This is a genomic window from Nitrosomonas sp. (genome assembly GCF_019752415.1).
Lineage (GTDB): Bacteria > Pseudomonadota > Gammaproteobacteria > Burkholderiales > Nitrosomonadaceae > Nitrosomonas.
Window position 1 is genome coordinate 1 of the sequence record NZ_JAIEME010000066.1, and the last position, 57,671, is coordinate 57,671.

54 protein-coding genes and 1 pseudogene are annotated in these 57,671 nt (G+C 44.5%); 37 read left to right on the forward strand and 18 right to left on the reverse strand.

Annotated elements, in window-relative coordinates:
* Positions 1 to 160: 160 nt before the first annotated feature.
* The 5 genes from K2P83_RS10920 to K2P83_RS10940 all read right to left on the reverse strand — a co-directional run bounded on the left by K2P83_RS10920 (position 161) and on the right by K2P83_RS10940 (position 5,122).
* The gene (locus K2P83_RS10920; protein ID WP_292929092.1) at positions 161 to 349 is read right to left on the reverse strand and encodes a hypothetical protein; all 189 of its coding nucleotides are present in this window, start codon (positions 347 to 349) and stop codon (positions 161 to 163) included.
* The gene (locus K2P83_RS10925) at positions 349 to 1,473 is read right to left on the reverse strand and encodes a hypothetical protein (protein WP_292929094.1); all 1,125 of its coding nucleotides are present in this window, start codon (positions 1,471 to 1,473) and stop codon (positions 349 to 351) included. The genes K2P83_RS10920 and K2P83_RS10925 overlap by 1 nt, the downstream gene beginning before the upstream one ends.
* A gap of 46 nt (positions 1,474 to 1,519) precedes the next feature.
* Positions 1,520 to 2,332, reverse strand: a complete 813-nt coding sequence (locus K2P83_RS10930) for an aldolase/citrate lyase family protein (RefSeq protein WP_292929096.1) — start codon at positions 2,330 to 2,332, stop codon at positions 1,520 to 1,522.
* Between the two features lie 63 nt (positions 2,333 to 2,395).
* Entirely contained in the window at positions 2,396 to 2,902 is a 507-nt protein-coding gene (locus K2P83_RS10935; RefSeq protein ID WP_292929098.1) for a dTDP-4-dehydrorhamnose 3,5-epimerase family protein, read from the reverse strand.
* A gap of 102 nt (positions 2,903 to 3,004) precedes the next feature.
* Positions 3,005 to 5,122, reverse strand: a complete 2,118-nt coding sequence (locus K2P83_RS10940; protein ID WP_292929100.1) for a TonB-dependent receptor — start codon at positions 5,120 to 5,122, stop codon at positions 3,005 to 3,007.
* 221 nt (positions 5,123 to 5,343) lie between these two features.
* Between K2P83_RS10940 and K2P83_RS10945 the strand changes: the two genes are divergently transcribed.
* From K2P83_RS10945 to K2P83_RS10975, 7 genes and pseudogenes are all read left to right on the forward strand, one after another.
* Positions 5,344 to 6,078 (forward strand): LamG domain-containing protein, encoded by a 735-nt coding sequence (locus K2P83_RS10945; protein WP_292929102.1) that lies wholly within the window; start codon positions 5,344 to 5,346, stop codon positions 6,076 to 6,078.
* A pseudogene (locus K2P83_RS10950) lies at positions 6,077 to 6,399 on the forward strand (IS1595 family transposase); the annotation flags it as partial. The gene K2P83_RS10945 and the pseudogene K2P83_RS10950, both read left to right, overlap by 2 nt.
* A gap of 18 nt (positions 6,400 to 6,417) precedes the next feature.
* Positions 6,418 to 7,323 (forward strand): hypothetical protein, encoded by a 906-nt coding sequence (locus tag K2P83_RS10955; protein ID WP_292929196.1) that lies wholly within the window; start codon positions 6,418 to 6,420, stop codon positions 7,321 to 7,323.
* 266 nt (positions 7,324 to 7,589) lie between these two features.
* Positions 7,590 to 8,312 (forward strand): hypothetical protein, encoded by a 723-nt coding sequence (locus tag K2P83_RS10960; protein WP_292929104.1) that lies wholly within the window; start codon positions 7,590 to 7,592, stop codon positions 8,310 to 8,312.
* Between the two features lie 259 nt (positions 8,313 to 8,571).
* Positions 8,572 to 8,904, forward strand: a complete 333-nt coding sequence (locus tag K2P83_RS10965) for a DUF6516 family protein (RefSeq protein WP_292929106.1) — start codon at positions 8,572 to 8,574, stop codon at positions 8,902 to 8,904.
* Positions 8,885 to 9,232, forward strand: coding sequence for a DNA-binding protein (locus K2P83_RS10970; RefSeq protein ID WP_292929108.1), 348 nt, complete (start codon positions 8,885 to 8,887; stop codon positions 9,230 to 9,232). Before K2P83_RS10965 ends, K2P83_RS10970 begins: the two co-directional genes overlap by 20 nt.
* 176 nt (positions 9,233 to 9,408) lie before the next feature.
* Positions 9,409 to 10,587, forward strand: a complete 1,179-nt coding sequence (locus tag K2P83_RS10975) for an alpha/beta fold hydrolase (protein ID WP_292929110.1) — start codon at positions 9,409 to 9,411, stop codon at positions 10,585 to 10,587.
* Between the two features lie 701 nt (positions 10,588 to 11,288).
* Here the strand turns inward: K2P83_RS10975 and K2P83_RS10980 are convergent.
* Positions 11,289 to 11,483 (reverse strand): hypothetical protein, encoded by a 195-nt coding sequence (locus K2P83_RS10980; protein ID WP_292929112.1) that lies wholly within the window; start codon positions 11,481 to 11,483, stop codon positions 11,289 to 11,291.
* Between the two features lie 667 nt (positions 11,484 to 12,150).
* Here K2P83_RS10980 and abc-f point away from each other — a divergent pair.
* Positions 12,151 to 14,004: a ribosomal protection-like ABC-F family protein gene (abc-f, locus tag K2P83_RS10985; protein WP_292929114.1), complete on the forward strand. Its 1,854-nt coding sequence runs from the start codon at positions 12,151 to 12,153 to the stop codon at positions 14,002 to 14,004.
* Between the two features lie 47 nt (positions 14,005 to 14,051).
* Here abc-f and fliE read toward each other — a convergent pair whose 3' ends face one another.
* The 3 genes from fliE to K2P83_RS11000 form a co-directional block, all read right to left on the reverse strand.
* Entirely contained in the window at positions 14,052 to 14,375 is a 324-nt protein-coding gene (fliE, locus tag K2P83_RS10990) for a flagellar hook-basal body complex protein FliE (RefSeq protein ID WP_292929116.1), read from the reverse strand.
* Between the two features lie 99 nt (positions 14,376 to 14,474).
* On the reverse strand, positions 14,475 to 15,788 hold the full coding sequence (locus K2P83_RS10995) for a sigma-54 dependent transcriptional regulator (RefSeq protein WP_292929118.1): 1,314 nt from the start codon (positions 15,786 to 15,788) through the stop codon (positions 14,475 to 14,477).
* 4 nt (positions 15,789 to 15,792) lie between these two features.
* Positions 15,793 to 16,983 (reverse strand): ATP-binding protein, encoded by a 1,191-nt coding sequence (locus tag K2P83_RS11000; protein WP_292929120.1) that lies wholly within the window; start codon positions 16,981 to 16,983, stop codon positions 15,793 to 15,795.
* A 343-nt stretch (positions 16,984 to 17,326) separates the two neighbouring features.
* On the opposite strand from K2P83_RS11000, the gene fliF reads away from it, so the two are divergent.
* The 15 genes from fliF to K2P83_RS11075 all read left to right on the forward strand — a co-directional run bounded on the left by fliF (position 17,327) and on the right by K2P83_RS11075 (position 31,822).
* Positions 17,327 to 19,000: a flagellar basal-body MS-ring/collar protein FliF gene (gene fliF / locus K2P83_RS11005; protein WP_292929122.1), complete on the forward strand. Its 1,674-nt coding sequence runs from the start codon at positions 17,327 to 17,329 to the stop codon at positions 18,998 to 19,000.
* Positions 18,993 to 19,988, forward strand: a complete 996-nt coding sequence (fliG, locus tag K2P83_RS11010; protein ID WP_292929124.1) for a flagellar motor switch protein FliG — start codon at positions 18,993 to 18,995, stop codon at positions 19,986 to 19,988. Before fliF ends, fliG begins: the two co-directional genes overlap by 8 nt.
* A 77-nt stretch (positions 19,989 to 20,065) precedes the next feature.
* Positions 20,066 to 20,764: a flagellar assembly protein FliH gene (locus tag K2P83_RS11015; RefSeq protein WP_292929126.1), complete on the forward strand. Its 699-nt coding sequence runs from the start codon at positions 20,066 to 20,068 to the stop codon at positions 20,762 to 20,764.
* A gap of 2 nt (positions 20,765 to 20,766) precedes the next feature.
* The gene (fliI, locus tag K2P83_RS11020) at positions 20,767 to 22,173 is read left to right on the forward strand and encodes a flagellar protein export ATPase FliI (RefSeq protein WP_292929128.1); all 1,407 of its coding nucleotides are present in this window, start codon (positions 20,767 to 20,769) and stop codon (positions 22,171 to 22,173) included.
* 18 nt (positions 22,174 to 22,191) lie between these two features.
* Positions 22,192 to 22,650, forward strand: coding sequence for a flagellar export protein FliJ (gene fliJ, locus K2P83_RS11025; protein WP_292929130.1), 459 nt, complete (start codon positions 22,192 to 22,194; stop codon positions 22,648 to 22,650).
* Between the two features lie 82 nt (positions 22,651 to 22,732).
* A complete protein-coding gene (locus tag K2P83_RS11030; protein WP_292929132.1) occupies positions 22,733 to 23,932 on the forward strand; it encodes a flagellar hook-length control protein FliK in 1,200 nt (399 codons plus the stop codon).
* Positions 23,933 to 24,267: 335 nt separating this feature from the next.
* Entirely contained in the window at positions 24,268 to 24,756 is a 489-nt protein-coding gene (gene fliL / locus K2P83_RS11035) for a flagellar basal body-associated protein FliL (RefSeq protein WP_292929134.1), read from the forward strand.
* 7 nt (positions 24,757 to 24,763) lie between these two features.
* Complete coding sequence (gene fliM, locus K2P83_RS11040) at positions 24,764 to 25,741, forward strand: flagellar motor switch protein FliM (protein WP_292929136.1); 978 nt, start codon at positions 24,764 to 24,766, stop codon at positions 25,739 to 25,741.
* Positions 25,742 to 25,758: 17 nt separating this feature from the next.
* Complete coding sequence (gene fliN / locus K2P83_RS11045) at positions 25,759 to 26,301, forward strand: flagellar motor switch protein FliN (protein ID WP_292929138.1); 543 nt, start codon at positions 25,759 to 25,761, stop codon at positions 26,299 to 26,301.
* Positions 26,302 to 26,308: 7 nt separating this feature from the next.
* Entirely contained in the window at positions 26,309 to 26,740 is a 432-nt protein-coding gene (fliO, locus tag K2P83_RS11050) for a flagellar biosynthetic protein FliO (protein ID WP_292929140.1), read from the forward strand.
* Between the two features lie 112 nt (positions 26,741 to 26,852).
* Complete coding sequence (fliP, locus tag K2P83_RS11055) at positions 26,853 to 27,581, forward strand: flagellar type III secretion system pore protein FliP (RefSeq protein ID WP_292929142.1); 729 nt, start codon at positions 26,853 to 26,855, stop codon at positions 27,579 to 27,581.
* Positions 27,582 to 27,594: 13 nt separating this feature from the next.
* The gene (gene fliQ, locus K2P83_RS11060; RefSeq protein ID WP_292929144.1) at positions 27,595 to 27,867 is read left to right on the forward strand and encodes a flagellar biosynthesis protein FliQ; all 273 of its coding nucleotides are present in this window, start codon (positions 27,595 to 27,597) and stop codon (positions 27,865 to 27,867) included.
* Positions 27,868 to 27,964: 97 nt separating this feature from the next.
* Entirely contained in the window at positions 27,965 to 28,762 is a 798-nt protein-coding gene (gene fliR, locus K2P83_RS11065) for a flagellar biosynthetic protein FliR (RefSeq protein ID WP_292929146.1), read from the forward strand.
* Positions 28,763 to 28,971: 209 nt separating this feature from the next.
* A complete protein-coding gene (locus K2P83_RS11070) occupies positions 28,972 to 30,819 on the forward strand; it encodes a hypothetical protein (RefSeq protein ID WP_292929148.1) in 1,848 nt (615 codons plus the stop codon).
* Complete coding sequence (locus K2P83_RS11075; protein WP_292929150.1) at positions 30,767 to 31,822, forward strand: transposase; 1,056 nt, start codon at positions 30,767 to 30,769, stop codon at positions 31,820 to 31,822. The genes K2P83_RS11070 and K2P83_RS11075 overlap by 53 nt, the downstream gene beginning before the upstream one ends.
* Positions 31,823 to 31,861: 39 nt before the next feature.
* Here the strand turns inward: K2P83_RS11075 and mnmH are convergent, their stop codons facing one another.
* On the reverse strand, positions 31,862 to 32,986 hold the full coding sequence (mnmH, locus tag K2P83_RS11080) for a tRNA 2-selenouridine(34) synthase MnmH (RefSeq protein ID WP_292929152.1): 1,125 nt from the start codon (positions 32,984 to 32,986) through the stop codon (positions 31,862 to 31,864).
* A gap of 472 nt (positions 32,987 to 33,458) precedes the next feature.
* Between mnmH and K2P83_RS11085 the strand changes: the two genes are divergently transcribed.
* The 5 genes from K2P83_RS11085 (at position 33,459) to K2P83_RS11105 (ending at position 38,481) form a co-directional block, all read left to right on the forward strand.
* Positions 33,459 to 35,282: a fatty acyl-AMP ligase gene (locus K2P83_RS11085; RefSeq protein ID WP_292929154.1), complete on the forward strand. Its 1,824-nt coding sequence runs from the start codon at positions 33,459 to 33,461 to the stop codon at positions 35,280 to 35,282.
* A 6-nt stretch (positions 35,283 to 35,288) separates the two neighbouring features.
* Positions 35,289 to 36,203 (forward strand): NAD-dependent epimerase/dehydratase family protein, encoded by a 915-nt coding sequence (locus K2P83_RS11090; RefSeq protein WP_292929156.1) that lies wholly within the window; start codon positions 35,289 to 35,291, stop codon positions 36,201 to 36,203.
* A 57-nt stretch (positions 36,204 to 36,260) separates the two neighbouring features.
* Positions 36,261 to 36,488 carry an acyl carrier protein gene (locus K2P83_RS11095; RefSeq protein WP_292929198.1) on the forward strand — a complete coding sequence of 76 codons (228 nt, stop codon included), beginning with the start codon at positions 36,261 to 36,263 and terminating at the stop codon, positions 36,486 to 36,488.
* A complete protein-coding gene (locus K2P83_RS11100) occupies positions 36,488 to 37,669 on the forward strand; it encodes an aminotransferase class I/II-fold pyridoxal phosphate-dependent enzyme (RefSeq protein WP_292929158.1) in 1,182 nt (393 codons plus the stop codon). Before K2P83_RS11095 ends, K2P83_RS11100 begins: the two co-directional genes overlap by 1 nt.
* Positions 37,670 to 37,833: 164 nt before the next feature.
* The gene (locus K2P83_RS11105; RefSeq protein WP_292929160.1) at positions 37,834 to 38,481 is read left to right on the forward strand and encodes a hypothetical protein; all 648 of its coding nucleotides are present in this window, start codon (positions 37,834 to 37,836) and stop codon (positions 38,479 to 38,481) included.
* 33 nt (positions 38,482 to 38,514) lie between these two features.
* Here K2P83_RS11105 and selD read toward each other — a convergent pair whose 3' ends face one another.
* Entirely contained in the window at positions 38,515 to 40,704 is a 2,190-nt protein-coding gene (selD, locus tag K2P83_RS11110) for a selenide, water dikinase SelD (RefSeq protein ID WP_292929162.1), read from the reverse strand.
* 221 nt (positions 40,705 to 40,925) lie between these two features.
* On the opposite strand from selD, the gene K2P83_RS11115 reads away from it, so the two are divergent.
* From K2P83_RS11115 to K2P83_RS11135, 5 genes are all read left to right on the forward strand, one after another.
* A complete protein-coding gene (locus tag K2P83_RS11115; RefSeq protein WP_292929164.1) occupies positions 40,926 to 41,417 on the forward strand; it encodes a peptidoglycan-binding domain-containing protein in 492 nt (163 codons plus the stop codon).
* Between the two features lie 459 nt (positions 41,418 to 41,876).
* Positions 41,877 to 42,995: an adenosyl-hopene transferase HpnH gene (gene hpnH, locus K2P83_RS11120; protein WP_292929166.1), complete on the forward strand. Its 1,119-nt coding sequence runs from the start codon at positions 41,877 to 41,879 to the stop codon at positions 42,993 to 42,995.
* Between the two features lie 52 nt (positions 42,996 to 43,047).
* Complete coding sequence (locus tag K2P83_RS11125) at positions 43,048 to 44,178, forward strand: glycosyltransferase (protein ID WP_292929168.1); 1,131 nt, start codon at positions 43,048 to 43,050, stop codon at positions 44,176 to 44,178.
* Complete coding sequence (locus K2P83_RS11130; protein ID WP_363279559.1) at positions 44,156 to 44,782, forward strand: ABC transporter substrate-binding protein; 627 nt, start codon at positions 44,156 to 44,158, stop codon at positions 44,780 to 44,782. Before K2P83_RS11125 ends, K2P83_RS11130 begins: the two co-directional genes overlap by 23 nt.
* A 47-nt stretch (positions 44,783 to 44,829) precedes the next feature.
* Entirely contained in the window at positions 44,830 to 47,493 is a 2,664-nt protein-coding gene (locus K2P83_RS11135; protein WP_292929170.1) for an MMPL family transporter, read from the forward strand.
* 4 nt (positions 47,494 to 47,497) lie between these two features.
* On the opposite strand, the gene K2P83_RS11140 is transcribed toward K2P83_RS11135, so the two are convergent.
* The 5 genes from K2P83_RS11140 to K2P83_RS11160 all read right to left on the reverse strand — a co-directional run bounded on the left by K2P83_RS11140 (position 47,498) and on the right by K2P83_RS11160 (position 52,363).
* The gene (locus K2P83_RS11140; protein ID WP_292929172.1) at positions 47,498 to 48,769 is read right to left on the reverse strand and encodes an RsmB/NOP family class I SAM-dependent RNA methyltransferase; all 1,272 of its coding nucleotides are present in this window, start codon (positions 48,767 to 48,769) and stop codon (positions 47,498 to 47,500) included.
* 196 nt (positions 48,770 to 48,965) lie between these two features.
* Positions 48,966 to 49,682, reverse strand: coding sequence for a DUF3108 domain-containing protein (locus K2P83_RS11145; protein WP_292929174.1), 717 nt, complete (start codon positions 49,680 to 49,682; stop codon positions 48,966 to 48,968).
* Positions 49,679 to 50,317 carry a phosphoribosylglycinamide formyltransferase gene (gene purN, locus K2P83_RS11150; protein WP_292929176.1) on the reverse strand — a complete coding sequence of 213 codons (639 nt, stop codon included), beginning with the start codon at positions 50,315 to 50,317 and terminating at the stop codon, positions 49,679 to 49,681. Before purN ends, K2P83_RS11145 begins: the two co-directional genes overlap by 4 nt.
* A gap of 24 nt (positions 50,318 to 50,341) precedes the next feature.
* On the reverse strand, positions 50,342 to 51,400 hold the full coding sequence (gene purM / locus K2P83_RS11155; RefSeq protein WP_292929178.1) for a phosphoribosylformylglycinamidine cyclo-ligase: 1,059 nt from the start codon (positions 51,398 to 51,400) through the stop codon (positions 50,342 to 50,344).
* Between the two features lie 435 nt (positions 51,401 to 51,835).
* Entirely contained in the window at positions 51,836 to 52,363 is a 528-nt protein-coding gene (locus K2P83_RS11160; protein ID WP_292929180.1) for an FxDxF family PEP-CTERM protein, read from the reverse strand.
* Between the two features lie 683 nt (positions 52,364 to 53,046).
* Here K2P83_RS11160 and K2P83_RS11165 point away from each other — a divergent pair.
* The 4 genes from K2P83_RS11165 to K2P83_RS11180 are packed head-to-tail and all read left to right on the forward strand — an operon-like array spanning position 53,047 to position 56,888.
* A complete protein-coding gene (locus tag K2P83_RS11165) occupies positions 53,047 to 54,435 on the forward strand; it encodes an aspartate aminotransferase family protein (protein ID WP_292929182.1) in 1,389 nt (462 codons plus the stop codon).
* A gap of 6 nt (positions 54,436 to 54,441) precedes the next feature.
* Complete coding sequence (locus K2P83_RS11170) at positions 54,442 to 55,506, forward strand: AI-2E family transporter (protein WP_292929184.1); 1,065 nt, start codon at positions 54,442 to 54,444, stop codon at positions 55,504 to 55,506.
* Positions 55,507 to 55,551: 45 nt separating this feature from the next.
* Positions 55,552 to 56,229 carry a DnaA regulatory inactivator Hda gene (gene hda / locus K2P83_RS11175; RefSeq protein ID WP_292929186.1) on the forward strand — a complete coding sequence of 226 codons (678 nt, stop codon included), beginning with the start codon at positions 55,552 to 55,554 and terminating at the stop codon, positions 56,227 to 56,229.
* Positions 56,226 to 56,888, forward strand: a complete 663-nt coding sequence (locus K2P83_RS11180) for an HAD family hydrolase (protein ID WP_292929188.1) — start codon at positions 56,226 to 56,228, stop codon at positions 56,886 to 56,888. Before hda ends, K2P83_RS11180 begins: the two co-directional genes overlap by 4 nt.
* A 109-nt stretch (positions 56,889 to 56,997) precedes the next feature.
* Here K2P83_RS11180 and K2P83_RS14340 read toward each other — a convergent pair whose 3' ends face one another.
* Together K2P83_RS14340 and K2P83_RS11185 are read right to left on the reverse strand one after the other, a co-directional pair.
* Positions 56,998 to 57,231, reverse strand: coding sequence for a type II toxin-antitoxin system RelE/ParE family toxin (locus K2P83_RS14340; RefSeq protein WP_363279562.1), 234 nt, complete (start codon positions 57,229 to 57,231; stop codon positions 56,998 to 57,000).
* Between the two features lie 61 nt (positions 57,232 to 57,292).
* Complete coding sequence (locus K2P83_RS11185) at positions 57,293 to 57,520, reverse strand: addiction module protein (protein WP_292929190.1); 228 nt, start codon at positions 57,518 to 57,520, stop codon at positions 57,293 to 57,295.
* Positions 57,521 to 57,671: the final 151 nt, after the last annotated feature.

Genomic DNA, 57,671 nt, shown 5'->3' on the forward strand with positions numbered 1-57,671 from the left:
GGCATGGTAGCCAGACGGCACAATCCAGTACTAAAAATATTTGGTGACAGATTGAGTGATGCCGGATTGGCTCCAAAGGCCGTAATAGGAGCTGTCATGCGTAAACTGGCACATTTGATTTATGGGGTCATTAAATCAGAGCGGCCATTTGATGCAAACTTTAATCATTCAGCACTTGCAATTCAAGACGGTATCTGACCCCCTTCATGGTGTGCTTCAGTTTTGCTCTGGCAACCGCAGTACCGGCTTTTGATCCTTCCGGTTCAGCATACGACAAATAAGTGTGATGAGGAACAGCTGAATTAGGTGATGATATCCATGGCTCGGCAAGCGGCTTCACACATGTCATCAGAGGATTGCCGATAGGGTACGCAATACGTATTCTGCAGTAGGGCGGGGTGCAAGCTGGTTATCAAACATGACCGCATTGAGAGCGCCCAATTCGCGTGCTTTCTCTGGATGTGTTGCAAGATGGATTGCATGCTCCACTATTTCATCCGGATTTGTAAAAGAGAATTGTTCTTTCAGATGGGGGTAAGTGACTAGTAATTCCGGATTATTCATCAATGGTTCGCCAATGACTGCGACACCGAGCGCCATGGCTAAGCCAAACTTGGATGAAATACATCCGCAAATGCCTTGTGTGTAAATAACGACTTTAGTACGTGCTAATTTTTCGAGATATTCTGCTTGACTAAGGTACGGATGAAATACTGCTGCATATTTTTCTGGCAGTGACTCATGATTTGTGAAACCGACTACTTTATTGAGTTTGGTTATGCATGCAAGTTTTTTTATGATTTTGTAGCGATGCTCCATGACTGCTTCATTCGGGGGGACCTTGCGAAAACTGGTTACAAAGAAAATATCGATATCCTTATGAACCGTGCGATGCGCAAGGATTCTTTCGAGTGGCTGGAATTTTTTATGATCACGCAGACGCCATTTTGCATCAGCTAAATGGCTATCATAAGGCTGATTGTAGCCTAAACCTGGCTTAAATCCGAACCAAACGGAAGGAAGTATTAATTTTCGGCTAAGAGTCAAAAATGATTTTAACCGTAGCGGGAAGAATTGAGATATGTTGCGAATTTTCTCATGAAATACTTTCAGTGCAGGGTTACGCGCGATTTCATCTGGATTATAGTTAACCTTAAAATAGACATCTACGCATTGCAGCAGTGGCAGGTGATATCCGCCGGAATAGCTTTCGGCATTTGCAGAGTTTTCGTCGTGCGTATCGATACAAAAGTACCATTCGTTATCACCCTGCTGAAGCTTAAAAAGGGCCATTGTAAATAATAAGTGCTGCCAACTGGTATTCTGAATAGCCGGTTTTAAACGCATTGGGAGTATGTGAGTAACATTGACTTGCAGTTTGTCGTCGCTTTCCAGTTCCTTAAAGCCATGCAGATAATAGCCGGCATAATAATCTCTTGAGGTGTCGTAGAAAGTAAGGTTAGGCTTGGTCATGTCGGGAAATTCATCTGAAGTAAAGCAGGGAATGGGGAAGTATCGTTCATACAGTCCATTCGGTTACTTTTTCCCGTAGAGACAACAGGGCGGCAGCCTGCTTGTCAGAGCCAGCTTGATACCACTGGTCTAGTGCTGCACGTGCAACAGTGATTTCATGGGTAAGATTGAGTGCGCGAAAATCCGGAGTATAAAATACCCGTGCGACCAATGCTCGTGTTGCACCTAGACGGGGATATTGCGCGTATATCAAGTCTCCCGGTATCGGCAAACGACTATCGTTAACCCGGCCGATACCCGCAAAACCAAATGGTATTTCTTTGCTTAGTACGATATCTGCAAGCATGTCCAGAAGGCCGGAGGTAAGCACTTCGAAATGATTGGATAGTTTCATGTCCAGATAAAGGTCATTCAGCCCGAAGTGAATTTCATCAATACCCGGAAGTTTGGTGATTTCCTGCAATCGCATTGCAGCAGCTGCTGTTTCGACCAGTAGGGAAACAAGTGCACGGCCTTGCACAAGCTCAATAAAGGTAGCGGCTTCTTTCACAGTGCGAAACATGGGCAACATGAGAACACGGACGCCTTGATCGATCAAATAATTGATTTCATCACGAGAACCAGCGTGTATTGGATTGGCGCGCGTGAATAATGCAGCATGCGTTAATTTGTCTCGGATAGCTGGGAGTTCTTGCAGCTGATGATTTGAAATCCATGCTTTGCTGGAATCTTGGCGATTTTCTTTACCAATTCTCTCCAGATCGAGGCCAATCCGATTGATGCCTGCAGCATCTCCAGCTTGCGCTAGATCTGGATCATTGGTAAATAATGTCAGAATAAAATCATTGCCATAGTTCATCAGACTTGCCCCAATTTGAAAATTATCAGAATTATCGGCAAGCTATGACCAGAGCTTTAAATATTAGAACCGGTAAGGAATCTTGTCGGTATTTAATGGCAATCTCCACTCATCTGGATCTTCATAAGCATAGGGGCGATCAAAGTAATTAATGAAGCTACTTTCGAAGCTTTCCATATTTTGCAAGCCATGCCAGATTCCCGGTGGAATAGTAATTAATGTAGGTCGCAGACGACTTAAATGAAAAACATTGACATCACCGCGCGTAGTCGATTCAGGACGGTCATCATACAACACAAGTTTGATCGATCCGTTGGTTACGAAAATAGTATCCGTCTGATATTCATGCACGTGCCACGCACTGATAGCGTTCGCGCGCAGAGTGGCATGAATGATATGGCGTATCTGATCAGGGCCAATCGGCCACTCCGGCCGGTAGATCTCGGTTGTGATGCCATTACTTGTAATGATGTTGGATGTCTCTTTGGGTGCTATACCGTTAAGAAGAGTCCGCGTGAGCTTGCCATCTGCGGTGGCTGTTTGTTTGTCTTTTTTCGCATCTTTCAGCATTATTATTAATTCTCTTTAATAGGTTAGGTAACAGCAATAATTAGAGAAATGAACATCATAGTTTAGTTCGCATTTTCTGGCTATCGCTATGTATCAGGTATCTCAAAACGCCACAATGCGAAAACGTATTCCACCAAATACGTTAAGCGGTGGACCGGGTTCATAGTAGCGACCTAGAGCCGCATTGATACGAGTATTCGCATTATATTGTGCATCAAATAAGTTGTTAATGCCAACAAATACAGAGCCTTCGATTCCATTGCGTTTCAATTCCCAACCCGCCAATAACTGCCCCAGGTTATAAGCCGGATTGGTGGCGGTATTGACGTCATTGACGTAAAACGCGCCGACACGATGTACATGAACTTGCCCGAAGAAACCGAACGGGTGCGAATAGCGCACTAGTCCTTCCCAACGGTGCGTGGGGATGCCAGGGAAAATGTTGCCTTTCAGGCTGACATCGTTGACCACGTATTTCTCGAACTCAAAATCCGAATACGTGTAACTGATTTCCCCACGTAGCCCTTTCCATTCCGGTGTGGCGAGACGTGTTTCCACACCGATCCGGCGCGATTGTCCGGCATTGCGGAAAAACGCCCGGCCTGGCGAAGAAGGCAGTTCAAACGGCGTAATCTCATCCCAGGTTCGGATGAAAAAAACTGCTGTATCGTATTGGAATCCAGCCGTGTTACCGCGAAAACCCAGTTCGTTGCTAAGCGAGGTTTGCGCATTCAGATTGGGGTTGAATCCGCCTCTTCCAGCGGGGTTGTTGAGCAGTTCGGTGGTGGTTGGTGCTTCAAACACGGAAGCGACATGCGTATAAATCTGCTGCTGATCGGTCAGGTGATACACCAGCCCGGCCGAGCCGCTGGCCTGCGAAACTGTGCGTGAACCGGATTGGTTACCATCGGTTTTAAATTGGTCTTTGACTTGATAATTTAGCCAATCCCAACGGCCACCGATGACAAAATCGAGCTTGTCTCGCATATTCCATTCATTGCGGAAAAACGGCCCAGTGCTTTGCACGCGCTCGATTTGACTCAAATTCAACGCACTGCGCACACCGAAATTGTTATTGAAACGCTGGCGGTCATCGTTTTGTATGCCGTAATCCACCCCCGCCAGAAAACGGTTAGGCCGGTTAAACAACATATGATCGTTGACAAACTGCATCATCAATCCGCCCACCCAGCGATCAAACTGCACCTGCCCGCCGTCAAAAAACGCCTGACGGCTTTGAAAATCACGATGCAGTAAATGTGTGGTTACGCTGAATTCTTTGCCAGCAGATAGCCTGTGACGGAAACGCGCTCCCATTTCCTCCTGCCGGATCTCCTCACCGGCGTTGTACTGCACATTGCGCGCGGAAGCTTGCCGGGGATTAGCCTGTACTTCTGCGTTGGTCAAAGCGCCTGGATCTTTCGACAGCGGTGAATAAAATTCGCGGAACACCAGCATCAAGTCCGAATCGTCGCTCGTTTTGAAATTTAGCTTGGCTTGTGAAAATGTATTTTGCATCGCACTGTGATCGCGCCAGCCATCTTGCAGCAAGTGTGAACCATACAAGCTGTAACCGAAATTCCCTTGCCGCCCGCCCACGAACAACTCGGATTTCAGGTAACCATACTGACCAAACACCTGGCGCGGCATGATGACAAATTTCTCCGGCGGCGCTTCGCGCGTGGTGATGTCGATCATGCCGCCCGATGCGTTGCCATACAGCGCAGCGGAAGGGCCGCGCACAATATCCATGCGCTCGATCAACGAAGGATCGATCGAATCCAGTTGCGTTTGCCCATCGGGCAACGTGGCGGGAATACCATCCACGCGCATCTGAATGCCACGCACGCCGAACGGCGACCGCGCGCCAAACCCGCGAATCGCGATGCGCAAATCCTGCGTGAAATTAAACTGATTCTGAAAGAAAACCCCCGGCGTGCTGCGTGCAAATTCATCCAATGTCGCACCGGGCTGGTAATTATGCTGCGGAGTGCGCGTGATTTGCGTGATGCTGTTGGGAATCTGTTCCGGTGAGCGTTCGCTACGGGTGGCGGTGATGTTGATCGGGTTCAGAATGACGGATTGTGGAGTTTCCGGTTTTTGCGCCCAGGCGGAGAATGCAATGATCATGCAACCGGTCAGGACAATTAAATAGTAAATGACTCGGCGTAACCGGGAAAAACGACCCAAACAAAAATGTGCAACAGGAATAAAAAACATGCGGGCAAGTGTACCATTCCGCTCATCAACGTTAAATTACTGCATCACACCGCTTGAATTTTGCTGTGGTGAAAGCTATCGTGCGGATGATAAATACTGATACAGCTAATCAATCTGACTTTTGGTGGTTGCAATAAATAAGAAATTTGTTGCACAATTAGCAGATAGCATGATGGACCTAGTTCAATTCTATAACTAGTCTTAGTGTCAAAATACAAATCATGAATAATAAAAAATTTGCTTCTTTACGATCAGGTTTATTTTTCCTTTTTTTATTTTTTCCAATTTCTGTTTTTGCGGAAAGTTTAGTTCTAGAGTATAAATTTACTTCGGATAATGGATTGATCGTATCCGATACCAGCGGAAATGACCTCAATGGCGATATTGAAGGTAGCGGTGCCTGGCATTTTGCAGCGGGCGTTGGTGGTGGAAGAGGCCTTAAACTGAATGGGATTGATAATTTTATTCTGGTTTCAGACAATCCTATTTTCGATTTTAATCAATACACTGTGATGGCTTGGATAAAATTCAAACCCAGTACATGGGATAGGCAAGAGGTGATGGAGAAAGCGGGTTCTTTCTGGATTAACATCAGGAAAGATACTCGCAAGGTAAGGGCCGGTGGTTTCTTTGGAGGATGTCGTAATGATGCTTCCTACTTCATACTTGATAGTAGTAGAGCTGTGCTTGCAGATACATGGACGCATGTAGCGGCGACTTATGATGGCGCCATCTTGAGGATATATATCAATGGCGTATTATCTGGAAAATCTTCTGTGCTTGTTCCCGGTGGCCCTGTTTGCGTTAATACTGAACCTCTGGCGATAGGTGCTAAGCATAGGACGATTCCTCCTCCTGAAGATGCGGCCTTTTTAAATGGCGGTATGGATACTATGCGTATATTTGATGCAGTCCTACCAGGTTGGAGGATCAAGCAAGAAATGTTGAAAAATTAAGGTCATGTTACTGCTATCTTTCTAGGGACAACTTCATTTACAGGAAGCACACGCAAACGAGGCGGCAAAACTGCCAAGCGAGGCACAGCAAAAGAACAGAACCTGTGCTAGTAATACGCGATCGTCATGGTGAAACTGATGATCGTATACTACGTGGCACAAGCGCAGAACAAGTCGCAACAGTGCTTACCCCTTTGTTAAGCAAGATGGAGTGCCCGTCTACAGACATATCACCAGAAATGTAAAAATGTTCATCGCCCAGTCAACATTGCCGCAGGGCGGCGAATTATCAATGATTTTTATCACATTCAGAATGTATCTAAAAATTCAGCATTTCTAATGGTTCTACAACTATCTACAAAACCCGCCAATCGCATCATCCTGCTCGGTGCCAGCAATCTGACGTTATCCCTGCGCCTGGCTATCCATCTGATGCAGCAGCAGTTTGGCGGACCGAGCGAGGTTCTGGCGGCGGTGGGGCATGGGCGTGCGTATGGATTGGCTAATCAAGTGCTGCTGCGCGGGTTGCCGGGAATTGCTGCGAGTGGGTTATGGCCGCAACTGAATTCGATCGGAGTGCTTCCAACCTATGCGCTGTTGACGGATATTGGTAATGATATTTTGTTTGGATCGAATCCTGAAAAAATTTTGCAGCAAGTGGAATGGTGCATTGAACAGTTGCAGAATCATTCTGCGCGGATTGTAGTGACTAATCTGCCGATGGCTTCGATTGAGGATTTGTCCGAACGGCGTTATACGTTCTATCGCAATATTTTTTATCCGTTCTGCCGATTGCCCCGAAGTGAAACCGTGAGCCGGGGTCGAGCTGTATATCAAGGATTGATCGATATGGCATCGCGGCGGAATTTTACGTTGTATGAACAGGAGCCGGTTTGGTTTGGGCCGGATGGCATTCATGTACATTACTGGAAACGGCGAGCATTTTATCGGGATGTTTTAGAGCAGTTTCCATTGCGTAGTGATAGGCAAGGTGGTGTTGAGGAAGCTACGGATCAGGCGCCGTCCATGATTCGACAGGCTCACTGTGAGCGGAATCCGCATCTTGTTGTTCGCCCTGAGCTTGTCGAAGGGTTGAGTCAAAACTTTCATTCGGACAAAAAAGAATGGTTGCTAATCTGGCAACAGCGTCCGAAATTTGCTTATAAGACGTTATTGGGACGAGAAATACATTGCCAGCAGCCAAGTGGCCGGTTAACGGATGGCACAACGATTTGCAAATACTGATAGGTATTGATCGCAATCAGAGTGTTTGACAGCCCATTCGCTTATATCAGCAAGCATCCGCAGGTTAGTTCGTAGTGTGACGTGGAGGCTGAGTAAGTATGGTTTAATGCAATTTCTCTTGTTAAAATTAACTCTGTACGCTCCTTCCTATAGCATAACAGCTTTTGTACTTCCAACGCGGCTTACCGGTGTCTGGTTTAACCCAAACGTGGGGCGGCATTGCATGATCTGAAACACTTGGAATCGGTAACCAAAGGGAGAACAATATGAGCAATCATCCAGATATGCAAGAAATCTCGCCTGATGTAGCAGCCAAAACAGCTCTTCACGCGATGCTTTCTTCAAATTCATATCACAAAGATGATCGAGTCAGATTTCCGGTTGAAAAACTGGGATGGATACAGGTCGATCTGGAAGGGAAGCCGACCACTGAACCCACAAGACTTCATTCCTTATCGGGATTGGCATTTGATATATTTGGGAAAAGAGAAACGGATGATGTTGTTTTTGCCTTTCGGGGTACAGATGGCGGATCAGATTTTTTGTTTGCCAATTTTGCGGTACCGCCTTTAAACTTACAATATACTCAAGCGCGGAAAGAGTTCCAGAAGTATTGGACGGCGAACAAGAATAAGAACATCGCTGTTACAGGGCATTCATTAGGCGGTGGACTCGCGCTAAGTATCTCTGTTCATTTTGGGATTGCCGCAATCACCTTCGATTCCTCGCCACGCATCTTTGATGGATTCGGAGACCGTCACGCGCCAGCGGAGAGAGTGGTTATCTATGAGGATGGGGAAGTTCTAGAACCAGTTCGTCGACATTGGAAGAAGATTGCTAAAGTGGTTCCGAGGGGCAATTTCTATCGCTGCTCCTTTGATTTTTCCGGAAGTCAGCATCGTATAGGCCTCCTAGCTCAAGGACTCTTAGTCCTTGGCGCACAAGTAAATCCAGAGTTGGATCCGGTTCGTAATGCATTTGCCGCCTAACATCGCTAAAGCGGGACGCGCCTTCCTCTGGTCTTTTAGTAGATTACTTTGTATTCCGTTCGGGGATTTTACGCAACTTCCTTTAGGGCGCGCCCCTTAGCTCAGTAGGGCGCAATCAATATTGCGCCGAATGAAGTTCGCAGGTGATGCGCAAGTTACTTAGAAAAATTCAGTGCAACGCGCTTTGCTTATTACTTCAAATTTTCTCGTAACCGCAAGCAGATGCTTGATTGAGTAAAGTATGCTGGTGTTGGGGTAATTGACAGCAGTTCTGGGTGTTGGTATAACTGCCAACATGAAATCTATCGAACTACTTCGACAACGCATAGTATTGGCTGAGAACAAATTTGCCGAACTCGTGCTTTGGCGGCTTGCCCAGCCGTTGACAGATTCTAGACATGCTTTTAAGTATCGTCTTGCCTATGTGGTTAATGGGGAATGTGTTCTTCGGTATGATAACGAGGCAGGGAAAGGTGATCATCGGCATTGGGGGGTGAAGGAAACCGAATACACGTTCTCCACCCCGGAAAAGCTATTGACAGATTTCCAACATGATATCGAGAGGTGGAACTATGAAAACAGTGATTCTTGACGTTCGAGATCCAAAGGAAGCGATGACTGACTTTGCCCAAGTCTGGAATTCGAATAAGCAACAAAAATCGGATCGAATCAGTTTTGCGTCACCAGAATTACTGTGGAAAGTGTTGACCGCAAAACGGTGGGAGCTTTTGAAAGCGCTTTGCGGTGCGGGTCCAATTTCAATTCGAGAGGCTGCGCGGCGAGTAGAGCGTGACGTGAAAGGTGTGCACGGAGATGTCGTCGCGCTTCTCGAAGCGGGTCTACTCGATCGCACTGAAGAGGGTGCGATCGTGTTTCCTTATGAAGCCGTGAAGGTTGAATTTTTATTGCGAGCAGCTTAGTTTTTGCGCAGGGAAGTAGCCGAACCATGCACTTAATTAGAATTCATCTCGTTGTAATGATGATTCTGGCGTTCTATCAAAAATTCTTTTTAAATGAGCAGTTGCCGTTTGTACCGCGAAGGCAGTACGCTCGGCTCCTAAATGGTGTTTGCTTATTTGGTAGGGTGAGAATTCTGATGAGCATGTTTCTGATGCTGTTGACGTTATCGGGTTGTGTGCATCAGAAGTTTGTCACTGAACCCTATCCTCGCTGGGGGGAGGAAAGCAGTATTAGCCAATCTGGTGGCAATGTGCTGCTGATTTTGCGAACCCTTGTTCCGTCAGAACCCGCTAAAGCGCCAGCCTGCATATTGCTGGTTCACGGCATGAACGAACATATCGGGCGCTATGGCGAAGTGGCGCATTATTTTGCCCGGCAGTTTTTTGTAGCAGGGTTCGATTTCCACGCGCACGGCCTGTCCAATCCGGTACTGCAACAGGCGGATCAAGCACTTGCGGCGGGTGCAGCCAAACAGGAAGTTGGCGACGCTTTCCTGGCGCAATCATTGTTGCATGATCTGGAGCCGCTGCGCAGGACTCTGGATCTGGCACTCAGGCAGACGATTGCGCTTTGCGATGCGCAGAGTGATTCGAAACGACCTGTGTTTATTGTTTCGCACAGCCTGGGTGCTTTGGTTGCTGCTTCTTATTTGCTGCAGGTTCGGAATGAGGATAATCCGGCCAAGCGCGTGCGGGGTATTGTTTTTCTGGCACCGGCTTTTGCTGTCAGCGAACCACCCGATTGGCGTGGGTGGGTGGCAAATCCATTGATCAAGCTGTCTTTTCATGCTGAAACGCATTTTCTGCATCCGCAGAATGAGCCTTTTCCACTGTTATTATTCAATCAATTGTTTTCATTGATAACGGTGCCACTATTAGATGGCCTATTCGAAGTGTTTTCCTGGCCGGGTTTGCGTAGTTTCGTGACGCCAGTTTCTCCGGCTTGGGTGACGGATTATCTGACCGATAGTGAAGCAGAGAAAGCGCGCCTACGCGCCGATAATTGGATCGTCCGCCGCAGCCTGTTGCGCTACGTGAAAGGTATTGAAGAAGAGGTTGTGCGCTTTCGCCGTAAAATGGATCAATTCAAAATACCTTATTATTTGGTTTATTCGGCGCATGATCCAATTACACCAGCCTGGGGCAATAAGGATTTCGCTCACGCTACATTGAAGAATCATGCTGATAATGCAGTCTTGGCGCTGCCCAATCTGCCTTACCACCAGCATCTGTTTTTAAAAGAACCTGCACGCACTGAGCTTCTGATGAAGATTGAAAAATGGATGGGTTTCCGACTACGCTCGCTAGAATACTGATTCCATTTGCTCCTTATAGCATGGTTATAATTTAAATCACCTGCCTGGTTTTGCAGTGTTTGATAGCGGATGCTGCGCTCAGCCACTTCTTTATCGTGTTTCGTGACAGACTTGTACGTCGCTGAATTTCATTAATCGACAGATGTTCACGATAATACATCCGCCGTATCTTTGCATACATAACCATAGTAATCACCTCTACTGTCTCCTGCCTAAAATTTAAGCAGGATACGTGAGATTACCCGGTTAATTTTCAACCGGTACAATCAGGCTTTCTGGTCAATTTTCGACTGGCGTCAACACTCATTAGAATTGGTGCGCATCGATGAAATCATCTGTTCCAGTCTTGGTTTTCCAGGTTGTCCACCCCAAGTCCGAGCTGCCATAGTCAAGGCGTCTGTGGCGAAAATGATTTTTTATTGTTCTAAGCTATTTTTTTGTCAGAAGCATCATTGCTGAGATGAAAGAAACTAGAAGACCTAATAATACCAGCGCTAATACTGTCTCATCGCCAGTTACAACAAAATATATGGAGAGGATCAAGGAAAAGACTAGAGATCCAATCATGCTAAATTTTTTCATATCAGGACATCCTTTTTGGTAATTAATTAGAGACAATAGAAATTCTCGCATCAAGCAATCTTAGCTGATTGATTCTGAATTACTCTATCCGCAATCTAATGAACTTAGATTATCTGGAGCTATCCAGCAAGTAGTACTATTAGCATATCGAGCACTAGCACATTCTTAACTTCATGGCCTCGCATTAGATTAATAATCCATTCCAGAAAAGCGCTGCGGTTTGGTAGATCAGGTAGATCAAACTCATCGCTTATAAATGTCGTGATGTCCGGCATATAACTGATGGATTCAACGAATATTGCATTGATGCGCATTCTAATTCATCCGGAAAGTGCGTACTTTCGTTCTCAACCGACAAGAGCGTAATTGGTTTCATGCAGCGCTATAATTTTTAATGGCAAGTAATCTAACTGGCTGTGAGTGGAGTCAAATGATTAATTTCCAGATTATGTATTAAAATTCCACTGACTTTCCAGACTCGTTGATATTATTGGTCGTTCCCAATCAATTTTTTTGTAAAATGCTTGTGTGTTGCGCATTATTATTTTGAGCTATTGTCTTATTTAGCATGGTGTATTTCTTATTATCCACAGTTTCTGTGGATAACTTTGTGGAAAAGATCTATATTCAACAATTAACTATCGAAAAAGTAACGCTTAATTCTACATCTGATTAATAATTTTACACTTTAATTTTGTAATATTTATCATATTGTTAAATATATTTTCCGTTTCTGTGTGAAGTATAGGAATGGATTTTATATGACTTGTTGATACTGTGGATAAACAATATGCTATAGCTATTAATCTGGGCAATATCCTTAACTTTATTGAGAAAAACTTTGATGTGTATAGTGTGAGGCTGGGAAATTAGATTTTTTGTCATTACATTTTTTATATGAATAACTGGGTTGTGTGACAAGGTTTTTTTGTGTATGAAGAATAAGATTTATTTTGATTGTTCTATAGTTATTAGGGTGTTATGCTCAATATTCAGCGGTTGACTTATTTACAAGGCGGGATTCCGCTACTCGAAAATTGTGATCTACAGATTTTTTCTAATCAACGTGTCGGCCTGGTCGGTAAAAACGGTTGTGGTAAGTCTACTTTGTTCCGTTTGGTCCGGGGAGTGATCAAACCGGATAGTGGAGAAGTCAGTCTGCAGCCTGGGAAAACGGTCGCTTTTGTTGAACAGGAAATCATCAATTCAAATCAGTCTGCGATTGAGTTTGTGCTTGATGGTGATGTTGAATTACGTCAATTGGAGAAGATCCTGACCCAAGCCGAACATGATGCGGCTTGGTTTGAGGCGCAGCATCGTTATGAAGCGATAGATGGTTATACGGCGCAGGCGCGGGCATCGCAACTATTGAATGGATTAGGTTTTGCGAATCATACGCTGGAGAATCCGGTCAGTCATTTCTCAGGGGGCTGGCGTATGCGTCTAAACCTGGCTCGTGCCTTGATGCATCGTGCTGATTTATTATTGCTGGATGAACCAACTAATCACCTGGATCTGGAAGCTATTCTCTGGCTGGAACAATATCTGTCGCGTTATCCGGGTAGTCTGATGGTGGTGTCACACGACCGTGAGTTTCTCAATGCCTGTGTTAATCGTATTGCGCATATCACTGAACGGAAAATTGAAGTATACAGCGGTGATTATGATGATTTTGAGCGTGCTCGCGCTGAACGCCTAACTCAACATGCTCAGGCTTTTCAGCAACAGCAAAGAAAGATCGCGCACATGGAAGATTTTGTGCGGCGTTTTCGTGCCAAGGCGACCAAAGCCAAACAAGCGCAAAGTCGTATCAAAGCGCTGGAACGTTTGACGCGCATTGCGCCGGCGCATGTTGAAGATGGGTATTTTGAATTGCAGATTGAAGCGCCTGAGCGTAGTCCTGATGTTCTACTGCGCGTAAAAGATATGAGCTTTGGTTATGACGATCACTTGTTGTTTCAACATGTTCATCTTATTTTACAAGCGGGTGCCCGAATTGCCTTGCTGGGTCCGAATGGCGCAGGGAAATCCACATTAATAAAGCTTTTGGTCGGGGAAATTACTCCTACCTCTGGTACATTGGAATGGACGCCCAATATCCGTATGGGCTACTTTGCACAACATCAGCTGGAGAATCTTGATGGTGATGCGACCCCTTTGCAGCATATGCGGCAATTGGCACCAAAGCAGACTGAATTGGACTTGCGAAAATTCCTGGGGCGATTTGGCTTGGGGGGGGATAGTGAGGATCGTCCGGTAGCCAGTTTCTCCGGAGGAGAAAAAAGTCGCCTGGCACTTGCCCTACTAGCATGGCAGAAGCCACACTTACTATTGCTCGATGAACCAACCAATCATTTGGATTTGGAAATGCGCGATGCGTTAACTTTGGCGTTGGAAGCCTATACCGGCACGGTGATTCTGGTATCGCATGATCGTAGTCTGGTACGTGCAGTGGCTGATGAATTGTGGTTGGTGGCTGATGGTAAAGCACAATTTCTGGATGGTGATCTGGATGATTATAAAAACTGGATAGAAGCGCGTCGTTCTAGTGAAGTTGTAGAGTCACGATCTATTTCACAAAAAGTGCAATCCAGAACATCTGCAAAACCGAACAAAAAAGTACTGCTTTCCAAGCAATCAAAGCTTGAGGTTGCCCTAACGGTCGCGCAGAAGGAATTGGATGAAGTAAGCCGCCAGTTAGCTGATCCGGCTATTTATGCGAGCCGTTCTCGGGATGAAATTGATCGACTCAGTGCAGTTCATTCGACACTCGAAAATAAAGTGGCTGAATTGGAAGAAAGCTGGCTGGATCTGGAGATGGCGATGGAGGAGTAAAACAGATGGTTCCGATCTGGGCTAGTTCAGATTAGAGTGCATACCAATTAAACCTGCATGTTCATGATTTCTTGATAAGCTGTTACCAGCTTGTTGCGAACTTGTATCATCGATTGAAAGGATACATTGGCTTTTTGCAGTGAAATCATTACTTCATGTAAATCAACATTGGATTGGTCACTCACAAATTGGGCACTCAGTTTATCGGCAGTTATCTGGGAGCTATTGACCTGATCTACAGCCGATTTAAGTTTTTCGCTAAAATCAACACTCGCTATTTCATCCGTTTCGGATTGCTTTTTTGTACCGGAAGCAAATGCCGAGGCCGCTTGCAATTGCTGCAAAATATTATCAATTCCGGGTTTATCCATGATTTACTCCAACACAATTGGTTTCAAGTATCTCGCAAAACTTAAAAAACTTCAAATAATTTTATTAAATCAGATTCCTAGCGACAGAATCGATACTTGCTAACTCATCAAACGATATTGCTGTAACTTATAACGCAACGTCCTTTCCGAGATTCCTAGCTTTTTAACGGCCAGTTTCCGGGAACCATTAACAGCTGCCAGTGTTTCCAAAATATGATTACGTTCGAGTGTCTTGATATCTTGTGAAGTCGAATCAGCGTTTATAGTATTTATTTCATGATCATGATCAGCTTCTTTAGGCAAATTGATATGCTCAGCTTCGATAGTATTTGTAGCCAGAATCATGGCGCGTTGCATTACATTTTCCAGTTCTCTGACATTGCCCGGCCAAGCGTGCTGAGTCAATTTTTCTATTGCAGCTTCGGTCATTCTGCGGAGTGATTGGCTTGTGCCGGCTACTGCTGCTTCCAGGATTCGCTGCGCCAGCGGCTCAATATCCAATCGCCGTTCACGAAGCGAAGGAATTTCGATTGGGAACACATTGAGCCGGTAATACAGATCTTCACGGAATTGACCACTTTTAACCATGGCCATCATGTCACGGTTAGAAGTTGCCAGAACGCGGATATCGAGTTTTATGATCTTATGCCCGCCTACTCTTTCAACTTCTCTTTCTTGTAAAACACGTAACAATTTTGCTTGTAGCTCCAGAGGCATTTCTGAAATTTCATCGAGTAGTAATGTGCCGCCTTCAGCTTGTTCGAATTTTCCAGGCTGAGATTGGGCTGCGCCGGTAAAAGCGCCTTTCTCGTAACCAAATAAGGTTGCCTCCAGTAAATTTTCTGGAATAGCTGCGCAATTGATGGCGACGAATGGTTTGGATGCGCGTAATGAATGCTGGTGAATAAAGCGCGCGATTACTTCTTTGCCACAGCCGCTTTCACCCGTCAGCATGACTGTTGCCGGAGATTGCGCAACCCGCTTGGCGAGAGAGAGTAGTGCTCGCGTACGCGGATCTTTTGCAACAATTTTGTCTTCTTGCTCAAGCTCGGATAATACGTAGCGTTTAATGTGTGCCAGCAAACTGTCTGGGTCAAACGGTTTCAGCAGATAATCGCAGGCACCTGTCTGCATTGCGGCAACTGCTTTTTCGACATCTCCATAAGCTGTCATAAGCAACACCGGCAATTCTGGATTGAACGCCTTGATTTTCTTTAACAAAGTGAATCCGTCCATGGGTCTCATCTGCACGTCGCTTACAACCATTCCCGCCTGAGATTCCTGTAGCGCAGCCATGGCGTCATTGCCATTGGATGCCGCTAATGTTTGATAACCTGCTAGTTTCATGGTGGCACAAATCGCCTCCAGTAAATCCTTGTCATCCTCTACAACCAAAATGGGTAGCGTATGCATCGTATTAATCTCCTTTGTTTCTTGGTAGCCGTATCACAAATTCAGTTCCTGTGTCTTGCGATGAATTAATCTGCACACTACCTCCCATGGACTGTATAACACCTCGAACAATGGCCAAACCTAAACCGGTACCTTCTGAGCGTGTCGTAAAAAAGGGTTCGAATAATCTTTCTTGCAGCGCCGCATCAATGCCTGGTCCATCATCATGGACACTTAAAACGATTTTTTCTTCTTCCATGCCGCTTGTCAGAATAATTTTATCTCCCGGGGATGACGCTTGCATGGCATTCTCAAGAAGATTGACCATCGCTCCGCATAGTGCCTGACGGTCAGTCATTAGACTTCCAGTTTCACTCAGATCATGCACAATTAACTGCAAACCATGTTGGATCATCTGAGGCTCTATGACTTGTTGTAGTTCTGCTAACAAATGACTGATTCTGACATCCTCGAGTTGCGTTATTTCACCTTTAACAAAACGTAGCATATCGTTAACTAGGTGCTCCAGGTGATGCATGCGTTCAATAGTTTTGGTTGCAAACTTTTGTCTTTCAACTGGAGTTAATGCATCACTTCCTAGATGATTGGCGTAGAGTAGTGCGGTTGAAAGCGGGGTACGCAACTGATGGGCAAGATTCGCTGCCATTTCACCCATTGAAGTGAGTCGCTGATTTCGTCTTATTTGATCCTGCAGGGCATAGGCTTCAGTAATATCGTTTACCAGCAGGATTCGTCTAGCGGTTGAATCTGTTTCGCTGCTTTCAATGCGGATACGGCGTTGTTTTGCCGATTCTTGTTGTTTTGTAAGCCACTCGTTGATGATTACAGTTGGTGATAAACGTTCTTGAATAATCTGATGCCATGCCAACCCAAGTAATGGTTCTCCAAGGATCGAAATTGCAGCTGGATTTACTTGTTCGATACATTCTTGCCCATTCAGCGCTATTACGCCACCAGGCAACGCATTCAGTAAGAGACTTAACTGCTGCGATAAATTTTCCTTTGCAATTAATTGTTTGTGCAGCTCGCCATTTGCAACTGCCAGTTCTCCGGTTAATTGCGCTACCTGGTGTTGTAATTCCTGATATACACCGGATAGCTGTTCGGAGGCTTCATTAAAAGCTGCAAAAGCTAGTTGCAGCTGTTCCTGATCAACCGGTACTGGTTTAATTTCAATAACTTTGTTAGTTTGCACTGGATTGGATGGCAGTAATTAGGAATGCTAGTAGCTTAGCATTTATACCAGCATCAACAATGATGCGAATAGGGTGGGCAAACCTATTCTATTTGAGCATTCAGACTCGATAAAACTATCGATAATCATCACTTCAATAGAACTCTTTTCGTGGATTTAACATGAAAGATGTTTTTTCTTACGGAATGCATATTGATAAATTGAACAATGACTTGGTTTAGCTATTACAGGGGATATCTCTTGTGATCTTTGTAATATAACAATTGGTTAGTTAATCTGAGTGATGGAAATTACTATTTATTTTTTTAATAAGTGGTCCAGAATCTAGGCAGGAGAATAGTGCGTGGCAACAGTACCCAGTGAATCCAATGCAGCAGCACCACCGACAACGATCCGGTTGGCGCAATTCAATCAATTGTCTAATCAAAAGAAACTGGGATTGATTCTCTCGGCAGCTGCTGTCATTGCTTTGCTGGTTGGCGCTTTGATGTGGAGTCAGGCGCCGGATTATCGTGTCCTTTATAACAATGTGTCGGATCAGGATGGTGCAGCCATTATTACTGCGCTACAACAAATGAACGTGCCGTATAAATTCTCCGAAAGCGGTGGTGCCATCTTGATTCCAGAGAGACAAGTGCATGAAATTCGTTTGAGGTTGGCGGGACAGGGTTTGCCCAAAGGCAGTTTGCCAGGATTTGAGTTAATGGAAAATCAGAAATTTGGCTCCAGTCAATTCCTCGAACAAGTTAATTATCAACGAGCGCTTGAAGGTGAATTAGCACGTTCGGTTCAGTCATTATCAGCAGTGCAAAGTGCGCGAGTGCATTTAGCAATTGCAAAACCATCCGTTTTCTCAAGAGAAAAACAGCAGCCAAGTGTTTCGGTACTACTAAACTTATATCCAGGCAGAGTTTTGGGTGTTGAGCAGGTTAGTGCGATCGTGCACTTGATGTCGAGCAGCGTACCCAGTTTGTCAGTGAAGAATGTTACTGTCGTGGATCAAAATGGTAATCTGCTTAGTACCCAAAATGATGGTAAACAGGATTCAAGATTTGATGCCAAACAGTTAGAGTATATACAGGAACTTGAAGAAAATTATATTCGTCGTATCGAAGCTATTCTGACGCCTATTACTGGTGCTGCGAATGTGCGTGCTCAGGTTACTGCTGATATGGATTTTTCTCGTATTGAACGTGCCGAGGAAATTTATCGACCTAATAATACTGAATCAGAAGCTGCCGCTATTCGTAGCCAACAAACGCTCGAAGCGACCTCCATCGGCGCCAAACTTGATGGGGGAATCCCAGGAGCGCTGACAAATCGTCCGCCTGAACCTGCCGCAGCCCCAATTGAAGCGGGAGGAGAAAACAATGAAGAGGGTGATAAGACGCCTCCTATACCGACAGATCAGAAAAAAGAGTCTACGATTAATTATGAAGTAGATAAAACCGTACAGCATACTCAGCATTCAACTGGCAACATCAAACGATTATCTGCCGCTGTTGTGGTGAATTATCGCAAAAAAGTAGATGAGAACGGAGAAGTGATTTATGAGCCGTTAACTGCTGATGAGATTAAGGAAATCAATAGTCTCGTCAGGGAAGCTATGGGTTATAGCGAGAAACGGGGCGATTCGCTGACCGTAACTAATGGTTTATTTACTGCTGATACTGCAACAATATTGGATATCCCACTTTGGAAAGACCCTGATGTCATCATGTTGGCGAAGGAAATTGGGAAGCAGCTATTAATTGCAGCCGTTGTTTTATTTTTCTTATTAAAAATTCTACGCCCATTTCTAAAAAGCTTAACCCCACCCCCACCCCCGGTAGAGTCTGAGAATCTATCTGGTGAGGCTGAGCTGGATCAATTGTCAGAGCGCGGGGATGGGGCGGCGCTGCAAGCCATTCAGAAATCAATATTTGATGAGAATCTTAAGAAAGCTAAGCAATTGGCTGTGGATGAGCCTGCTATCGTCGCCAATGTAGTGAAAGAGTGGATATCTAAAAATGGATGATGAAGGAATTAAGAAAAGCGCAATTTTGCTGATGACTTTGGGTGAGCAAGAAGCAGCATCAGTGATCAAACTGTTGGGGCCAAAGGAAGTGCAAAGATTGGGTGAAATGATGTCTATGCTGCAGAATATAACGCGTAATGAGATTGAAGACGTTGTGTCAGAATTTTGCAATCAGGCTGAAGGAAAAACCACTTTGGGTCAGGATTCGGCTGATTATATCCGGAAGGTTTTGACCAGTGCTTTGGGCGATGAAAAAGCCGCCAATCTCATTGATCGGATCTTGCACGGTGGCGATACCAGCGGTATCGAAGGATTGAAGTGGATGGATGCGCCGTCAGTGGCTGAGCTGATCAAGAATGAGCATCCGCAGATTATTGCTACCATACTGGTTCATCTGGAGCGTGATCAGGCAAGTGAAGTTTTAAGTTTGTTTACCGAACGGTTGCGTAACGATACGTTATTACGTATCGCTACACTGGATAGTATCCAACCAGATGCGTTGCGTGAATTAAACGATGTTCTAACCAAGTTGTTATCGGGCAGTAATACTATTCGTAAATCTGCCATGGGCGGAGTACGCGCCGCAGCCGAGATTCTTAATTTTGTTCCAACCGCCCAAGAAACCAGTGTCATTGATAATATTAAACAGTACGATGAAGATTTGGCACAAAAAATCATGGATGAAATGTTTGTATTTGATAATCTGATTGATATTGATGATCATGGTATTCAATTGCTCCTCAGAGAAGTGCAGTCGGAATCTTTGATTATCGCCTTGAAGGGCGCACAAGAAGAATTGCGTAAGAAAATTTTCAAGAATATGTCACAACGTGCCGCTGAGGCTCTGCGGGAAGATCTTGAAAGCAAAGGTCCGGTAAGACTCTCCGAAGTGGAAGCGGAACAAAAAGAAATTCTTAAGGTTGTGCGTCAGTTGGCTGACGATGGGCAGATTGTGTTGGGTGGGAAAGGTGATGATGGTTTCATTTAGTTGATAGATTCTTCGTTAGTTGAACTAAATTAATAGTTAATTGCGTGCCTGTTTATTACTCAAATTAAGGTTAGTCAATGATCGCAAGTAATTCTTTCTCAAAAGAAAAACTCAGTGCCTATCAGCGATGGGAGATGAATTCTTTTGAGACACCCGATTTAGCCAGAGAAGCGCAGGCTGAAGCCAGTTTGCAAGTCGATGAACAGCCCCAGATTTCTTTACCGGCTGAAGAGGAAGTTGCTGCAATTTTTCAGCGCGCTAAAGAAGAAGGGTATGCAGCAGGATTGCAAGAAGGAAACGCAGTAGGCTACGCAGAGGGCAGACAAATTGCTGAAATTGAAGTTAAAGCCGAAGTGGCGCGCGTTCAAGCATTGCTATCCAAACTAGACCAAGAGTTGCACGAAATGGATCAACAAGTGGCTGATAGTCTTCTAGAACTGGCGGTTACACTTGCCCAAAAGGTGGTTGCTCAGGCATTAAAACTAAAACCTGAGTTGATCATACCTATCGTGCAAGAAGCTATCCGTAATTTGCCTAATGCGATGCAACATCCTCGTCTTTTTTTGCATCCTGAGGATGCAAAATTGGTACTTGTGCATCTGAATGATCAGTTAGAACAGGATCACTTGTGTATTCGTGAAGATGAGCAAATCTCCAGAGGAGGGTGCCGTATTGAAGCCAGTGGTAGTGAGATTAACGGAAGCTTGGAAGTGCGCTGGCAGAGAGTACTATCAACCATTGGTCAGAATGACGGATGGTTTGAGAAGAAAGATTAATTATGGCTTTTTTTGAGCAATGGGACGGCTTCTTAAGAAACTGCACTCAGCTGATTGCCCCGGCAAACCCTTTCTTATTAAGCGGAACAATTACCCGGGTAGCAGGGCTGGTCATAGAAGCAGTGGGACTCAGATTGGCTGTTGGTAGCAGTTGTACCATTTTTCTATCGAATGGTCATCACGTCTCGGCTGAAGTGGTCGGGTTTTCTGGAGAGCGCTTATTTCTAATGCCATCCAGTGATGTTTATGGATTGTCGCCGGGTGCGAAAGTCGTTTCTACAGAACTTATTGGTGAATCTCCCCGAATTGGTAATTTTCAACATCCACGAAGACGTGCAGCAGATCGGGCTAAGCATGTTTCTGTCGGACCTGAGCTGCTTGGTCGTGTTTTAAATGGTGTTGGGGAACCGCTCGATCGTCTTGGCCCCACTCATGCAGAGCAGAGTGTGCCGCTATACAGCCGTCCTTATAATCCATTAGAACGAATTCCTGTCAGTGAGCCACTCGACGTTGGGGTGCGTGCGATTAACATGTTACTGACTGTTGGGCGTGGTCAACGCATGGGATTATTTGCGGGCAGCGGTGTGGGTAAAAGCGTACTGCTTGGCATGATGGCACGCTATACCACCGCTGATGTGATTGTTGTCGGCTTAATCGGAGAACGGGGACGCGAAGTTAAGGAATTTATAGAAAATATTCTTGGTAAGGAAGGGCTTGCGCGCTCAGTTGTGGTTGCAGCACCTGCTGACACTTCACCGTTGTTACGTTTGCAAGGCGCAGCCTACGCGACAGCCATTGCCGAATATTTTCGAGATACTGGTAAGCATGTTTTGCTCATAATGGATTCATTAACTCGCTATGCCATGGCGCAAAGGGAAATTTCTCTCGCTATCGGCGAGCCGCCTGCTACCAAAGGTTATCCCCCATCAGTATTTGCTAAATTACCGCAACTAGTGGAGCGTGCCGGTAATGGTAATCATAACAGTGGTTCAATTACGGCCTTTTATACTGTATTGACTGAAGGCGATGATCAGAATGATCCTATCGCTGATAGTGCACGCGCCATTCTCGATGGCCATATTGTTTTATCACGAAGATTAGCAGAAGCAGGACATTACCCTGCGATCGATATTGAAGCATCAATTAGTCGCATCATGACCAGTGTGGTTCCACAGAAACAGGTGGATATGGCGCGGCGATTTAAAAGTTTATGTTCAAGGTATCAACGTAGCCATGATTTGATCAGTGTTGGTGCCTATGTTGCGGGGACAGATCCGGAACTGGATCGAGCTATCAGGCTGTATCCCGAATTTGAAAAATTTTTACAGCAGAATATGTCTCAGCATGAGAACTTTTCCGATAGCCTTGAAAAACTAACAAAATTGTTTGAAAGTGAAGAAATACGGTAATCGAAGACGAAAATCATTATGCCAACCACATCATCACTAAAACTGCTTTTGGACCTGGCGCAACAGCGGACTGATTCTGCAGCGAAGAAACTTGGAAAGTTGAATTTGCAACAGCAAGAAGCAGAAAAAAAATTAAATTTACTTATGCAGTACCGTCATAGTTATCAATCACACTTTCAGAATTCTTCAGCGAAAGGAATTGACCACATTGAATGGCTAAATTTTATTGCTTTTATCAATAAACTTGACGCCGCTATCACTGAGCAACAACAAACGGTTTTATATGCGCAAAACAAAAAGATAGAAGGAGGGAATGAATTTTTGTCTTGCCAGCGCAAATTAAAATCCTACGATACGCTATCGCAGCGTCAACATAGTGAAGAAAATCAGAAACAATCAAAATTGGAGCAAAAAGTGCAAGATGAATTTGCATCGAATTCTCTCCATCGGGATTCATTTCTGCGTAAAGGTGATTAGCAACATATCCGGGGATAGTCAAACTGGTATAGAGATTGCTTATTTGCTGGTGGCATTATTAATTGTATGAGACCCAAAGCTTATGTTAAACATATCAGTTGCACCTCAAATCAAATCTTCAGCTGAAAATCCTGTAGCAATGATCAATTCCGGTTCAATCGGCTCAAAAGAACCTGCTGCAGAAGAGTTTGGTAAAGTTCTGGAGCGTGAAGTATCTGAAGCAACGGAAAAACAGGAGAAGAACAATGCTTCTAACACAAAAGAACATTCCGATAGTGCGACGTCTTTAGAAGATACAGTTAAAGACGCGGATCAAGGTAAAGACACCGATACAGCTTCAATTGCAGCCTCGACTGTGGCAACGACAACGAATGATACAAACAGCTTCATTCAAAATCTGCTTAGCAATACGAGCAGTGCGTACAAAACCGATCAATCATTAAGCGCAATGGATTCCGTGTTAAATCCAGATGCGATGACTGCAACCCCGATTTTACCGCTGGCTTGGCTCCAATCAGCTCAGAATGCATTAGCCTCCCAAGACGGTGAACAGACTGCAGGTTCAACGATTCCAATTAGCAATCAATTGTTGCAACAAAAGCTTGCACAGTCAAACTTGGTTGCAAGTAGCTCGACTTTTTTATCCAATATTGCATGGCAAACATTAGATGCGGCAGATTCTGCCGCTTACGGCAAATTTCTTCCATTTTCTTCAGAGATGAATGAAGCCATCCAGGTTAATATAGGGGAATCGATATTTTCAACACATAGCGAAACAATTTCCTCCCAACCATTCAGCCTAAGCAACTCCGCTTCCGGCGTTCCCCTGAATACGACACTACAAGATATCCATGTTGATCTTCCTGTAGGTCAGCCAAAGTGGGGTGGGGAATTTGCGCAAAAAGTTGTCTGGTTGTCATCTCAGCAAAACCAGGTGGCTGAAATTCGTTTAAACCCGGCGCATCTTGGACCTGTTGAAGTGACGCTGAGTATTACGCAGGATCAGGCGACAGCGCAGTTTTCGTCTCCTCATTTGGCGGTACGTGAAGCGATTGAACAAGCATTACCCAGATTAAGAGAAATGATGGCTGAGAATGGTATTACATTGGGGAATGTAATGGTTGGCTCTGATTCATTTCAGCAGGATAATAGACAACAGCAAGCCTATCATTCCGCAAAAGATTCTAACAATATGACAGATGCAAGACCAGGGACTGTGGCTCAAATTGAAACAACTGTCGTGCCAAGTCGGCATCTCGGTATGGTTAATACGTATGCCTGATGCTCCATAAGATCAGGTTTATTCGATTTTTTGTGAATCTACCTCCTATGCATAATCTGTCACGCTATCCGATCTGATGGTGTGGCAGAAAATAGCTTCTCCAGATAACCATATAAACCATTTGTTTTTTTCTGTATTTTTGATTTGGACTGAAACCAAATTAACCGGCTAGATCATACGAATATTCTTTTAAGAAGAAATTAGCATGCCTACCTGACGAATTCTCTATTAATCTCTGTATCTGGAAATAGTGACATTATTTCATTGTTATTTGTGATATCAGTTTGCTGCTTCGTCGAAGATAATTGATTTCATCAAATAAGGAGTTGAGAAAAATGTCGAAGACTATTGAAGCACCAGCTGCTACAGAAGGCAAGAAAGGCAAGAAGGGATTGATCATTATCATCTTGATAGCAGTCATCGCTATTGGCGCAGGTGGCGGTGGCACTTGGTATTTTATGAAAATGTCAGGTGATGAAGATTCTGAGCCTGTAAAACCAAAGGAAAAACCAACCACATTTGTAGATCTTGAAATCTTTACAGTTAATCTTCAGCCGGAAGAAAACAGTCAATACTTGCAGGTCGGATTAACCGTGAAAACCAAAGAAACTCCTGTTGTAGCGGAGATTAAAAAGCAAATGCCGGCGATTCGCAATCGTATCCTCATGTTGCTTTCCAGTAAGAAATCGGCAGATATCACAGGTATTGTTGGAAAACAACAGCTGAGTCAGCAGATTGTGGATGAAATCAAACAATCATTGGATACATCAGAACTGCAAGAGGATGTGCTGGAAGTATTATTTACATCATTTGTAATCCAGTAAACGTCAGATGGCTGAAGATTTTCTCTCACAAGACGAAGTTGATGCATTACTCAAAGGCGCCACTGGCGAAGTCGATGAGGTGCAGCAGGAAGAAGAGAAAGGGGGGGTTCGATCCTATAACATTGCTACTCAGGAGCGCATTGTTCGTGGGCGGATGCCTACGTATGAAATCATCAATGAACGATTTGCACGTTTACTGCGTATCGGGTTATTTAATTTCATGCGCCGTACGGTGGATATTGCAGTTGGTCCCGTTAAAGTTATCAAGTTTAGTGAATTTGTACGTAATCTGGTGGTTCCGACCAATCTCAACTTGGTTCAAATGAGACCCTTACGAGGGACAGCATTGCTCGTTTTTGATCCTAACCTGATTTTCCTGATTGTGGATAATTTGTTTGGCGGTGATGGCCGATACCATACGAGAGTTGAGGGAAGGGACTTTACTCAGACTGAGCAACGTATCATTCGGCGTTTGCTTGATGTGGTATTTGAAGAATATGAAAAATCCTGGAAGTCGGTATACCCGGTTAAATTTGAGTATGTCAGGTCTGAGATGAACCCTCAATTTGCCACGATTGCGACACCCAATGAGGTGGTTGTTACGGTTACTTTCGATATCGATATGGGTAACCAAGGCGGCGAATTGCATGTCTGTATTCCCTATTCAATGATTGAGCCTATTCGAGATACTTTATATAGCGCATTGCAAGGCGATCACCTGGAAGTTGACAAGCGCTGGATCAAATTGATGTCAAAACAAGTACAACTTGCTGAAGTTGAATTGATTGCAAATTTAGGGCATACGAAAGTTACGTTTGAACAGATTCTGAGTATGCAAGCGGGAGATATCATTCCGCTGGAAATTCCTAAAACTATTACCGTAAATGTTGACGGTATACCTGTTATGGATTGTCACTATGGCATCATGAATGGACAGTATGCACTTAGGGTCAATGCAATGATTTCCCCATCGGAAACCGAATAACTAATTGGAGATTTGAAATGTCAGAGCCTACAGAAAACGATCAAGCTGAGGCAGATGACTGGGCAGCAGCTATGGCGGAACAGGCGGCGGTTTCTCAAAATGACTCTGCAGAAAAAGAAACAGAAGTTGATGACTGGGCTGCTGCGATGGCAGAGCAAGAAGCATCCGCTCCAAGTCAGTCAGAGAAAGATACATCACATGCGGCAGAGAAAAATAACAATACGATAACTAGTTCGCAAGCTGCAACAACATCGGTTTTCCAGGAACTCGGAAAAAATGGCGCTGCGAATAATACCCGTCATGATATTGACATGATTCTAGACATCCCCGTGCAGATGACGGTTGAGATGGGTCGCACCAAGATTGCAATCAAGAACTTGCTGCAACTCGCGCAAGGTTCAGTTGTCGAGCTTGACGGTATGGCCGGGGAACCCATGGATGTTCTGGTCAATGGCTGCCTGATTGCGCAAGGTGAAGTGGTGGTCGTAAACGATAAGTTCGGTATCCGGTTGACCGACATCATTACACCCAGTGAACGTATTCGTAAACTTAATCGTTAGAGCTGATATGCCAAGCCGATATCTGATACTTTTGATACCGATATTTCCGTTTACTGTTTGGGCTGAAACAGGGAAGCCAAGTTACGTGCCACCTCCTTCCGTGATATCAACTGAAAATACATTGCAGATGATGGGGGGATTATTACTGGTGCTGGCGATCATAGGAAGTATTACTTGGTTACTCAAACGCTTCTCGCTGATACCAACTGCTGCTGCGGGTGTCGTTAAGGTTGTCGCTGCGACTGGAGTTGGTCAGAGAGAACGGGTGATTGTTGTCGAGATTGATAATACGTGGCTGGTGCTCGGTGTGGCGCCCGGCCGTGTCAGTAAGCTACATACCATGAATAAGCCTTTAACAGACACACCCACACCAGATACTCCGCCTGTTGAAACATTCGCTACGCAGCTTAATCAGAGCATAAAAAAAGAAAATGTATAAAAGCTTTGTATTCTTCATTTATTCATGTTTTCAATTCATATTGATTTGTCATCGGCTCAGGGCAAGTTTTTGTTGTTGCCTGAGCAGAATTACAAAACGTAATCTGTTTCAGATGGTGTTTATTTTTGTGGGTTTTATCGCGGTGCCCGCATTCGCGCAAAAATCCGGTTTTCCGGCCTTTACCAGTTCCCCTAATGCCGATGGCAGCGCAACGTATACGTTGAGCCTACAGACACTTTTATTATTGACTTCACTGACATTTTTACCTGCGCTGGTATTAATGATGTCAAGTTTCACACGTATCATCATTGTCTTGTCGTTGCTGAGGTTGGCATTGGGCACGCAATCTTCTCCGCCTAACCAGGTATTGCTCGGGTTGGCGTTATTCCTAACCTTTTTTATCATGTCACCGGTCATCGATCAGGTCTATACGGAAGCGTACTTACCTTTTTCTGAAGATAAAATAAGTATTATGGAGGCGGCTGAGAAAGCAAGTGTGCCGCTGAAATCGTTTATGCTGCACCAGACACGGGAAACAGACCTGGCACTTTTTGTACAAATCTCGAACAGTGAAGAACTCGAAAGCCGCGATAAAGTACCGCTGAAAATACTTGTTCCAGCTTATATCACGAGCGAACTAAAAACTGCTTTCCAAATTGGCTTTGTCGTATTCATTCCATTCTTGATCATTGACCTGGTTGTATCAAGCGTACTAATGGCCATGGGTATGATGATGCTGTCACCGATGATTATTTCGCTTCCATTTAAATTAATGCTTTTTGTTTTGGTCGATGGCTGGCATCTCATCATCGGTTCATTGACACAAAGCTTCTATACCTGAAAGGAAATAAATTATGACTCCTGAAAGCGCAATGACTATCGGCAGGCAGGCGCTTGAAATGACATTTATGCTCTCTGCACCCTTGTTGCTTTCTGCTTTGGCAACTGGTTTATTAGTGAGTATCTTCCAAGCAGCGACACAAATCAATGAGATGACTCTGTCATTTATTCCTAAATTATTGGTGATGTTTTTGGTGATGGTGCTGGCCGGACCTTGGATGATCGCGATCATGACAGACTATATGCAACGGCTCTTTACCAGCATTCCTTGGCTCGCAGTCGGTTAATGCCGGCAGGCGGATGGTTTGCGGTGCCGTAAACGTGAATTTCGATCGGTGATTTGGTCAGTAATGGAGTTCATCGTCAAATGGATGATTTAGCATAATGATCAGTATAACCACTGCAGAATTAAATATATTACTGGCAACATTCCTTTGGCCGCTCAGCAGAATCCTCGCGATGGTGGCAACCGCGCCTATATTAGGAAACCCAAGTATTCCTGTCAGAGTGAAGCTGGGGTTTGCGGTCATGATCACTATCCTGGTCATGCCGGTAGTAGAAAAATCATTACCGCAGGTTGATCCGGCTTCCGGTATTGGTTTAATCATCTTGCTACAACAGGTTTTGATTGGTGTTGCTATTGGGTTTGTAATGCGCATTGTATTTGTTGCGGTGGAAACGGCGGGTGAGCTGATTGGTCTGCAAATGGGTCTTGGCTTTGCAATTTTCTTTGATCCGCAGAACTCCGGTCAAATAGATATCATAGGCAGATTTTTGGGTGTGATTGCCAGCCTGGCATTTCTTGCAATGGATGGTCATTTGATGATGATTGCTTTGATTTCACAGAGCTTTAGCACACTACCTGTTGGTTTAGATGGAATTACAAACGTAACATTCACTACGCTTGCAAATTGGGGTGGAGAGATTTTTAAATCGGGTCTTCAATTGTCACTCCCCGTTCTTACGGCGTTACTGATTACTAACCTTGCTCTGGGTATTCTGACACGCGTTGCGCCGCAATTAAATATTTTCGCGGTCGGTTTTCCGCTGACACTTTCTATTGGCCTTTTCGTACTGGCGTTCAGCATGCCTTTTTATACCCCGATTCTGGAATATCTGGTGCATGACGCTTTAAATCTAATGATGGGAATCCTTAATATCAATCAAATCGATATGCCGTAGCTGATTTATCGGTTATAGCCAGAGCAAATTCCTCCCCCCCGATGCATAAGTAGACAGACTTCTTCATTCACAATACATAAACAGACAATATTGCCCTTCTTTTTCAATAGAAGATTTCTGCCTGGAGCTGTTAAAGTGATCATCCATTTATCAGAAACTATTTATTAACATGGGCAGTTCAAATAATTGCTGGTTTGGTTAATAACTTTATGACATTTAAGTCACGTTTACTCAGTTCGCTACAAAAATTTTCTTCATCGCCGGAGGTGCCGCATGACGAAGAAATTGTTGCGCCTGCCGACGAGCCACAATTAAACGATGTATCGAATTCCGTTCAACAGTTTGCATCGAGTGATGAAATTAAACAACTATTGGATACGGCTTATCGTGAACGATTAAGTGCGGAGGACCGGGCAATCAAGGAGGCGCATAAGCGGATTGAAGCAGAAAACATCGCGAAAGTAACTGCTGAAGCGAGGATCCGAGTCGAGGCCAATGCCAGAATTGCGGCAGAAACAAGAATCCAGGCTGAAGCGGTTGCCACTGATCAAGCCAGAACCCGAGCTAAAACTGAGGCTTTGGCAATCAGAGAGGCCAATGCCCGGCGGGAATTTGAAATAAAAGCCAGGCAGCTTGCAGAAGAGAAGATTAAAGCTGAGAAATCCTTAAATGCGCTATTGGAAGCCAAAATCAAAGCAGAAGCTTCGATTGTTGAGAAAATGCAGAAGCGCGTTGAACAAGAAGCTGCCGCTTTGGACAAGGCGCATGCGACCACATTGAAAGAAAATGAAGCTGCTGAAGCTGCAATGCATCGAGCCAAGGTAGCCGATGAAGCTCGCTTGCTTGCACTGGCTGCGATAGAGGCAGAGACACATGCAGCAATGCTCGCCAATGCAAAAATTCAGGAGACGCAAAAAACTATAGCATTGGCTAAAGCTCAAGAAGAAGCTGAAAAGCAAATCATTGAGGAAATGCAAGTTCGCTCGCAAATAGAAGCGCAAACTCTAGCTCAGACTACTGAACGTCTGGATGCAGAGATGCGGGCAAAAGAAATGGAAGAGGATAGACTGAAAGCCGAAGCTGCTGCGGTGCAAGCAGCGATAGAAAAAGCCGAAGCTGAAGCGATCGCAGCAGAGCAGGCGAGAAAAAGAGCTGAATTAGATACCCAAGCGACTTTTGCAGCACGCGATAAAACAAATGCGGAGAGAGTCGCAGCTGAAATGGCGGAATCCATTCTTGCTAAAGAAAGTGCAATCGCTGATGCAATCAAGGCTCGTCTCGTTGCAGAGTCTGAGTTGCTGGAAGAAGCTGATCAGCGAATGCGGATAGAAACTGAAGCGTTGGCTGCTGCAGAAGCAGCCCTGCGCGCTGAAAAAGAAGCCAAAACGGTTGCAAGTGAGAAGAAGAAAGCGGAAGTCAACGCGAGCAAAGAGTACCAGAAACGTATTAAGGCAGATGAAGAAGCTATTAAAGAAGCGGAGGCGCGTGCAGAAATAGAGAAAGCTGCAAGGAAGGCAGCGAAGAGCAAGGCGGAAGCTGAAATAAGATTGAGAACTGCCGCGGAGGAAAAAACCAAAGTAGATACGCTTGCTGCACAAGAAACAAATGTTCAAGCAGATTTGGAGCAACGCTTGCTGGAAGATGCAGAGATTCGTGCCAAAGCGATAGCCGATGCAAAACGAGCTGTTGTTGAGCGCCTCGAGATTGAGCAAAAAATCACAGGATTAGCAATTACTAGAGCACAAGCAAAAATTATCGCTGCCAATAAAGCCAAAGCGCAACTTGAAGCAGAAAAAACTGCTACTAGAGTTGCATTGGAAAAAGCCAGAACCGAATCGGCCGCGCTTGCCGCCATGCAGGAGCGCATAGCACTGGAATCCAAAGCGCTGGAAGCTGCGGCAGCCCGGGAAGCTGTTGAAGTTATGGCTAAGGAGGCATTGTTTGCGCGTTCCCAAGCTGATAAAGAGGCTACCGCCGCGGCAACTGTGAGAATACGAGCAGAAATTGCTGCCGCAGAACATTCTCGTAACAGGGTTGCTTCAAGCACTAAGACTTAAGGAAGCTCTGATTGCGGCTTACGCCGCGCAAAGTTTTTCTACTCAAAGTGTTACAAACCAGCGCACTCCTTTGCTGGCATGGCTGAAATCTCTATCCACAGGCAGCCGCATCGGCCTGGAATCCACGGATGGTTATCACGAATTGCTGGTCGATCTGGCACACGCGCAAGGCCATGTCGTATTCCTGCTCAATCCGTTGGATACCAAGCACTATGCCCGCGCCATAGGTAGCCGTGCCAAAACAGATCGGGTGGATGCCGGCTCATCGCTCAAGAACATACGCCCTTACACACCCCCTAACAGCCGATTAGCGCAAGCTGGATCGCATGATCCCCGGCGGTGCGCCAATATTGTTTGCATCAAAAGCTCGCTCACGCTGACGATGAGCAACCTGAGTGGTTTTGCCGCCGAACTCAAAGCTGTCTCGAACAAGCTTGATGCCCTGATTGCCAAGATCGATTCCACCATGACCGCGATTGCGGCGCATTCCCCGCAACACAAGGAAGCGCAACAGCGTTTGCAAACCATTGCAGGTGTCGGCCCCGTGGTGGGCATGGCGCTGACCAATACGTTGGAGCGCGTGCCTTTCCGCAATGCGGATGCATTCGTCGCATTCACGGGCTTCGACCCCGGAGCCAACGACTCCGGCAATAAGATAGGCCGCAGGCGCCTATCCAAAAGCGGCCCCGCGGAGTTGCGTCGCTTGCTGTTTGACGCTGCAATGGCCGCCGCCAAGTCCAAGGCTTGGAAGTCTATCTATGAGCATTACCGCGCCCATGGCTGGACTACCCCAGGCACTGGTAATCATCGTCCGCAAAATCGCCCGCTCAGCCTGGTCTATTCATCATTACCATTCAATTTTCGACCTGGAAAGTATTACAAAAAATGCTTGACGCGAACCATAGATTCTCACCACGAACGTAATCAATATATTATCATTCGTCCTAAGCCTGTCGAAGGACTTAATCAGAATTTCCTTAACAATCAGATAAATTGGTTGTAGAAACGGAAGTGGTAGATCTGCCGTCCGATAGATCAAAGATTAAAGTGTTTGGCGCAGTGGTGTGTTAAAATTGTTTGCCCATTCAAGCACTTCTTTGTAGTTTCCGCTGAAAATTACCGATTCTTTGTTTTTCATTATTTGATATGCATACATCGGATCATAATACTCAGCAAGTAAATGGCTTATCCAAGCCTCGTGGTTATGAATATTTCCTGTATTCAATTGATCTGTCAAAGCCTTTGTCATGAGGTTATGTATATATTTATAGCGTTCCGATCCCAGTCGTTTCTGAATCCGGAATAGACTGCTGTGAAGATAAGCGCTGAAATATTCAAAACCATGCTCATTATGTTTCATCTGAAAAGCCGTCAGCATATCCGTAATATATTCTTGTAAAATCCGTGAAATGCGAGATTCCAATGGCATTTCTATTAGCGCTAAAGGAGAGCGTCGCATAGTTTTGAATAAGGTCTCCGGGATCGCAATAGTTCCAATATTTCTACTCTCATCTTCAACAAAAAGTGTATTTTTACTAGGCGTAGCATAAGTCATACGCAACAAATCAATGGCTAATGTGTGCTCAAAATCGGATTGAGTGGGCTGTTGATTAACTGTATCGCCAAAACTCGAGCCGCGATGCATGGCATGCTTTTCTAAATCGATACTAGCGGCAATTTCATTAATCAGAAGCGTTTTAGCGACACCTGTTTTTCCACCTATCCGGATCATGGAAAGATTTATGGTCGCTTCATCGATCGCCTGCATGAGGTATCGCCTGAGTGCTTTATAACCGCCAACAATTAACGGTACAGCAATGCCCGTTTCATTGATCCATTGACGTGCTAGATGTGAACGCATCCCACCGCGCCAGCAGAAGATATGTGTATCGGGATTGTTAGTTACAAAATCCCGCCAATGCTGAATGCGATTTTGCTTTAGCTCACCACACACCAAGTTGTGACCTAGTTGAAGGGCAGCTTGTTGCCCTTTTTGTTTATAGCAAATTCCAACTAAACGACGCTCATGGTTATTTAGAATGGGGAGGTTGAATGAATTTGGTAAACTACCTTTGGAGAATTCATCTTCAGAACGAACATCCAGGAATGGGATATCGTGCATAAATAAATTATGAAATTGATCAGCGCTGACTAAGAGATCTGACATTGCTTCCTATACCTATCTGCACATTGAGATAGCACACACGCCAATATATTAGGTGCCATGATCTTCAAATATTATTTGCCGTTATTTTGCAAGTCTGAACGACTGGTCACAAGTTTAGTAATTTGATAATAAGCAAAATCTGAACAAAAATACCTTAAAAAGACGTTATCCATTAAAATTCGGAGATGATAAGGGTAAGCTAAAGGTCATTAATTAGAGTAATTGTTGTTTTGCTGCAACACTGATTTAATATTGCCTTGACAGGGAAAAGCACCTTATATAAGCTGCGGAGTGGTCAAATATGACACACTCATATTTATTAAGCAATGTCAGCGGTAGGCGTTTGAATGAAAATTTTCCAGCCAGCAAAAAGTGCATTATTAGCGATTAATAATCAGAGTTGGCACGCTCAACCAGGATTCCTTGCTTATGCGAGCAAGATGACAAGTACTATTACTTCGAGGGGAAGATCTTGAGTTCGACAATAACCAAGTTGAACGCTCCGCTAACGCAAGCGTTTGATTCTCAACCTTCAAGCGAATTACAATTAATACCGACACCAACACTCAATACACTAACTCAGCAGTTAGCGGGCTTTGATACCCTAACCAGCGCTTTAGAATATGCGGCGGAGGGAATAACGGGGTATAACTTTTATGACGCGAAGGGTAACTTACGTTCGATTCTGCCATACAGTACGCTTAGACAGAATGCTCGTATCTTTGCGCAACGTTTATTTGGTTTTGGTTTGTCCCGTGGTGGTCGGGTAGCAATCATTGCTGATACCTCTCCAGAGTTTGTCGAGTTGTTTTTTGCATGTCGCTATGCTGGTTTGGTGCCTTTTGCAATGCCAATTCCAGTCAACCTCGGTAGCCATGCAATTTATGTTCAGCAATTAAGAGGTATGCTTGAAAGCAGTCAGGCAAGTATTGCGCTGGCGAATATTGACTATATTAATTTTCTGGAAGAGGCTGCAGGAGAAACAACCTGTATACAGTGGGTAGGGACACCGGAAAAATTAAGCGAGCTACCTGCGATGGATGTTGAGCCGCTGCCTAATTATCCTGATGAAACTGCGTACTTGCAATTTACCTCAGGTAGTACGCGTACACCGAGAGGAGTGGTTATTACTGAACGAGCCTTGATGTGTAATTTACAAGGTATTGTATGTAATGGATTGGAAATTAAACCTGACGATCGTTCCGCTTCTTGGCTACCCTTTTATCATGATATGGGATTGGTTGGGTTAGTTCTGGCACCAATGGTCACACAAATCTCTGTTGATTATCTGGCGACGCGGGATTTTGCAATTCGACCTTTGCAATGGTTACGGTTAATAAGTCGCAACCGCTGTACCGTTGCATTCAGTCAACCTTTTGGTCTTAAGCTCTGTACGTTACGTGTAAGGGAATCTGACCTCGAAGATCTGAATCTTAGTAGTTGGCGTGCTGCTGGCATTGGTGCAGAAATGATACGGCCAGAAACTTTGAGAAATTTTGCGGAAAAATTCGCATCGGCAGGTTTCGATGAGAATGCTTTTTTGCCTTGCTACGGTCTTGCGGAATCCACACTTGCCGTAACCTTTTCAAAAATTGGCAAAGGTTGTAGAAGTATACAAGTGGATAGTAAGGCGCTGATCGATAAACGAATGGCTGTTCGATTGCAAGCGGATGGGCGGAAACAAAATGAATTTGTAAATTGTGGACGTCCTTTGCCTGGACATACAGTGAAGATAGTTGATGAAGATGGTCAGCAATTGTCAGAAATGATGGTTGGTAGTGTTTTAGTACATGGCGATAGCGTGATGAAGGGCTACTATAACAATCTAGAAGAGACTAAAAAAGCGCTTAAATCCGGTAATTGGTTGGATACAGGAGATATTGGATTCCTGTTTGAAGGTGATTTGTTTATAACCGGACGCCGTACAGATGTTATTATTGTTAATGGTCGCAATATCCGTGCCCAAGACATAGAAGAGTTAGCCGAACAGCAACCGGAAGTTAGGTCACGTGAAGCTTCTGCATTTGGAGTGAATGATGAAGATGGAACAACAACGATTGTTTTAGTCATTGAATGTAGGCTCACCTCCGTGACAGAGCGCCAATCACTGACGACTAGATTGCAACAGCTTGTTTATATGGCATTTGGTGTTAATTCTATCGTGGAATTAGTTCCACCTCATACCTTACCAAGGACCTCATCTGGAAAGCTCTCACGTTTTGCAGCAAGGCAAGGTTATATTCAGAGAGCAAATCTGGCAGGTCAATTGTCTTTTGTGGAATTAGGTGACAGATAAGGGCGCATGCCAAAAATAGTAGCTGTAACTGGTGCTACTGGGTTCATTGGCAATGTACTAGTGCAGAAACTGGTTCGAGATGGATGGACAGTTCGTGCGCTCACACGGTTACATCGCTCATCCGATAGTAAGTCTATTCAATGGATTCAAGGAGATTTAGATAATTTAACTGCGCTACATCATTTAGTCAATGATGTAGCGTTTGTTATTCACTGTGCTGCAACAGTAAGAGGGAGCTCTTTTCAAGAATTCGCTCATACGAATATTGAAGGTACCAAAAATATTTTGTGCGCTATTGCTAAGCAGAAACAGTCTCCTCGCTTCTTGTTAATATCATCCTTGGCTGCGAGGCAACCAGAATTATCATGGTATACTCGAAGTAAGTATTTGTCTGAGATTCAGGTAACTGAATATTCAGAACAATTGCAATGGACTATTCTCAGGCCTACGGCTGTTTATGGTCCGGGAGATAAAGAACTAAAACCCCTCTTTCAAGCGATGCGCTACGGTTTTCTTCCCATAGTAGGAAAAATTCATAATCGATTTGGATTAATACATGTATATGATCTAGTTGCAGCTATTCAGATTTGGTTAGCTTCCAATCTATCGGTTAATGGAATATTCGAACTTGATGATGGGATGTCAGGCGGGTATAGCTATCAGAGTTTGGCAATCCTAGCGCAGCAAGTGTGGAAGCACCCAGTACAGTGCATTCCTATACCGGATTTTCTTATTCATGGTGTCGCAATATCCAATCTATGGCTGGCGCGGTTACTTCACTATTCTCCCATGCTGACTCCAGGAAAGGTTAATGAGTTACAACATAACGACTGGGTATGTGACAATGCGCCATTGACCCGAGCTCTTCCGGCGTGGCAGCCGAGTATTCGTTTACAAGACGTTTTATCTGAAGTAATCTAGCTTTAAAATTTAACTACTCTGAAATAACTTATGACTGAAAGTAATTACAATGAGATCATGCAATTACTCTGCGATCGATTAAGTGTTTTAACCAATTCTGATACTCAGATTACTCCTGACATGAACATGATTAGTCAGCTATCGATTGATTCTATTAAACTACTTAACTTGATTATGGAAATTGAAGACACTTTCGATGTTTCAATTCCCATTAATGCACTGACAGATATTCACACCGTACGAGAATTGGCTGACTTAGTGCATAAAATAAAATCTGACTCATAATGAATTTACTTGAAAAATTAGACGCAGCAGCAGTTGCAAGAAAATCACTTCTGCCGAATGGCGTGGGTGCTTTTGGTATTCCGATTGAGGAAGTTTTTTCGGCGACGGAAGCTAGGATTGGAGATCGCCGTGTATTGCTGCTTGGTACTAACAATTATTTGGGCTTAACTTTCGCACCGGAATGTATACGTGCAGCGCATGAAGCAATTGATAAAGAGGGTACGGGTACCACAGGTTCTCGGATGGCTAATGGCAGTTATTTTGGTCACCGTGCCTTGGAAAGAGAATTCGCTGAATTTTATCAATGTAGCTCCGGCATTGTCTTTACTACTGGTTATCAAGCTAACTTAGGTACTATTTCTGGTCTAGTAGGTCCTGGCGATACTGTATTGATTGACGGGGATTCTCATGCAAGTATCTATGACGGTTGCATCCTCAGTGGCGCAGATATTATTCGCTTTAAGCATAATGATATGGTGGACATGGAGAAACGATTGCGTCGACTAGGCGATCGTGTTGAAACAACGCTGATTATTGCTGAGGGAATCTATAGTATGCTGGGCGACCAAGCACCGTTAGCTGAAATTGTTAAATTAAAGAATGCATATAAATGCATTCTGCTCCTCGATGAAGCACATTCATTGGGTGTATTGGGGGAAACTGGTCAAGGTCTCGTAGAAAAAACGGGTTTGTTAAAAGAAGTCGATTTTATTACCGGAACTTTTAGCAAAAGTCTCTGTAGTATTGGTGGATTTTGTGTGAGCAATCATCCGCAACTTGAGCAGTTACGCTATATCAGTCATCCCTATATTTTTACAGCGTCACCGTCACCAGCAACGATAGCTTCAACGCGTGCGGCATTGGTTCTGCTGAGCAAAGGAAGTGATCTGCGCAAACAACTGTGGGCCAATTGTACACAACTTTATTCACAGCTCAAGGAAACTGGCTACCTGCTAGGTCCTGATCCAGGACCAGTAATTGCCGCCGTTCTTGATACGCCGCAACAGGCACTCCAGCTTTGGCAAAGCTTGCTCGAACATAATATTTATGTGAATTTGATTCTGCCGCCAGCTGCACCGGAAGGCAAATCGCTCGTACGATGCAGTGTAAATGCCGCGCATACTCCAGAACAAATCAGATATGTGGGCGATACTTTTGCCAAGTTGCACAGCAAGATATGATCGAGTCCGTATATTTCTAGCGTGTAAATTAGCATCTGCTTTTATATTTAATTGTATTGCGAATACCGAGAATTGATCAATAAAGATACATCTCTGATTAAAAGTTGAATATTTTACTTAGTGCTTAGTCGAGTCTGCTTCAGTTTTCAAAGCAAGGGGCTACTATGAAATTAATGAAGGTGCTGGCATTAGCATTATTTTCTTTCTTATTTCAAAGCAATGTTTTTGGGACAAGTATTGTATATAACGGGTTTGAGTGCCTAAATGCTGTAGATACAAATGACCCGACACCAAAAGGTACACCAGTACAGAGCAAATTTGAAGTCATACAAGATGCTGGGGATGGTATTTATCGATTAAGCTTAACTGGCGGTATTCCTCGCTTTAATAATAATCATGATGTATGCATCGATAATGCGACTGCGATCGGATATTCAGGAATTCCTGCAGTAGATGGTTTGCCGCAACCTCTCGAAGCCATTCATGCAACTGCCTATTTTAATGGGCAGGCACTGATAATTGTTGTCAGTTCGTTGTATACAGATTTAAGTGGCAGAAGGAATCCATTTTCATCATTTAACACAAGCCTTGTCTTTGCTTTCACGAATACACTCATATTTGATTTTAATCCACGAGCATCTTCATTCAGCTTGAAGAAAGTGATCCGCAACCGAGGATTCACTAATACCAGTGGCTCGACGAATTCAATAACCCCTTTCCTTGAGACAATCTTGCCATCTTTCAACGATGAAGTGCAAGACAAGCCCAAAGTTCTAACACCGATAGCCAGAATCGAATTTTTATTGGAATAATCAACCCACATCGTATGCAAGGCGCAAGGTTAATTAGTGATCTATTAATGTAATAAGTGAGTTAGTATTATTATATGGCGTGACACAGCCAATTTGCGCTGAAGTATAGCCAGCAGTGGAAAGTGCATGAAGACATTCATCGGTGCGCTCGGCGGGTATTCCAGCTAATAATCCCCCCGCAGTTTGCGGATCAAAGAGTAGAGGATAGCTTGGGTGTTGCCCAGTGTAATCTTGGCATCGGCTGGCTTGTTTATTGGCGGCGTAGAGTGTGCTTTGAATGCTTTGTAGGCTGCACTGTTGTGCGCCTTCCATGATTGGAATGGCGTTTATTGATAGGGAGGCGCTGCATTGAGAAGCTAGTAGCATCTCCTGTAAATGTCCGAGTAGGCCAAATCCTGTTACATCGGTACAACTGCGCGCTGCACAAGAACGTAAGATGGTTGCTGCGGTCAGGCTACTCTGCAACATATAGGCCAATGCCTGATCAAGCCATAAACCCTTGCAGCGTGCAGTCATGTTAGCAGCAAGTAAAACACCGCTGCCGATAGGTTTGGTGAGAATTAAACTATCGCCGGGAGTTAGTCCAGATTTTGTCAGAGCTTCGCTTGATGAGAGTGTTCCGTTAACAGTTAGCCCGATAGCTATTTCGAGTCCTTCGCCACTATGTCCACCAATCAGCGCAGTGTTTTCAGTCTTCAAGGTTTTTAATACGCCTCGCATCAAATGCAATAATGTTTCTTGCATAATAGGCTCGCTGCTATACGGGATAATTGCGGTCACCAATGCAGAATGGGGGATTCCACCCATTGCATAAATATCTCCTAAGCTATGAATTGCGGCGACACGACCCAGTAAATAGGGATCGTCGATGAAGCTTCTAAAGAAATCAACGGATTGTAACCATCGAGTATTGGCACGTATATTAATAATTGCGGCATCATCCCCCGGGCCACTGGTGATATCCGGATGAGGTTGGATGTCCAGCTGAGACAAAACATTCTGTAATATATTGCTGCTTACTTTTGCGCCACAACCACCGCATCGCATAGACTCTTTGGCATCGCTTGAGTTATCGGTGTTAACCATAGGTTGCGGATTGAAACGTGCCATAAAGGCGCGATCAATGTGATTCTTCCAAACCCAAACCCACTTTCCGCGCGCAAATAGTGCGCCCCGAGAAGCGATCGCGTAACGTTCTCCTATCGTTATTAGGCTTAAAAAGCTTCGTTGCGGTTTAAAAGGCAAAAGCTGTCGATTCTCGAGCTGAGCGACAATATTTTTTGCCAGGATCGGGCCCTGGCGGACAGCATAAACGCCCGCTTTAGGTAATGGCAAAGGCATGAAAGCTGCGCTGTCGCCAGCAGCAAATATATCCGGATGCGAAATACTGCGAAGGTGCTGATCAACTTGAATGAAGCCTTGTCCGTCGCACTCAAGCCCGCTTTCTGCTAGCCAAGACTGTGCACTAGAATGTATGGCCCAGGCGGAAAAATCGTAATTCAGCGTTGTATTATCACTTAAAGCCAGTTGGTGCTCAGTAACGGAAATGACATGTTTTCCAAAGATTATGCGGATACCTAACGTTTGCAAGTGATTTTTAATAAATTCCTGCACGCGTTCATTGTGTGCACTGAGGACCTTTTGATCAGCGCAAACCAGAGTAAAGTTAGCATGAATAGCAGTCGTGTTGCAGAGCTTATAGCGCATAGCCAGGAGTATTTCTACACCCGCGGCCCCACCACCGACTACGACAACACGCTTTGGTTGACGGGATGCTTGTGCTGATTCGAGCCACTGGCGCCAATTCTGCAAAAATTGTTTGATCGGTTTAATGGGGTGGCCATGTACCGTGGCGTTTTTGATTTCAGTGAGTGCGGGTTGAGACCCAACATTGATAGACAATAAATCGTACTGCAAGGATGGGTATTGATGGCAGTATATCTGCCTTCCGACTGGATCGATACGTTGAACTTCACTGCAAACAAACTGCACGCCAGCCCACTGACACAGTTTTCGTAAATCAATGTGACAATCTTCAAAAGTATAATGTCCAGCAATCAATCCAGGCAACATACCTGAATAAGGTGTGAGTGTATTATTGCTGATGAGTGTGACTCTGATACCTGGGATTGGGCGCATTCCCAATTTTTTGATAACGGCGATATGGCTGTGTCCACCGCCAATTAGACGTAAATCTTTTTTATGTGGCGTTAAGCCTATCATTAATTAACTTATTCAGATTGCGTTATGGTCAGAAAAATGTGATAGTTCACACCGCAACATTATAAGTTAATCCATGACACTATAAATAAAATTAAAAGTATTTCTATAGCTTTGTGGGCTAATTGAGTAAGGGCAATGGAGTTAATTAAATTTGTCGTTAAAGTGGGCTTCGTGCATAGTAACGACTTTTCACAAATTTATCTTTATTTAGGAGGGTAGCAATGGAATCTAATATAATCAGTACATTAAAAGCTTGTGCCGTTCTGTTATTATCGGCGGGACTGTTATTCGGGTGTAAACCGATTTTTGAGAAAAAACCAATTCCTAAGGATGGTGCCGCTGCAGCAGCACCGGCAGCACCGGCAGCACCAGCAGCACCGGCAGCACCAGCAGAGCCAGTAGCAGCACCGGCACCGGCACCGGCACCAGCTGAGCCGGTAACTAGCCTTGAGGAAGTAACAAGTATCGAAAGTCTTGGATCTAGCTCAGCAGCGCCGGTAATTGATGATGGAGACGACGTTGTAACAGTAACGCCTGCAATAATGCGTAAAGTTCAACAGGCTCTGGTAAATGCTGGGTTTAATCCTGGTCCGGTTGATGGTGTCAGTGGCGCCAAAACAGTAAATGCAATCGAAAGCTTCCAGAAACAAAATGGCATTCCAGCAGGTAAAATCACCAAGAAAACGCTCCGTGCATTAGGTGTCGATTTCTAAAGAACTAAGATCAGCTTGATTATTTAATACATCAGGAGCCTTCGGCTCTTGGTGTATTTTTATTGATACATACTAAATTTCTAATGAGTAGGGTATTTGCTTGATTCGCGATACTTGATGTTGTTTGTTTGTTTGGTTGGTTGCTTTAGCTGTTTAAAAATATTTGCCATAGGGAGTGTCCTGTTCTATAGTTAATCATAAAGATTGGATTAAAGCTGCCTCGTAATTATAGATTTATAGATGCTGAACATATCCATTGGTTGCGAATCTTTACCATAGTGTTTAAATTCCTTAGCATAAGATGAGTCTCGTGTTATAGAACCGACTGATTGCGTACTTAGTAATGTTTCCCAGATTAAATTTTAGTTAATTAATTTTAACGTGCTTTATTTTATTGTTTATTTTGCTAAGTAATATTTGTCATTAACTTGTTTTTGAAGTATTTTTGGAGGTTTGTTCATGGGAGTTCCTTTACGTCAACAAATTGCGGTTGGCAGTTATCTAATCAAGCAAAAGTTAAAAGGGGTTAAGAAATATCCGCTGGTGTTGATGCTGGAGCCATTGTTCCGTTGTAACCTGGCTTGTGCTGGATGTGGAAAAATCGCTCACCCCGAAGATGTTCTTGATCAGCGACTTTCTTACGATGAATGTATGCAGGCAGTAGACGAATGTGGCGCGCCGATGGTTTCAATTCCAGGTGGTGAGCCATTGATACATAAAGAAATGCCACAAATTGTTGCAGGCATAATCAAACGCAAGAAATATGTTTACTTATGTACAAATGCTCTATTGTTAAAGAAAAAGATAGATGACTACACACCATCACCTTATCTAACATTTTCGATTCATTTGGACGGGATGAAAGAGCGGCATGATGCTTCAGTTTGTCAGGATGGGGTTTTTGATCGCGCGGTTGAAGCGATAAAGCTAGCATTAGAGAAGGGATTTAGGGTCACGGTAAACTGTACGTTGTTTCAAGGCGAGACCCCTCAGGATGTGTCTGAATTCTTGGACTATGCGATGGAATTGGGTGTTGAAGCAGCAACAATTGCGCCAGGATTTAGCTATGAGAAAGCGCCGCAACAAGATGTCTTTATAAAAAGCCAGGATACCAAGGTATTGTTTCGTGGCATTTTTGAATTAGGCAAAAAGCTGAAGCGAAAATGGAGACTAAATCATTCAGCACTTTATCTGGATTACCTGGCAGGAAACCAGGATTATGAATGTACGCCATGGGGTAACCCAACACGAAATGTTTTTGGATGGCAGAAGCCATGTTACTTGTTGTCGGATGAAGGCTATGCAAAGACTTTCAAGGAACTTCTTGATGATACACCGTGGGAAAAATACGGTACTGTCAATAATCCAAAATGTGCCCAATGTATGGCGCATTGCGGCTATGAAGCTACAGCTGTTGAAGACACACTTCAGCGTCCATGGAAAGCACTAATAGCCTCGCTAAGAGGGCCAAGAACGACAGGCCCTATGGTGGCTGAGGCTACTCCAAAATGGACAAGCGAAGAGAATAAAATACCCAAGAAGCTCTCCGACATACCGGTGACATTGATTAACAAATAATCGGCAATAAGGTTTTGATACTGGTTTATAGAATTTGCTACAAGTAAGAATAATGGTGGAATTGGTATTGTATTTATCTCTGTTCGGTGTTGTATGTTGGTGCTTATTGATACTGTTACCGTGGCGTCCTTGGAGTGTCCGTGAGAAAATTGAAACGCAAGGCATAGTAGATTCCGCTGAGACGCTGAGTGATATTACAGTATTAATTCCAGCCCGTAACGAGGGGCCTTATATCCGGCATACGCTTAATGGCTTGCGAGCACAGAGCGAGAATTTACGTATCATTGTGATTGATGATCAATCGGCGGATGACACCGCAGATAAAGCTAAGTGCTGTGGTGCGCTTGTGCTATCTGGTACAGCGCCACCCGCTGGTTGGAGCGGGAAATTATGGGCGCTTGAACAGGGATTGCGTGAGATCAGAACACCCTACACGTTATTGTTGGATGCCGATATTGAGCTGGCTCCAGGGATTGTGATCGAATTACAGCAAAAAGCGCGCAATGAAAATCTTGCCCTGGTATCATTGATGGCTGAGCCCCCTATGAAAAATTTCATAGAGCGTTTATTGATGCCTGCTTTTATATTCTTCTTTAAGTTGTTGTATCCTTTTGGGCTAGCAAATAAGCTGACATCACGGGTTGCTGCGGCTGCAGGTGGGTGTATTCTAGTAGAAACACAAGCATTGCGTTCAGTTGGCGCATTTGCCAATTTGCACAATGCGCTGATTGACGACTGTACTTTGGCAACACACATCAAACGTTCAGGTTTGCGTATTTTTATTGGGCTGAGTCGTTCGGTTCGTAGTCATCGTGGTTATCAAGATTTAAAGCCGATTTGGGAAATGGTGGCTCGTACCGCTTTTACCCAATTAAGATACTCATTTGTTTTACTTGTCAGCTGCACATTGATCATGATTTCTATGTTTTTGGCAGCACCGCTAGCATTTTTGCTGTTACCTGCTCAGGAAGCATATATAGTATGTACGCTAGCATGGATGGTTATGTTTATTACCTACATGCCAACTTTAATTTATTATCAGCGTTCTCCACTTTGGAGTCTAGCACTGCCCGTAATTGGTACGTTGTACCTTGGCATGACTTGGACATCAGCACTGCGGTACTGGCGTGGGGAACGCGCTTGTTGGAAAGACCGGCGCTATGAAAGTAATACGAACAATTAAACTGATTGGGTGGTGCCTGATATTGGTGATGCTGTTACCAATTTCTGTTGCGTTGAGTTCATCCAGTTCAGAACCTGAGAACCCAGAGCAGGTTATAGAAAAATTACAATCTTCCTTGCTTCAGGTTATGCGCGAGGGCGATAAATTGAGTCACGAAGGGCGATTCAAATTCCTGGAACCGATTATTGATGAGTCTCATGATCTTAATCTGATTATCAGAACAATATTGGGTGCAACATACTGGTCGCAGATGGGCAAAGAACAACAAGATTTGATCGTTGAGACATTTCGCAAGCTCAGTATTGCTACCTATGCTGGACGGTTTAATCAGTATGAGGGAGAGCAGTTCCAGATTGTAGAGCAGCGTGCTTTGCCGCGCGAACAAGTATTGGTGCGTAGCCGGTTAACTAAATCGGATGGCGGTACAGTAAATTTTGATTATGTATTACACCAAACAGACGGACGTTGGCGTATTGCCAATATCCTGTTTGATGGTGTGAGTGATCTCGCAATAAAACGTGGGGAGTATCGCGCTATTTTGCAACGGGACGGTTTCCAGGCATTGATTGATATGATTAAGGAAAAAATTGTTCTGACTCAGTAGAATTAATCATTCGATGATTTCATTTTTTTCTGAAGGTTTTCTTAAACGTGGAAAGTTCACACAGTAGTAGTTACCGGATTTTTGCACGTTGGGCCGAGTTCTCCTATCAGAATGCTATCTGGATTATTCTACTCGTATTGTTATTGACTACGCTGAGCACTGTTTATACAGTCAATAATCTTGGCGTTCACACCGATACGACGGACATGCTCTCCGAGGATGTTCCGTTCCGCGCCAATCATATCCGTTATAAAAAATCATTTTCCCAGTATGAAGATACGTTTTTGCTGGTACTGAATGCGCCGACACCTGAACAAGCACATCAGGCTGCAAAACACTTTACCAACTATCTGCAAAAAGATAGCACGCAATTTTCCAATACGTATTATCTAACTGGAGAACCTTTTTTTGAGCAGAATGGCCTCTTTTTCAAAAGCCTGTCAGAATTGGGCCGCATTACCGATTATTTAGCCGCAGCACAACCGCTGATTGCGCGCATCGCAGAGAGTCCCACGCTCTATACATTTTTTTCTGTTCTCACGGAAGCTGTCGATGAGTTGCACGCGGGGCGTCAGTTAGAGCTGGAGCCTGTATTTAATGGGGTCAGTGCAACACTGGATGCACGGCTTGCTGGTCAATCTCGTGCGTTATCCTGGCAAGCATTACTGGGTGGCGAAGCACAGAAAGAAACTTATCAAGAATTAATCATAGTGCAGCCTAAGCTCGACTATTCTCAAATATTTGCTGCTGAAGAGCCGATCAATGCAATTCGTACTGCCGCGCAGGATATGGGACTTACTCCGAACGCTGTTGAGAAATTACGCATTACGGGTGAAGTAGCGCTGGCTCACGATGAACTACTCAGCGCGATGCACGGTGCTCAGGATGCTGGAGTATTAGCGCTAGTGCTGGTGGCTATGGTGTTACTCATTGCATTTCGTTCTGCCGGAGCCATAGTCACTGTGATGGTGAGCCTGGTTCTCGGTTTATTACTGACTGCAGCCTTTGCTACTGCTGCCGTGGGGCATTTAAACTTAATTTCTATCGCATTTGCTGTTTTATATATTGGCCTTGGTGTTGATTACGCCATCCATTTTTTGTTGCGACATGAAGAACTCAGGAAGCCTGAACAGTCTGTTTCAGAAGCGTTATTTAAAGCTGGTGGTGATATGGGTCAGGCACTACTGATTTGTGCAATAACTACTGCGATTGGGTTCTATGCCTTCATGCCAACGGCTTATGAGGGCGTTGCAGAATTGGGTTTGATATCAGGAACAGGAATGTTAATCAGTTTTCTGGTTACCATGACGATGATTCCTGCCTTACAAAGGTATTTCCCCACCCCAGTCAGAAAATCATCAGCTTCGATTCAATCAATCAATAAGGTTCTGGACCTACCAAGACACGCGCGTAAATTGGTATACAGTGTAACAATCATCGCAATTCTCGCTTCTGTCATGGCTTTGCCGCACATCAAATTCGATTATAATTTGTTGAATCTGAATAACCCGCGTGCGGAATCAGTTCAGACTCTGCTGGAGTTATTGAGGAACACGGAAGACTCACCTTGGCATATCAATATTTTAGTTAATGATGCCCAGGAAACGGTACAGGTTGTGCAACGACTTAGAGCATTGCCGGAAATAGAAAAGGTAGTCAGTTTGCTTGATCTGGTACCTCAAGGACAGGAAGAAAAAAGCCTGTTAATTGAGGAAATGGCGATGACGCTCGGCCCTATTTCTTTTTCCCCCACAGCATTTCTAATTCCAGACCACCATACGGTTCCAGAGGAACGAATGGCGCTGGAAAAACTAAATACTGCATTAGACCGGTTTATCAGCGAGAAGCCGGGGAATCCTTCTGAGGCTTCTGCCCGCGCGTTGCGTGCATCGCTGTCGAATCTACTGGCTGATTTGGATAAGCGTACGATACAAAATGACCAGGGAGGGGAGAAATTATTGCGTGCGGTTAACCACGATTTACTCAGCCTGTTGCCAGGTTCTATTAAACGGCTGCAATTGGCGTTGGCAGCGCAACCGTTTACGCAAGAGGCATTACCGGCATCTGTGAGTTCGCACTGGCGTACGAGTGATGATGTATATCGAATCGCCGTGTATCCGTCAGAGAATATTAATGAAAATGACGCATTGCGCAGATTTGTTCATGCCGTACAACAGATAGCACCCACTGCGACCGGTGTGCCGGTAATCAGTCTTGAAGCGGGCGAGGCTGTAGTGGATGCATTTATTCATGCTTTCTCACTGGCGCTGCTGGGGGTCATATTTACACTATGGATGATGCTCAGAAGTGTTTCAGCGGCAGTGCTGGTATTAATACCACTCTTATTGGCGGCTCTATTCACAGGGGCCTGCACAGTTTTGCTAGGGCTGCCGTTCAATTTTGCCAATATTATTGCTTTGCCGCTATTACTAGGTATTGGTATTGATAGTAGCTTGCATATGGTGCATAGAAGCCGTAACACCGGCTCGGTTTATGAGAATTTATTGCATACCAGTACAGCGCGCGCCATTTTTTATAGCGCACTAACCACTTTAGTGGGGTTCGGCAGCCTGGTGTTTTCGACACATCAGGGTACCGCCAGTATGGGATTGCTTCTGACGGTTGGTTTGTTTCTGACGCTGGTTTGTGTGCTGATAATCCTGCCGGTTTTGTTGCATTCAACCAGTAAAAATAAAGAAATCGTTGCTTGATTCTTTATTCTGGCTTTATCACTTCAATACGCGTTAACACCGCAGCAAAGAAACCGTCAGTTTGATGCAGCAGAGGGGATAGCTGTAAGAATTCACCGGTATCCAGCGGTATCTTTTGCTGTGCCAGTAACTCGGCGCAATTTAGCAAGCTAAACTGTGGATGTGTGTTTAGAAAATCTTGCACCACTTGTTGATTTTCTTCCGGCAAGAAACTGCATGTTGCATACACCAGCCGTCCCCCTGGTTTGAGCAAACTGGCGGCAGCGGAAAGAATAGCAGCTTGTTTTGTTTTGAGCTCCTCAATACTTTTCGGGGATTGACGCCATTTTAAATCCGGATTGCGGCGCAATGTTCCAAGACCACTACACGGTGCATCCACCAGTACTCGATCTATTTTTCCAGACAGCCGTTTAACTTTGATGTCATTCTCATTCGTGATGCGTTGCGCATGCAGATTGGATAAACCCGAACGCTTGAAGCGTGGTTTCAGATTATTTAATCTTTTTTCTGAGATGTCAAAAGCATAAAGACGTCCTTTTGAATTCATCAAGGCTCCCAGTAGTAGCGATTTGCCACCTGCTCCGGCACAGAAATCGACAACCATTTCCCCTCGCTTAGGTGCCAGCAAGTATCCGAGTAATTGACTACCTTCATCCTGTACTTCTATTTTCCCGGATAAAAAGAGTTCATGGCGATTGATCGCAGGTTTTTTGGTAAGCCGGATCCCGCAGGGAGAATAAGGTGTCTCCAGTGCTTCAATGCCTTCCTGACTGAGCGTTTCAAGCACTTGATTACGTTTTGCAAGAATAGTATTCACCCGCAGATCAAGCGGTGCAGATTTTTGTAAGGAAAATCCCAGGTTGAGAATGTCTGCATCCGTCATGAACTGCTTTAATTTCTCTACCAGCCATTCGGGAAACTCTGCTTGAATCGCCAGCGGGAGTGTCTCTAATTTGATCGCTTTGATTTCTGCTAACCATTTAGTTTCAGATTCGCTGATAAGCAATGTCAATTCGCGCAAATTCATGCCACTAAATTTTACTAGATAGGCTAAAACCAGTGAGCGGGGCGTGATGCGTTCTGTCAGGCTTTCAAGAAAAAAACGGTGGCGTAATATGCCAAAGACTGTTTCTGCAATGAATGCGCGATCTTGTCCACCCAGCAGCGGGTTTTCCCGGAAGAAGTGCCGTAGAATTCCGTCGGCGGGATATTCCAAAGGCAGTACAGTTCGTAGAGCGACTACTACTGCGTCTAGCTGAAAGGGCGTTAATTGCATTGATTTCCTGATGTATGTTTGATCAACTGGAAGAAACGTTGATTAAGTTTGTCTATGATGCGTATTTTTTTAACCGATCTGCTTAAGGAAACTCTGAATAACTGTCATTTCGAGCGTAGCGAGAAATCTAGGGTATTGATTGCCAAAGATTCCTCACTTTGTTCGGAATGACATATGAGGGTTATTCAGAGTTTCCCTAATGATCAGCTTTATAGCTAATGTTGATTCCGGTAACTATTTTATCGATTTCACGGCCATTTTCTTCTACGGATACGATGCGAACGGGCAACATGTGATTGTTTATTGCAAGCCATAGTTTTCTTTTCACTTTGGCATTTTTATTTTCTTGCCGGGTTAATACGATCGTGTCTATTTCACCGATGGGTGTGTGGAGCATTTCCTTAGACACCGCATAGTGCGCTAATTGCAGGCTGTGCCCATCGGTGACATGCTTCTCCACATACTGCTTAGGGAGTGACGCAAACATAAAGTTGTACGATAAGCTGAGGCGATCCAAAGTACCTTCGGGCAATCTTTTCTGTTCCTCTTGTCCTTTATGTTGCAGTGTTATGACATGTTTTTCCCAATTAAAAACAGCCACGCTTGGCTCTTTTTTCCCACGCTTCTCATAAGCGCGAGTGGGCCGTAGTCCCTGTTTAGTAATGGTTCCTTCGCTATGGCGTACGATACTATTGGGTTCTATGATTTTAAAAACACCAGTAGCTTGCGCTTCGCTGTTAATCGTATAACTATGTGTACCATTGACATGTTTGATTTCCATCACTTCATTAATTTCTCCCTGACCGATATCCGTTGTAACGGCGTAACTGATTTCAATGCGCGACGGTATATCCGTAGCAAATACTGAGAAGCTGAGTATCCACAGCAGAACAATCGATGGTAGAAATTTCATTCGGGTAATCCTGGCGAATAAAGCGCTATTTCACGAACACTGGAATCTATCACTTCAACGCGATTCTCATTCAATCGGATCTGATCTTCCATAAACCAGCGCACGGCCTGAGGGTAAATACGGTGTTCCTGCTGTAAAACCCGGGTTGCTAGCGTTTCCTCAGTATCTGACGGTAAGACAGGAATAGCAGCCTGAATCACAATCGGACCGTGATCTAACTGCGCCGTGACAAAATGCACGGTACAGCCATGTATTCTAATCCCTTCTTGAAGTGCTCTTGCATGCGTTCCCAAACCTGGAAATGCAGGTAATAATGAAGGATGAATATTCATTAACCGGCCTTGATAACGTTGTACAAAGCGATCGCTTAGTATACGCATGAAGCCGGCCAGTGCAATCAATTTGGGTTGGCAAGCATCAATTTTTTCTGCCAATGCCGTATCGAATGTCTGGCGGTCTGGAAAAGTACGATGATCAATAACGATGGTTTCAGCGCTATATTTCCTGGCAATTTCTAACCCTGTTGCATTGGGATTGTTACTGATTACCGTGATGCGATCTGCTTGAAATCCGGCTTCCAATAGCGCTTGCATATTACTGCCGCGACCGGAGATAAGAATGACCAGTGATTTCATGATGCCCGTTGGAAGACTGGCCATTTAGACTAAAACGGTCGCTGCCTGATTGTTTGTGCGTGGTTTAATTTCACCGATTTGCCAGACGGTCTCGCCGGAGGCACGCAAACTCCGCAGTGCGTTTTCTGCATGCTCGGGCGCCACAACAATCACCATGCCAATGCCGCAATTAAATACACGTGCCATTTCATGATCCGCAACATTCCCGTGTTGTTGCAGCCAATGGAATAGCGGAGGCATTTCCCAGGAATCTTTTTGCAACAAGGCCATGACTTGACCTGGAAGGATGCGCGGTACATTTTCGACTAATCCGCCACCGGTAATGTGTGCCAGGCCTTTAACAGGAAGTTGCTTGATTAACTCAAGCAAGGGTTTTACGTAAATGCGCGTCGGTGCCATGATGGTGTCAGCAAGCGTCTTGCCATGAAAGTCCGTGGATAAATCAACACGATTATTTTCAATAATCTTGCGAATCAACGAATACCCATTGGAATGCGCGCCACTTGATGAAAGACCCAGCACAATATCGCCTGCTTGTATCGTAGCGCCGCTGATAATCCTGTCTTTCTCAACAATACCGACAGCAAATCCGGCAAGATCATATTCATCGTGCGGATACATGCCCGGCATTTCAGCCGTCTCGCCGCCAATCAATGCACAACCTGCCAGTTCACACCCTTTGGCAACACCGCTGATCACCGCAGTCGCGGTTTCTACATTTAATTTGCCGCAAGCAAAGTAATCCAAGAAAAATAAAGGCTCCGCGCCTTGTACCAATATATCGTTAACACTCATCGCCACCAGGTCAATGCCAATGGTGTCGTGCTGGTTGAGCTGAAAAGCCAGTTTTAGCTTAGTGCCCACGCCATCCGTACCGGAAACCAGAACAGGATTTTGATATTTCTTGGAAATTTCAAACAACGCACCAAAACCGCCAATCCCGGTAAGTACTTCGGGGCGCAATGTACGTTTCGCAAGCGGTTTGATATTTTCGACTAAACGATCCCCTGCATCAATGTCTACACCGGCATCACGATAGGAGAGTTGTGTTGTATTAGGGTGATTAGAGCTGGATGAAGTCAAGTTAAATTCTCATGCGGTTACAGAAATGAGTGCTGCTTAGAAAGTGCAATTTTACCGCAAATGAGTACTCCACATACTGTGGATTGTAAAATCAATATGGGTGATATCTTGCTGCTTCAAGCAATATTGTATCGACTTCTTTGATTGCTTTGATTATGGTGGGAGGGAGAGGGAATGTTTCTTGGTGGCATTTCCTTATTATCACTACAGTACGGGTTGCTAAACTAAATTGGTATTTTTTGATTTCCTTGATAATCTCAGCTGTTGAAGTAGAACACATCTAGAACTAGCTAAGAATGTTTAACTACTCGGTGTTCGATATGGCTTCGCATCTGCCCACGGGCGTGGCATTGGTTGACTGAATTTAGAGAAAAAATAAGCCACAGAGAAATCCCGCTCTGTGGCTTATAGTAAGTATGATATTAAATCAAGCTATTATGCTTTCCTGCGGCGTACTGAAAAACTAATCAGCCCTAAGCCAGCTAACAGCATTGCGTATGTTTCTGGTTCTGGAACTGCAGAAATATAGGAATCGACTGTGTAGGTGCCACCTTTCGAACCAACGACAGTACCTTTTATTTCATAATAGTAGTTGCCCGGCCCAAGGTTGCCAAAATCTGCACCAACTGATGTGGAATCAAACAAAAATGAACCCAAAGAAAGGTCATTGGTGTAATTTCCATCAACAGTGGTTTCTTTCCAAAAATGCAAGGAAGCGTTATTGATATTGTATTTTGAAAAATCATTTGTGACCGCAATCGATACGAGATCATTCCATCCAGTCAAATTAAATGTGAACACGTGATCGAACGAGCCAGTATTTGGCAGAAAAGATACGCTAGCGTGTTCAGCAGGGTCGTCGTGGATGCCCCAATTGGCTTTAACAGTCGGAGCAGCGTGAGCAACACTACTTGCTATTAAAGCCACGGCTGCCAGTATTCCAAGTTTAAAAGTATTTTTCATATTGAGGTCTCCAGTGTTTTTAAAAAATATTTAGATCATTATTCATTAGAAGATTAAAAATAACTCATTAATAGATATTTGTTATCAATAACTTCAAATTTCTCTACACAGTTCTCATTGTAGGCCTATTATTTTCCTTATCTATAGGAGATCGATCCTTTTTTACTAGTACATTTATAATAATTTTGGAGTACATGCTCTAGGAGAGCCGATGTGTAGAACATTGAATTGCTTATACTTCAGAGGAAAGGCACCTCTATTGTTAGCGGATTCAAAAATCAACGGCAACAGTTAATTTTTTGTAGCAGACTTGGCAAGTTGCCAATTACGCAAAATGCAGGATGACTCCTCACAATATAGTATTCTATCAATCATAAGAATCATGAATTCAAGGAGTTAGCATTCTTGTCGCGTAAAGTTTCGTCTCGTCGATTAAATCCCCCCATTCCTTTCTATCAGAATTCCACCGAAGTATTTGAGCTATTTTGGTAGTCAAATGACGGCGATCAATCACACAATCATTGTGTATTTTTAGCAGCAAGAAAAAACTGATGAGGGTATGATCTACGCTAATTTTGTTGCTGCGATACCGTCGTTGAATAGTATTAAATTTTTCTTTCCGGAACCCGTTGATTCTAGACCCAGCTTTGCTGGCGGTATTTTTTCAATTGCAGAGGTCGTTCATGTCTTTCAGTATAGCCAACCTGTTATCACAACATCGCACGGATAAATTTGATTTGCACGAGCGGTATTTAAACGCTCAGATGGTCAAGGTTTTGAAAACGATTGGTTATGATCGGAATTATGAGCGCGCTGCCGGGCAATATCTGTATGACGAACAGGGTAACGAATATCTGGATCTGCTGAGTGGTTTCGGTGTTTATGCGTTTGGCCGCAATCATCCGACCATCGTCAATGCTTTGAAAGAAGTTTTGTCACTTGAGATGCCCGATTTGGTGCAGATGGATGTATCGATTTTGAGCGGTTTACTGGCTAAGGAAATTTTGACCACGGCACCGGACAATCTGGAACGGGTTTTCTTTTGTAATTCGGGTACGGAAGCGGTTGAGGCGGCGATAAAGTTTGCCCGGTACGTGACCAAGCGCAATCGCATTATTTGTTGCGATCATGCTTACCATGGCTTGACGATGGGGGCTTTGTCGCTGAACGGCGAGCAGATTTTCAAAGATGGTTTTGGCCCGTTATTGCAAGACTGCGGTTCGGTTCCATTTAATGATCTTGCCGCTTTGGAACAAGCGCTCAGTAGCCGCAGTGTGGCGGCGTTTGTGGTGGAGCCAATTCAGGGCAAAGGCGTGAATATCCCGGATGATAACTACCTTCCCGAAGTCGAACGCTTATGTAAGAAATACGGCACATTGTTTGTCGCGGATGAAATTCAAACCGGACTTGGACGCACGGGTAAATTTTGGGCGATTGAACATTGGGGTGTAAAGCCGGACATGATTTGCATGGCTAAGGCGCTTTCCGGCGGTTTTGTTCCGGTCGGCGCGGTGGCTATGACGCAGCAGATCATGGATTGCGTGTTTAATCGTATGGATCGCGCTGTTGTGCATGGTTCCACCTTTTCCAAGAATAATATGGCGATGGCCGCTGGTCTGGCCAGCCTGGAAGTGATAAAAGCAGAGAAGCTGGTTGAAAACAGTGCGAAAATGGGCGCTGAAATAATTGGCAGAATAAATGCACTAACCGGTCAATTTGAATTTCTGAAAGAAGCGCGCGGCAAAGGCTCAATGATTGCGGTTGAGTTCAAATCGCCGAATAGTCTGACACTCAAAGCTGCCTGGATGATGCTGGAAGCAGCCAACAAGGGCTTATTCTGCCAGATGATTACCATTCCGCTATTTAAAGAGCACAGAATCTTGACCCAAGTGGCAGGGCATGGCATGAATGTGGTTAAGATACTGCCACCGCTGATACTGACTGAAAAAGACATCAATCACATCATTAGCGCCTTCACCAAAACAATTGCGGATACGCATCAAGTGCCGGGTTCTATTTGGGAACTGGGTAAGAATCTCGCGGGTCATGCGCTAAAAGCAAAAGCGGGTTAGAGCAATATGAGTACTGAACGCTCCGACGATATCCATTATCTCTGGTGGCTGATGCTGGTTTGCGTGACGGGCGGGCTGATTTACCTGCTCAGTCCGATATTGACCCCGTTTCTGCTGGCTGCAGTGATTGCCTATATCTGTAATCCCATGGTGACTTTTTTAGCTGGGAAAAAGCTATCGCGCACAGTGGGTGCGGTATTGGTAATGTTTTTGTTGCTCGGTGTTTTTGCAGCGCTGATCTTAATTATGGTGCCTTTATTCGAAGAGGAAGCGAGGCGGGTACTGGCTAAGATGCCGGTTTATCTGGATATGTTCAAGAATCATGTGGTTCCCTGGCTGGAAACAAGATTCAACATCAGTTTGCAGCCTGATATGAATGTACTGAAACAGGCCGTATCAGAACACTGGAAGAGCGCCGGAGGCGTGGCTGCAAAGGTATTGCCATCATTGACCAGTGGCGGGATGGCGATCGTGGAATTTGTGGTGAATCTGTTGCTAGTGCCCGTGGTTTTGTTTTATATGCTGCGTGATTGGGACATGTTGCTCAAACTGGCCGATGAAATGATTCCGCGCTACTGGCATCATCAGGTTTCTCTACTGGCGCGTGAGACGGATCGGATTCTGGCGGAATTTCTGCGCGGGCAATTATCCGTCATAGTACTGATGAGTATTTGCTACATCACAGGCCTCTGGCTGGTGGGATTGGAATTCGCATTGCCGATTGGATTGGTAGCCGGTATTCTAGTATTTGTGCCGTATCTTGGCATGATCGTCGGTCTGACGCTGGCGACTTTTGCTGCATTGATGCAATTTCAGGGTTGGAGCGGTGTAATTCCGGTTTGGATTGTTTTTGGCGCCGGTCAATTGCTCGAGGGCATGTTGATTACACCCTGGTTGGTGGGGGATCGGATCGGGCTGCACCCGGTTATGGTGATATTTGCGTTATTGGCATTCGGTCAATTGTTCGGTTTCTTTGGTATCTTGCTGGCGTTGCCGGTCAGTGCTGTGCTGCTGGTTTGGTTACGCCATCTTCATGAGCGCTATTTGGGGAGCAATCTCTATAATTCATAACCGCAGTCATTCGCGAAGCGGGACTATGCGTAATGAGCGATTACAATGAAACAGTTGCTGCTGGACATTAAACCCTTGCCACTGCCCACGCTGGATAACTTCTTGCCCGGGCGAAACGCTGAATTGCTGCATTTGCTGACAAGTATTCTATCCAACGATGAAAAAGAACGCTTTGTTTACCTCTGGGGCGGTCTGGGTTGTGGCAAAAGCCATTTATTACAGGCAACGGTTTCAGCCTATACACAAAGAAACTCAAAAGCGGTATATTTCTCCGCTAAAAATCCATGTGAATTTTTTGTCGATAGCGATATAGATTGTGTCGCAGTTGACGATATTGATTGTCTGGATGCAGCAGCCCAGATCGGATTATTTAATCTCTATAACCAATTGCGCGATGAAAGTCAGGCATTTCTGATGGTTAGCGGCGCGACTGCACCGGCGTACTTGAATATGCGGCAGGATCTGGTGACGCGTTTGGGATGGGGGCTGGTGTATCAGGTGCATGAATTAACGGAAGAAGAAAAAATGCAGGCGATGAAAAATCATGCCGTTGATTGCGGTTTCGACTTATCACAGGAAATTTGTCTTTATTTGTTACGGCATGGACGGCGTGATTTGCCGTCGTTAATGATGACGCTGGATGCGCTGGATCGTTACTCTCTGGTTAATCAGCGTCAAATTACCATACCTTTATTACGAGAATTATTACAGGTGGCTTCATGAATTTAGCATTATTTGATTTGGATAACACACTGATTGCCGGTGACAGTGATTTCCAATGGGCGCAATTTTTGATTGAAAAGAAAGCATGGGATCGTGAGTTGCACGAATCTAGGAATCTGGAATTCTACGAGCAATATAAAGCGGGAACGTTGGATATTCATGAATTCCTGGATTTTCAGTTAAAGCCGCTGGCGCGTCATCCGCGCGTTCAACTGGAAGCGTGGCGCAGCGAATTCATGTGTAAAAAGATTATGCCACTGATTGCGCCGGGCACGCGCCAATTGATCGAGCGGCACATGCTGGATGATGATCTGTGCATCATCATTACCGCCACCAACAGCTTTGTCACAGCACCCATTGCACAAGCATTAGGTATCAGCCATTTGATTGCGACTGAACCGGAAGAAAAAGATGGCGAATTTACCGGCAAAGTGTCAGGCACGCCTTCTTTCAGGGAAGGGAAGATTGAACGGCTGGAGAACTGGCTGGATGCGCATAATCTAACCTGGTTATCATTCCTGCGCAGCTGGTTTTATAGTGATTCCCTCAACGATCTGCCCTTGCTCAGCAAAGTGACCCACCCGGTCGCGGTAGACCCGGATGCTACGTTGAGAAGTCATGCCGAAAGAAATAATTGGCCGATTATTAGTTTGCGTTGATAAAGCGAAGCGGATTGGTAGTTCAGGAAGATCTCTTTGACCGATTACCAAGAGGAAGGTGGTATGATATTAAGATGTGCCCCTTTGTTGCTCGGCCTGCTTGCTTGATTTATTCTACAATTCGATTGAGCCAGTAACCGGGTTTTCTGCTTTGATGCATTACAGCAATCACATAGATTTTTTCGTTTGATTGTCTGTAAATTACTGAAAATGGAAAACGGGTAAGGATATAACGCCGGAACCCTTTTCTGAATTGGGTCCATACGCCAGGAGGTTCAGCAATGGCCCTATAAGCGTTTTCAATCTCATTGATGAAATCACCGCCCAATCCTTTTGCCTGCATTCATACCAGACGACCGATTCACGTATATCGAGCGCAACTTCAGGATGAAAGTAAGCGTTTGTCACAACTCACGGTTCAATTTCAGCTTTATTTCTTCCCAGCTAACCGGTTTCACCGCACCGGAATCAAGTTGCGCGAATCGGCTTTCTGCGACTTGAATCCACGCCTCATCAACATGTTTCTCGTTGGCATCATCCAAACTTGAAATCAAGCAATGCGCAAGCGTAGCTTTTTCATGGGACGACAATGTCTTGATATTTTCCAGAATCCATTTCATCTTATCGGGCATGATAAACTCTCCGAAACCTTACTAACATGTAGCTTATCATTGAATGATGAGTTGGATTCCGGTATTGATATTTGAGAAATCTATCCCGGATGATGCTTGCTTATCCGGAATACTTGCTAAGAGGTAGTGTGATGGTAGATGTGATTGTTCA

Bases quoted from the DNA above. Each gene is read 5' to 3' on its own strand.
- K2P83_RS10920 (WP_292929092.1), bottom strand. From the start codon at position 349: ATGACATGTGTGAAGCCGCTTGCCGAGCCATGGATATCATCACCTAAT.
- K2P83_RS10925 (WP_292929094.1), bottom strand. From the start codon at position 1,473: ATGACCAAGCCTAACCTTACTTTCTACGACACCTCAAGAGATTATTAT.
- K2P83_RS10930 (WP_292929096.1), bottom strand. From the start codon at position 2,332: ATGAACTATGGCAATGATTTTATTCTGACATTATTTACCAATGATCCA.
- K2P83_RS10935 (WP_292929098.1), bottom strand. From the start codon at position 2,902: ATGCTGAAAGATGCGAAAAAAGACAAACAAACAGCCACCGCAGATGGC.
- K2P83_RS10940 (WP_292929100.1), bottom strand. From the start codon at position 5,122: ATGTTTTTTATTCCTGTTGCACATTTTTGTTTGGGTCGTTTTTCCCGG.
- K2P83_RS10945 (WP_292929102.1), top strand. From the start codon at position 5,344: ATGAATAATAAAAAATTTGCTTCTTTACGATCAGGTTTATTTTTCCTT.
- K2P83_RS10955 (WP_292929196.1), top strand. From the start codon at position 6,418: ATGGTTCTACAACTATCTACAAAACCCGCCAATCGCATCATCCTGCTC.
- K2P83_RS10960 (WP_292929104.1), top strand. From the start codon at position 7,590: ATGAGCAATCATCCAGATATGCAAGAAATCTCGCCTGATGTAGCAGCC.
- K2P83_RS10970 (WP_292929108.1), top strand. From the start codon at position 8,885: ATGAAAACAGTGATTCTTGACGTTCGAGATCCAAAGGAAGCGATGACT.
- K2P83_RS10975 (WP_292929110.1), top strand. From the start codon at position 9,409: ATGAGCATGTTTCTGATGCTGTTGACGTTATCGGGTTGTGTGCATCAG.
- K2P83_RS10980 (WP_292929112.1), bottom strand. From the start codon at position 11,483: ATGCGCATCAATGCAATATTCGTTGAATCCATCAGTTATATGCCGGAC.
- abc-f (WP_292929114.1), top strand. From the start codon at position 12,151: ATGCTCAATATTCAGCGGTTGACTTATTTACAAGGCGGGATTCCGCTA.
- fliE (WP_292929116.1), bottom strand. From the start codon at position 14,375: ATGGATAAACCCGGAATTGATAATATTTTGCAGCAATTGCAAGCGGCC.
- K2P83_RS10995 (WP_292929118.1), bottom strand. From the start codon at position 15,788: ATGCATACGCTACCCATTTTGGTTGTAGAGGATGACAAGGATTTACTG.
- fliG (WP_292929124.1), top strand. From the start codon at position 18,993: ATGGATGATGAAGGAATTAAGAAAAGCGCAATTTTGCTGATGACTTTG.
- K2P83_RS11015 (WP_292929126.1), top strand. From the start codon at position 20,066: ATGATCGCAAGTAATTCTTTCTCAAAAGAAAAACTCAGTGCCTATCAG.
- fliI (WP_292929128.1), top strand. From the start codon at position 20,767: ATGGCTTTTTTTGAGCAATGGGACGGCTTCTTAAGAAACTGCACTCAG.
- fliJ (WP_292929130.1), top strand. From the start codon at position 22,192: ATGCCAACCACATCATCACTAAAACTGCTTTTGGACCTGGCGCAACAG.
- K2P83_RS11030 (WP_292929132.1), top strand. From the start codon at position 22,733: ATGTTAAACATATCAGTTGCACCTCAAATCAAATCTTCAGCTGAAAAT.
- fliL (WP_292929134.1), top strand. From the start codon at position 24,268: ATGTCGAAGACTATTGAAGCACCAGCTGCTACAGAAGGCAAGAAAGGC.
- fliM (WP_292929136.1), top strand. From the start codon at position 24,764: ATGGCTGAAGATTTTCTCTCACAAGACGAAGTTGATGCATTACTCAAA.
- fliN (WP_292929138.1), top strand. From the start codon at position 25,759: ATGTCAGAGCCTACAGAAAACGATCAAGCTGAGGCAGATGACTGGGCA.
- fliO (WP_292929140.1), top strand. From the start codon at position 26,309: ATGCCAAGCCGATATCTGATACTTTTGATACCGATATTTCCGTTTACT.
- fliP (WP_292929142.1), top strand. From the start codon at position 26,853: ATGGTGTTTATTTTTGTGGGTTTTATCGCGGTGCCCGCATTCGCGCAA.
- fliQ (WP_292929144.1), top strand. From the start codon at position 27,595: ATGACTCCTGAAAGCGCAATGACTATCGGCAGGCAGGCGCTTGAAATG.
- fliR (WP_292929146.1), top strand. From the start codon at position 27,965: ATGATCAGTATAACCACTGCAGAATTAAATATATTACTGGCAACATTC.
- K2P83_RS11070 (WP_292929148.1), top strand. From the start codon at position 28,972: ATGACATTTAAGTCACGTTTACTCAGTTCGCTACAAAAATTTTCTTCA.
- mnmH (WP_292929152.1), bottom strand. From the start codon at position 32,986: ATGTCAGATCTCTTAGTCAGCGCTGATCAATTTCATAATTTATTTATG.
- K2P83_RS11090 (WP_292929156.1), top strand. From the start codon at position 35,289: ATGCCAAAAATAGTAGCTGTAACTGGTGCTACTGGGTTCATTGGCAAT.
- K2P83_RS11095 (WP_292929198.1), top strand. From the start codon at position 36,261: ATGCAATTACTCTGCGATCGATTAAGTGTTTTAACCAATTCTGATACT.
- K2P83_RS11100 (WP_292929158.1), top strand. From the start codon at position 36,488: ATGAATTTACTTGAAAAATTAGACGCAGCAGCAGTTGCAAGAAAATCA.
- K2P83_RS11105 (WP_292929160.1), top strand. From the start codon at position 37,834: ATGAAATTAATGAAGGTGCTGGCATTAGCATTATTTTCTTTCTTATTT.
- selD (WP_292929162.1), bottom strand. From the start codon at position 40,704: ATGATAGGCTTAACGCCACATAAAAAAGATTTACGTCTAATTGGCGGT.
- K2P83_RS11115 (WP_292929164.1), top strand. From the start codon at position 40,926: ATGGAATCTAATATAATCAGTACATTAAAAGCTTGTGCCGTTCTGTTA.
- hpnH (WP_292929166.1), top strand. From the start codon at position 41,877: ATGGGAGTTCCTTTACGTCAACAAATTGCGGTTGGCAGTTATCTAATC.
- K2P83_RS11125 (WP_292929168.1), top strand. From the start codon at position 43,048: ATGGTGGAATTGGTATTGTATTTATCTCTGTTCGGTGTTGTATGTTGG.
- K2P83_RS11130 (WP_363279559.1), top strand. From the start codon at position 44,156: ATGAAAGTAATACGAACAATTAAACTGATTGGGTGGTGCCTGATATTG.
- K2P83_RS11140 (WP_292929172.1), bottom strand. From the start codon at position 48,769: ATGCAATTAACGCCCTTTCAGCTAGACGCAGTAGTAGTCGCTCTACGA.
- K2P83_RS11145 (WP_292929174.1), bottom strand. From the start codon at position 49,682: ATGAAATTTCTACCATCGATTGTTCTGCTGTGGATACTCAGCTTCTCA.
- purN (WP_292929176.1), bottom strand. From the start codon at position 50,317: ATGAAATCACTGGTCATTCTTATCTCCGGTCGCGGCAGTAATATGCAA.
- K2P83_RS11160 (WP_292929180.1), bottom strand. From the start codon at position 52,363: ATGAAAAATACTTTTAAACTTGGAATACTGGCAGCCGTGGCTTTAATA.
- K2P83_RS11165 (WP_292929182.1), top strand. From the start codon at position 53,047: ATGTCTTTCAGTATAGCCAACCTGTTATCACAACATCGCACGGATAAA.
- K2P83_RS11170 (WP_292929184.1), top strand. From the start codon at position 54,442: ATGAGTACTGAACGCTCCGACGATATCCATTATCTCTGGTGGCTGATG.
- hda (WP_292929186.1), top strand. From the start codon at position 55,552: ATGAAACAGTTGCTGCTGGACATTAAACCCTTGCCACTGCCCACGCTG.
- K2P83_RS11180 (WP_292929188.1), top strand. From the start codon at position 56,226: ATGAATTTAGCATTATTTGATTTGGATAACACACTGATTGCCGGTGAC.
- K2P83_RS14340 (WP_363279562.1), bottom strand. From the start codon at position 57,231: ATGCAGGCAAAAGGATTGGGCGGTGATTTCATCAATGAGATTGAAAAC.
- K2P83_RS11185 (WP_292929190.1), bottom strand. From the start codon at position 57,520: ATGCCCGATAAGATGAAATGGATTCTGGAAAATATCAAGACATTGTCG.